The organism is Burkholderia sp. 9775_39 (genome assembly GCF_015712225.1).
Taxonomy (GTDB): domain Bacteria; phylum Pseudomonadota; class Gammaproteobacteria; order Burkholderiales; family Burkholderiaceae; genus Burkholderia; species Burkholderia cenocepacia.
Window position 1 is genome coordinate 1 of sequence record NZ_JACCQC010000034.1, and the last position, 57,671, is coordinate 57,671.

Here is a 57,671-nt window from a genome sequence, read left to right on the forward strand (position 1 = left end):
CCGCGCAGATCCGCTCGACCCGCATCCAGATCGAAATCGCGCAGGCGAACCTCGGCTACACGCGCATCGTCGCGCCGATCGACGGCGAGGTCGTCGCGGTCGTCACGCAGGAGGGCCAGACCGTGATCGCGCAGCAGCAGGCTGCCGGTGATCCTGAAGCGTAGCGTGAGGGGCCGTCTGAAGATTTGTGGACATTCGGCGCCGCTCGCCTCTACTGTCAGAGCCGGCGAACAGGAAGTTTTTTCTCCCGAGGCTTACGCAGGGCAGGGGATTCTCAGGTCGACGTTGCTGATTTCGGACGCGGCCGTCGTCACAGAACAGCAGGAGCGTCTCCCAACGGTTGAGCGTGCAATTGATCGCGGCGGCCCAGTGAGGCTTCCGGCCAGAGCGTCTTGAACTTCGCGCTCAGGCCCGCTTCGAGGCACGAGAGCAGCGGTTTGCCTTTTTCCTGGCGCACTCGTAACCGTCCATCGGGAGGCTTTCCACGAATCTCAGCTTCGATACCGTAGAGCTTGGCGATCATGTCGAGTGCCGGCGTCGTGAACTCTGACGATCCGGACTCGTGAACCTCGTCCAGATAGCGACGGGCGTGATCCCAGCATGCTGCCTGACAAACCTTTCCGCTTTCGTACAACTCGGTGAATCCACTGTAGCCGTCCGCCTGCAGAACGCCTTTGAATCCGGCGAGATGCGTCTGGGATGGAAGCCCTGGCGATCCGGCGAGTAGGCAAACCAAACGGTAGCAGGTTGTGTCGAGCCCGAACGACGATCACCGCGTACATAGACGCATAGCCGCTCCCTCATGGTTTTACCCTTGACAGGCCCGAGCACCGGAATCGGCGTATTGTCGGCGTTGGGCTTTGCCGGCACCATCGCATAACGCCGAAGTGCTTCAATCAAAGGCCGGCGGAGTTCTTAGCACTGACCGACCCAGTGGGCCATATTGGCTGGATCGAGGCGCACGCCGTCGCGAGCTGCAATGGCTGTCTGTGGATACAACGGAACGTGATCAGCGTACTTCGAGACTAGGATATCAGCGAGCAAACTGGGATGGGCGATACTGCGCTCGTTCGGCAACCGCGGCATCGGCAGCTGCCCCATCCCTCTGATTCCAAACTAGACGCGCACCACGCTGCATCACATTCCGAGAGGCGATTTTGCCGTGTTATTCCGCGTCCGAAATCAGAAAGCGATCGCGATTCTTCGCACCCGCAATCCATTGCGGCGCCTTCCCTCGCCCGCTCCAGGTGGCGCCGGTTTTCGGATCACGATACTTCGGCGCGACAGGCGCGCGCGTTGTCGACGCTACTGCTCGCCGGCGCCCGAATAGTTGTTCGGGCGTAATGTCGTATTCAGCGATCTGTTCGCGAATTGCCGTGATGACGCTGTCCAGCTCGGCGAGCCGTGCCTCTTCGGCTTGCTGCGCCAGTGCCTCTGCTTGTGCCTTCAGTTCGTGGTAGGTAGCCATAGATGGGAGAGAATTTCCTTTGAGAGATTGCTCCAGTGAGAGCCATTCATTATATCCCCGCGCTAAATCTCGGTATCGATCTCTTCCCGACCCGCATCACCGGCGTTCCACTTGAGGAAGAGCTGAAGCGTGATTGCGAGGCGCCAGATGGTACCAGGCGCGAGAATGATAAGTCGGTTCTGAGGTATGCAATGAAATGAACGCGTCCCACCCGTGAACGTAGAAGCAAAGGAAGGTGGATCCTCACGGGCCAACGGCATCGATGTGCCCAAGGTGGAAAATGCACGCATTTCCCGGCAACCGGAGGATCCGAAGATGAATGCTACGCCAGTTGGAATCGACATTGCGAAAAACGTGTTTCAGGTCCACTACATTGATCAGGCAACCGGCGAGATCGTGAACAAGCCGATCAAGCGAGCCCAGTTCCTCGAGCACTTCGCAAATCGGACACCGTGTCTGATCGGCATGGAGGCCTGTGGCAGCGCGCATCACTGGGCTCGGCAGTTGATGAAGATGGGGCACGATGTGAGGCTGATGGCTGCACAGTTCGTGAAAACCTTCAACATCCGCAACAAGAGCGATGCGGCGGACGCGAAGGCGATCTGGCTGGCCGTCCAGCAGCCATGCAAGGCGGTGGCGGTGAAAACTGAGATGCAGCAAGCGGTACTGATGATGCATCGACAGCGCGAACAGTTGGTGAAGTTCCGTACGATGCAGATCAATGGCCTGCGCGGTATGCTCTCAGAGTTCGGTGAGGCAATGGGAAAAGGCCGGGTAGCGCTGACCAAGGAGATGCCTGTTGCGCTCGCGAGTGTCGAAGAACGTTTGCCGCAGGTACTGATCGATTCGCTACGTGAACAGTGGAAGCGGATCGAAAAGATGGACGAAGAAATCGTTGCAATCGAACGTCGGTTGCGTGAATGGAAGAAGGAAGACAACGCCGTGAAGATGATCGGCGAGATTCCTGGCGTCGGTCTGCTGACGGCGACAGCAGCGGTCGCGATGATTGGTGATCCGAAAGCATTCCGGTCTGGCCGTGAGTTCGCGGCCTGGGTGGGGTTGGTGCCAAGACAAACTGGCTCGGGCGGCAAGGTGAACCTGCATGGGATCAGCAAGCGAGGCGACATGTATCTGCGCAAGATGCTGATCCACGGGGCACGAGCTGTGCTGGCTCGTGCAAAAGAACCCGGAGCGTGGGTTGACCAGATGAAGACCCGGCGACCCTCGAACGTCGTGGTGGTCGCGTTGGCGAACAAAATGGCACGAACGATCTGGGCGATGCTGGCCCATGACCGGCCATATGAAAAAGGTTACGTGAGCGTGAAGCCGGTCCGATAGGCAAGCTTGGCGCAGAAGAAGGTCAACGTTTTACACAGGGTGAATGTCAAAAGGTTGCGTTGGCAATCGTGCGAGATGACAAGACAGGTCGGACCGGGACTCGCCAAACCTGAGTGGATCGCCGAGCTTTCGAGCTCGTGTATGCAATGAGGTGCGAGTCAGCGGATTTCATCGGGGGCCGCAGCATATCTGGCTGCAACAAGCCCGGATATACGACTGCAACCCATCCTGTCGACGTAGGATCACGCGAAAAACTAGCGCAAACGGGACGCGTTCATATACGATCAACGAACGACGTCCCTCAGAGTAAATCGGTGTAGCGTTTGAGGTGCGGTAAGGAAGTGGATCAGCGCAGATCGGCCGGCATCTTCCAGGGCAGCAACGCGTCGTAGTCGTCGACGGTGGTCGCCAGCGGGAGACGTTGGAACAGCACACCGGCCTTCGATCGTATCGCTGAACAACGCCCACAACGCTGTCGCGTCACGGCGTGCTCCGCTCAATTCCGGTATGGAGCTATCGAGATACCTACGAAGATTGCCTTGATCGCCATGCATGTCCCCGTTATTCGATTCGCGCAAGAGTTGTTGGCCGACGATTCCGACAGGGCGACAAACCGTGTGTAGACGCCGGCGACGCTTCGCTCAATGCAAGTCAGGCGGTACGTAGTGAACCCCGAATTGCTCCGCCAGTTGCGCGAGCCGCCGATCGCGCGTCCAGAGCCAAGTGCTGGGGGTCAATAGCACCGACGCCAGCAGCGTGCAATCCACCGCACCGCATCCGCGCCCGTACAGCCGTTCCCGCTCTATCCAGTCCGCTACTTCGCCTGGCGTCGCTAGGCGCGTTTGCCGCAAAAGCGCGAGATCTCCCAGGGTTCGGGCCCGCGGTTCGGGCGGCGTCCCGCACGTGAGCTCGAGCATCACTAGTGGATGCGTCAAGACGTCATCGACGCGCAGCAACTGGATAAGCGCCGGTAGCGGCCGTCGGAAATGCTCGACCCAAACGGATGTGTCGACCAGAACGCTCATCGGACAGCCGACTCCGGGTGGCGGCGAGGCACGTCAGGCATGTCGGGCGCGCGACCGCCAAGCGCGGAAAGGCGGTGACCGGCTTGGACACGCACGAACGTCTCCAGCGCGGCCCGGAACAGGTCGGCTGGCGCCATACCCGGCTCGGCAAGTTCGAGTGCGCGCGCATAGAGAGTGTCGTCTACAGTAACGGTGGTACGCATGATGGCATCCTTTGATGCTTGTTCGCATCAATTTTAGCATCAATTCGGCAACGGTCCAGTCGTTGATAAACGGATCACCGGTCGGCCTGAAATGGGGGCCGTGACGCCTTCGGCAGCGTGATCCGACTCTGCTGGCGAAATTCGTAACGGCTGCCGGCGCACGCATGGTCAGCCGCTCGACCCCGCATGCTCACCAAGCTGCGCGACCATCCGTGCTCGGGCGTTTTTCCGCAGACCAAGGCGGCTGCATGATGATGTCATGTTGTCGTGCGACCACGGTAATTGTGCAATGGGCTGCTGCACAAATTCCGGCGGCGGAAAACGATTGCACGTGAACGCAAAATCTTGGCGGAGCCGGCAACCGACAAGCATGATCAATACGAAGGTAAAATTTAACACTGACCCCAATTAACCGATAAAAACAATTATGTAAAATTGCTAGGATACCGGATAGATAGGATGTCAGGTTCATGAAACAATGGTGGACCGCACTGATTGCTTTCGTATAGGCATCCGAGTTATGCGTTCAAAGGTATTTCACAGTAGCCTGCGCCGAGCCGGCAATGCGGGTATTCTTATGGTTCATTCCGCTCTGAAACGCGTTTTTTCGATGGAGGGTTGTCGCTAAGTTTTGATGCGTCGAACAGGTAGGCAGAGTGAAACTCTAAACTTCGCTCTTCACACTCGATGTACATGTGACCGACATGTCGAACAACGTCGGGAGCAACGCCAAAAATCTGATCCATGGTGGACGGCCCTTTGTGGCGTCCCAAGTTCCAGTCTTTGTGCATTTGGGTGAAGTGGTCAGAAAAAACTATCTGGCGGTTCGGCTCCACCGTAAAGCACGCAAATAGACCGGAAAGGTTGCGCGAAGACAACTCCGCAAACGAATCCGCGTCAAGCGAAAAGAACTCCGCCGAACCCGTCACACGGGCAAGACGCTTTTCGTCTATCTGCGCATGGCGACGCAGGCGTGTGAAGGGACTTCGCAACCCGTTCAAGAAATCCTCCTTTGACAGGCCGAAGTCGAGGTATGCCCAGTAGGTCAGCAACAGCTCAATCCGACTGACCACGATATGAATCTGCTGAAACTCTCCCTCCTCCAGTTCGAGAGCCTGACCATGTGCAATCCTGTCCCGCACTTTCTTGATCAGTCGAAAATTCTCATCCGAAAGATTGATGATCTTAAAGATATCTGTGTCCGTCGAAGTGATCGCTGCGGTATATTTCTCTGCAAACTTTGCCTCTTGAGGATAGGAGAGTGTTTCGCGGACGGCATCCAGCACATCCGCAAGCACCTTTTGGTCGAGCGGTGGGGTGAACCCGCCCAGCGCATGCTGCAACCTTCTCATCCCCTCGGGGCGCGGTGGCCTTACCGCTTTTTTCGGCGGATTGTGGCTAACATAGCTGTCAAGAAGGGTGACGTATCCGAGCGCGTTGTATTCCCAGAACCCCTCGTAACGCTGCATACCGGCGAGGCGCGTCCACCGAATCTTCCGGTGGGGCGAACCGAAATATCGTCGGAGGATGGTTTCCCACTTCCCGTCTAGCCAGTGCTTCTGGACAAAGCAATCACGGACGAAATCGTTGACCGACGCGTCTCGTGCAACCGGCTTGAAGGTTGGAAAATAGAGGCCGTAATAGCGCCCGGTCGGCGTCTGCACAGTAACCTCCTGAATCGATGTCGGCTGAGCAATCAGGATCGAGAGCAGACACCCAAGCTCCATGGCCTTTTCTTTCGCGTCGAGCAAAGTCAGGAGTCCGGTGGCGGGTTGGAGCGAAAATTCGATGTGCTCATGCAAGACGTGGTTTTTCCCATTGTGGCTGATCTGCCCGCCATATTCGGTTATCAAGTGGAACCAACGTCCGCCGTCTTCGAAGTTTGCCGATATTTCATCGGGCAAACCGGACCATGTGAGCTTCTTGCCGACTTTCCCCTCGATCTTCCGCCACTGGAGAAACCATTCTGACACGTTCGCATAACGGACGTCGATCCGTTGAAACTGGGGTTCAGGCACGTTACCAACAATCAGATACTCCGCGTAAATTGTCTGGCCGTATGCCTTGCATTCGTACAAAGTGAAGGATTGCCCGTTTTCTGACTTCGCGTGCACTACGCCGAGTGGATATTCGGTCTCCCCGCTTGGCAGCGGACTCATGATCGACAATTGCACACTTATGAGCGTACCACCGCCGAAGGTAAGTTTGCCTTCACACAAGCTCCCGAACGCACCGCTGTTAAGTTCCACGCGGTGCGTCTTTTCTTCTGGGAAAGTCATTATCGTTGCCGGCCGTTGAAGGGCTGGTTCCAGTAGGTTGATCGATTCGATTGTACCCACGCCTACGAAATTTTTTTGGTATTCGGTTCGCACGGAACTGAGGATTTTGTGCACCACGAAATGCGCATCTTCCGTCGATATTTTTCGCGGGGAGAAAATGAACCGCCATTCTATCCCAGGCAATCGCGTCAAAACGCACTGGTAGACCGCAGGGGGTCACCCGTTCCAGTGCTGGACTGCGGCGTTTGGCTTGGGTTGGGAAGATATCGAAACCGCGTTGTAGCGCGCGGATATAATGAGCCGCTCACTCCGGAGCAAATTCTCAAAGGAAATCCTCTCCCATCTATCGCTACCTACCAAGAACTGAAGGCACAAGCAGAGGCACTGGCGCAGCAAGCCGAAGAAGCGCGGCTTGCCGAGCTGGACAGCAGCATCACGGCAATTCGCGAACAGATCGCTGAATACGACATCACGCCCGAACAACTTTTCGGACGCCGGCGAGCAGCAGCGTCGACCACGCGTGCGCCGGTCGCGCCGAAGTATCGTGATCCGAAAACCGGCGCCACCTGGAGCGGGCGTGGGAAGGCACCGCAATGGATTGCAGGTGCGAAGAATCGCAATCGCTTTCTGATTCAGGATGCTGAATAACATGGCATATTTGCTGCTCGGAGTGTAGCGCAGCCTGGTAGCGCGTCTGGTTTGGGACCAGAGGGTCGCGGGTTCAAATCCTGCCACTCCGACCATGTAGTCGGGCCTGTAGCTCTACAAGGGCTTCCCATTGAGCACAAGCCCATCCTTCGGGTGGGCTCTAACGCATATCGCAATGCCAAGCAGATGCTTGTGAGAAGGTGAAGGACTGCGTGTCTACAAACGGTCATGACAGGTCAAAGACCCGGACCCTGATGAAAGACGCGCGCGAGGACCTCATTCAGCCGGCGGGAATTTACATCTCCAGAGCTACAGGCAGGTATACCTCGCGCGGGTCCAACCCGCTTCACATCACCGCTGGCAGTGCAAAGTGACCAGTTCTAGCCGTTCACGAAATTGTTGCTGAGACAATAGGCAATTGGTTGATGGATCCGCTGGCGCTCACGCGACCACCGAATCAAGCTTGAAAGTGTCCCCGTATTTGAGAATGGCCCACGCCATTCGGGCGTTTTTGGCTGCGACCGCGATGGCCGCTCGCCAAAACCCTCTGCGCTCCACCAGTGTTCGTACCCAACGACTGAGGCGATCCTGCTTTTCTCCGATACTTGCGATGACGGCACGGGCGCCGTTCACCAGTAGGTTGCGGAGATAGGCATCGCCCATTTTCGTAATGCTACCAAGTCGGTCTTTTCCACCGCTGCTGTATTGCCCTGGCGTCAGTCCGATCCATGCGGCGACTTGACGACCGTTCTTGAAGTCGTGTCCAGCGCCGATACTCGCGAGCAAGGCACTTGCCGTGGTGGGACCGATGCCTCGCAACTGCATTAGTTGACGACTACGTTCATCTTCGCGCGCGATCTGAGCGATAGCACGGTCGTATTCGACAACTCGATCGTCGAGATTGCCGGCATGTTCCAGCAAATCGCTGATACTTTTTCGCGCCCACCCGGGCAACTCGTCCAGATGATTGGCAATATGTGCCCGCAGTTTTTCCGGGCTCTGTGGCAGAACCACACCGAATTCTGCAAGCAGACCTCGTAACCGATTGTACGTCGCAGTACCCGATTCAAAGTGGGGGAAGTGCCTTCACCGGACCACGTGTTCCAACGAAATCAACGATTGAGAACCCGCAGCAAGCTGGGGTCGAGTTGCGTCATTTGTGGCTCCGACGACAGAGTGGCAATGCACCACATACGCCACGTTCGGAAGATGGGAACTGCCGTTCAGGGATTCTCGCGTCTGATGGCGACCCTGAACCGAAAGCAGATCCCGGTGTGTTCCCCATGTCATACAAGAATTCATAAAGGGGAATACGATGGCCTCAAACTATCCGATCTGCATGATCCCAGCAGCGAGATAGGTCAACATACGTCGGGCAAAAACGCGCCTTGCTGGAGAGCGTAATGCTTGGAAACTTGCACGTTGCGTTCGGAGGAAGGTGGTTGGTATCCTGCGGAGCGTGGAGTTAGCGTCTTCGCGTCGCAAGGAGCTGGCTACCCATCCTACTCGATTGGTCGCTGGTTCAAGTCCAGCCAGGCCCACCAGTGAAGAGGACGTTTATGTCGCTGATCGACCGCATGTTGTCTCGCGCAGTCCCGCGATCGGGCGAGGCCCGCCGGAATGTCCTGGTGCGAGTTTGGCTCGACGACGAAGGTCGCGTTCGTGATCTGAAGGTGCGCCGCAGCTGCGGCGATCCCGCGCGCGACGAGCGCGCGCTGCACGCGATAGCCGTCAAGCAGTTTCCGCGTGGGCAGCTCGGGTCAGGTGGCGGCACTTCGCAACGGTGGCACGATCTCACATACGACGGGGATTGACGTGCCGGGCCCGGCCGCTGCGGAGCCCTTCGCCTGATCAGTTCGACATCTCGTGCTGTTCGTCGCCGTCGCCGGGAGTACTCGTGTTTGCTTCGGCGACGAGCTCCCGATGAAGCCGGGCGGCCGCGACCGGCGAGCCCACGTTGGCATGGAGAGATGTTCCATCCCACAGCTCGACGACCCACTTGTCGCGTACACGACAGACGCCAATCGTCCAGCCGCTCCGATGCGAGTACCCGTAGTCGCTCACCACGGTCCACCCGAGCGCGACCATCGTGTCGCGCTGCTCGAGCATCGGCGCGGCGGTCATGCTCCGCTCCGCGGTGCGCAGACCAGGTCCGCGCGCTTGTCGCCACGCTCGTACGTCGACCGCGCCAAGCCTTCGCGATCGGGAAAGTCACCCACTCGAATCAGATTGTCCATTCGGCTCTCCGCACCGTGTGGAAGCCGTTGCCGCCGTAGGTACTGTATATATGTCAGGGGTGCGAGCGGTTCGCAATATTCGGTCGACGGCGCGCCGATTCGGGGAGCTCACCCAAGCCTGGATCCGGCACTGCCGCGCCGTGCCGGCGGCCGATCGTACGACCGCCCGTCACGCATCCGCTCAAGCCGCTCGAGCGCCTCGGCGAACACCGCCAGCGGCGCCGCGCGCATTCGGTTTAGCCGGAGTTCGCGAAAGAGAATGACATGCAGGCACAGTGGGCGATCACCTACAAGGCAGAGACAGGCTTCGACGTCGAGATCATCGACGCAAGCAGCTTCGAAGCGGCTTGGAGCCGTGCGGATTCGCTTTTTGGGTCGCAGCTTGTAGAGGTCGAGCGCGTCGCGTGAAAACCGTACCCCCTTCGACGGGCGCATTTCGCGTCGCCGGGGCGTTCAGCCGGCACCCAGAATGCACCTTGAAATCGTGTATCCTATGGGATACTATATAGAATATGAGAATCGAGCAGACAGACGACTTCGCGAAATGGTTGCGCGGCCTACGCGATCACATCGCGCGCGCGCAGATCGCCAAGCGGATTCAACGGCTCGCGCGCGGCCAGTATGGGGACGTGAAACCGGTTGGTGCGGGGGTGAGCGAAATGCGCGTGCACGTCGGCCCCGGCTATCGCGTCTACTTTGTCCAACGAGGCTCAACGCTCGTCGTCCTGCTATGCGGTGGCGACAAGTCAACGCAGCAGCGCGACATTGAGCGTGCTATCGCGCTTTCGGCGCAATTGGGAGATTGACATGGGTATCAAGACAACGCCGTTCGATGCGGCCGAATACCTCGACACGCCCGAGGCGCAGGCCGAATATCTGCGGATTTCGTTCGAGACCGGCGATTCCGCCGACATTCAGGAAGCCATCGGCACCGTGGCGCGTGCGCGCGGCATGACGCAGATTGCGCGCGACGCGGGCGTCGGCCGCGAAAGCCTCTACAAAGCGCTGGACGAGCACGGCAACCCGGAATTCGCGACGATCCTGCGTGTTGTGCGCGCGCTCGGCCTCACGTTGACCGTGACGACGCCCGTACACGAGCACGCCTGAGCCGGGATTTTCGCGCGGCGTCGCGGGCTGGCGGGCGCTCGCCGCTGCGCCGCGACCACCCGCCAGCCCGCGACCAATGCGTTAGCCAGTTTGCGCGCTGCGCAAATGAATCGGGGCAATTCCGCTCCGCGCACACTTCGCGCGTCGCCGGATTGCCCCAACGATCACACCGACGCGCCGTCGGTGACAGCGGCTGCCGGCTCGCCCTGGGCGGGTTTCGCCGGCACCGGCGTCTCGCCCGGTTTCGCGAGCGCCGCTTTTACCGCCTCGAGCTTCTCTTTCCACCATTCCGCCGGAATCTCGTCCAGCCCTTCCGCGCGCAGCAGCTCGAGCAGCGCCTTCTGATTCCGCTCGCGCTCCTTCCGGAGCCGTTCGCGCTGTTCGTCCTGCAGCTTTTTCAGCTTCGCCGCCGTCCGCGCGATTTCGTCTTCGATCGATCGCGGCTTCCGTGCCGTCTTCCCTGCATCCGCCGTCATGGCCTCTATCACTCCATTGTGCCCCTCCCCCTTGCCGCGCAGTGTAGCGGAATTCGGCCGCGCAACGTAGAGCACTGCCGCCTGACGCCCCGTTGTAGCCGGGCGGCCCTGCTCATCATCCATCGAGGCGCAATGCTCGCATTGCGCAACTGGCGCACGGCGGCCGCCACCGTCGCGGCCGCCGATCCAACCGACCCGCGCACCGAGCCGGCGCCCCCGCGTTTTTCCGGCCGTCGCCGCGCGGGGCGTCACCCGCGACCTTGCGCAGCCGTCGCCCCGCGCGGACCATCTAGCCAGAGCGCAATGCGCGCATTGCGCAACCCGAGCGCGGCGGCCGCCACCGTCGCGGCCGCCGGCCGAACCGACCCACGCGCGAGCCACCGATCCCGCGTTTTTCCCGCTGGCGCCGCGCGGGGCGTCGCCCGCGCGCTTGCGCAGCCGTCGCCCCGCGCGGACCGCCCATCCAGTGCGCAATGCCCGCATTGCGCAGATTCCCCCCGGCGATCGCCTCCGTCGCGACCGCCGGTTGCGCCAACGCCGCCCTTCCTCACAGCGTTTTCTCTCTCCTTGTCGCCCGCCCCCCATCTTTCATCGACCGAATTCAGCGCACGCCGGCAGGTTTCCCACATACCCACCGGTCCCCGCGCTTCTCCCGTTTCCCACAACCAACACCGTTGTGGAAAACGGCGCGCGGCCGCCGCTCTTGCGATGTTGATGCATCGCGACGTCGGTCCGGACCCGTGGATATGTGGAAAACCTGCGTGGCATAACCACCCTCGTCGCTCCGAATTTCTCCCTATCCGCTCCCCGCCTCCGTTCAACCTCCCTATTCCGTTTTTTCCCTGTGCGGAACGGATCGACGCTCGCCTCGTTTTCCTCTTTTTCGTGTCGGTGCCTCGACCTCCACCTTTCTGCAAAATTTCCTCTGTGCTCCGACCAGGCGAACGTCTCAACGGAACGAAATCCTCGCTCTTGCTGGCTGCGATGCTGATCGCGACGCCTGCTGAAAAACCGGTGATACCCGGACCCGTCCGGGCATCACCATCCAGATACCGTCCGGCCGGGGGGCGACCCGTGGGGCAAGCCCCACCCCCCGACCAGACGGTCACACACCACGCAACTTCGTTGCGGGTGCTTAAAGCCTTGCTGCGCAAGCCTTTAAGCGGTAGGACGCCTAAAAATCACGATATTGCTAAGCTAGAGTCGAAACTCAGACAGGATATAGCGTATGCCGGTATGACACCCGCAAAACCCTTTTAATACCGTTCGATCCTCCATCGAAAGCGCGCGCGACAATGGCTATACGCGTAATACACCATTGGCGCTACGGTAGTACGCCTAAATTCAATGAAGACTCGTCTATACCGAAAACGACAATTAAATCAGTTACTTAAAGACGTGATGCGGCTGCTGATGGAGAAAACAATGCGAAACGAGAAGAATGTCACCGTTCCCAGAAAAACACGTAGCCGTATGACGAAAAGCGTGACCATGTGCTAACATCTTCACACGACGGAAGCGCGTATCCACAGCTCAATCCGCACATAGCCACGGCCACAAAAAGGTAAGGATCTCTCGCTACGAGGTCTTCATGCCGCGTCTTAAAACGCCGGGGAAAGGTGCGTCCAAACCCATCTCCTTCAAACTCGATCCTGAGTCGGAACGCTTCTATCGACGCAAGGCTCAAGAGAACGGTGTGTCGCTGTCCGACTACATTCGCAAGCAGCTTGCGCTCGGCGTCGTCACCGAAAATGTCTCGCTCATCGACCAGCGTCTCAAGGCGCTCATTCAGCAACTGAGTGGGCACGCGCCGTCCGATGGCAGGCCGGGAAAATCCGTCCAGGCGCTACCGTCCGAACTGGTTCAAGCGGTGTTCTTCAGCCGCGAAGTCCTGACCAGTATCATCAGCGACAGAAACATCCAGTTCTTCCACCAGGCACAGGATCGCGCCGAGGCCGCTACCAAGAAACTGCTGGGAGAGAGCCATGGCTGATCAGCGCTCGCCCAGCGGACTCGCCACCTTTTCTCGGGGAACAGCGCTCTAGTGGCAGCAGGCAAAACTGCTCACCAGTGCGATCGTGGCCGTTGTCATCGCGGCCAATGAATCGTGGCGCTTCAGGACCAGTTCTGCCAAGGCAAAGACAACAAGAAAAAGAGCGGCAAAACCAGAGGGTAACGAAGAGTTATCCACACCGGAATAGATGTACTACGCTGTCTCGGGGTGGGTCAGATTTAGATGAAATCGGTGGGTTAAGACTCGGTGGAAATCAACAGGCTCAGCCCATTTACGCTTACCCCATTGGGAGAGGCCACGACAACGGCCGCGGGCACCCCAAAGACCTCAAGCGGCCCGTACAGCTGCGCCGCTGGCCCAGTCGAGGTGACCTGGTTGATGATCAACGAGGCTGACCGGCCGTTCAAATTTGGATTCGCCCCCAGCGTCCCACCCAGCAATGCAGTCCCTGCGACGGTGCTGTTATTCAGCACCAGGCCTTGCGAATCAACGCCAAACGATTGATATTGATTCAAGCTCACGCCATTCGAATTCGGCGTGGCGATATTCACCGCAGGTATACCCGCACTTGTCTGCGTGATGGTCGGCTGGAACGGAATCGGCGCGCGCGGATCAACGATCGGTGCCGCATGCGCGACTTCATCGGCGAGAAACACAGCAGGTGCGAAGTAGGTGACGGCGACCATCACGATGGCCGTGACACGCATCCAAAGCGGTCGCGCCGCGCTATCCGAATGGAACAGCGCAGCCAGGCGATGACTCATCCAGCCTTGCTGACGCGCGATTTCGCGCTCGACGTGCCGCACGGCCAACGTCCGTCGTAGGGTCTCTACTCGCATTTCTCTTCTGGCTTGGTGTTCTTGAAATCATCCCGTCTGGCAATCCGGATTCTCGGAAGATCGCCACAGGGAGGCTTTGCCGCGAAGTTAGCATGACGAATCTTGATGCGATACCACCCTGACGAGATTTGACGATTGTTGATTACCCGAAAGCAAATTTAAATATATTAAAAAATGTTTAAAGTATTAGATAAACTATTATTCTGCTTTAAAGATGAAATTTTTGAACGGGTCTGCGTGGACATCGACAGGCAAACAGCTGTTTCGGCCGAATCTAAACAGTCCAGGAGGGTTCCGAAATGCGTGTTTGATTTTCCGAAACGGCGGCTCATCTTCCCGAAATGGATGTTAGCTAACCGAAACACGCGTTCATCCTGTCGAAAGGACGATTCATTTCGTCGGAGTGACTGTTCGGCGCCCCAAAGACGGCGGACAGCGTTTCGGTTGGCGACGCTGCGAATGGCTCATTCCTCCGTCGTTATGGTGGTCTGTTTTTGGAGACGGACCATGCCAGCTCACCGAACGACCTTGCTCAGAATAAAAGAAGTACCTCGTTTTAAATTAATTTTCAATATTGTTCATCGGCAGGTTAGCGGTCTTCCATTTTCCAAACGATGTCCCTAATTGAGTACGAGATTTGCGTCCAGTTCCTGACTCTGGAATTCGGAATTGGAGCCTCCATTGATATCCTGCGTCGCATCACTGCTCCAGTTCACACTTCGCCCACTAGCCCGACTGCGCTCCTCACGCAAGGTACCAAGCCCTGCGTCGACACGGCCATCGAGCATGCTGCTTAACTGCTGAGCCAGATCAGGTGTCAAACCCGTCACCCGCAGGACCGTTTTGGTTGCGAGGGTGGTGCCGCCGGGGGCCAAGATAGACCAGTCCGTCACTGTGCCAAGACACACTCGAAGTTCATGTGCAAGACCAGCTTTATCTTGATAAACATAGGTACTCGCCCTGCCGGGTCCACGACCTGTCGGTAGCGTGACGCCGGCCTGAAGCATAGCCTGGCTTAGCGACGGTTCGGCCGTTCCGTCGCATAACCATCCCGTATTCGAGCTCAGACTAATCGGATGCCCATTAACAAAGCCCGTCGGCGTCGTAGGATCGTCACCCGGTAGCGTTCCGCCGGTTCGAGTCACATACGTGTCGAAAGCGCTGATCCAGCCTTGTACAAATTCGCTGTATATTTTTACACCTACTGCGTTGCGATATACATCGCCGCCAACAACCGCGACGCTGGCCAAGATCGCGACGACGATCAGGACGATCGAGAGTTCGATGAGCGTAAAGCCGCGATGCGAATGCCAAGTACGCTCAGGCTGAGGTTCATGGGTGGTCATCATGTGGCAGTAGACTTGAAGAGTGCTTCAAAAAAGGTGTTGTCTGATCGCTGCATTGTTTATCGGCAGGTCACGCAACAGGCGAATTTTGGGGTCCTTGCGGGTGTCGTCACGACGCTTGGATCGTGTACGAAAACGGTGGAATCCGTGCGGCAACGCATTGGTGCATTCAACGACCCAGCGATATTTGCTACGGCTGCTGCTATGTTCGACACGGCATCTCACTATCGCGGATGCGATACCGCGATAGCGCAACGCGCTTCGATGCCGCTCCGAATCGGAGCCGAGATCAAGGTAGAAAGCACGCGTTATCTGCCGTGACTGGCCACGCAATCGGCGAGTCGGTGCAATCGCATTGATTAGCGGCAACAATTGCGTGATGTCGCAGACGCTAGCGCTGTCCGGAGTAGCGACAAGCGGAGCGCCGTTGGCGTCGGTGACGAGGAATCGGTGACAACGCGAGAAAATTCGATTCGATTGGTGGCACGCAGCCTCGGAAGCCGGATTTCGTGGATCCAATCCCGGACGCCGACCTATTGCAAGTCCAGCAGACAGCGCCCGCAACTGATGTCCGATACGCAACCCATCTGGGCAAGTAGTTCGTCCGAGCGAATGCCCCTCTCGAGTATGAGAAGTATTCAGGTCAGCGCGGCAGGACCGGCTACGAGGATGGCCCCCGAGCAACTGAAGCGTCACGGCGCTGCTGATAGCAAAAATGGTTCGTTCAATGCCCATAATTCGTCGTTGATGATCCGCCCGGCCGCGCCCTCACTCCGTATGTTGAAAGAGTCGAGGCTAACAGCTTTGCCTTGGTGTTAACAGAGGGCAAACACTTTCTTACAGCACGGAGTAAATGTTCACGAGGAACTCGTTTGAAAAAGTGCCGTTTCTGCATAGCGCCTTCGCTGGTTCAGCGTCGATGTTTTGCTTGATCCAGGCAACGAAGCGACGCCATCTATACTTCAATTGCCGCTGGACGATCTCGCTCATGTTGAGGTCGTGGCTATAGCCGGGAGAGTCGAGCAGAATGTCATGGCGATCTCGATCAGCCAACGTTGTCGCCTTGCTTCATCAATGCCATGACGGACGCAAGCGCTACCCAGAACGATCACGGTCGGCCTGCCGTCACCTGCAGCCAGCACGTCGTCGTTGAAGTCCGACATATGTAAGCCTCTGATCTTGTCCACATGGGCCGCTTGTAGCAGAGTATTGAAGCCAAAATCCAGTACGCCGATCACGCTCGGCCAGCAGTGTTGGTTAGGCTCGATCTTATGAGCCCCCTCGTAGCGACCAGTTGCGCTGAACCGGCGGCGAACCGGAAAAGCTGGGCTATGTGCGGATACAACAGCCACAAGGCTGCCCTCTGGCGACGGCTGCTGGGGGCTTGCTTCATGAAAAATGTCTTTTCATCACGCTCCTTTTGAGCACGTAACGATTGCGCATGAACGAGAGTCCATCGCGCTGGAGCGCCACGGCCAGCGCTGCAAGGCGACACGGCTACGGTTCATAAAATGTGGCGTCGAGTCGCCGTAACGGGTTCGGTCGCAGCGATCAGGCAAGGCGCGCGTACGACCGCCTCCGTGGCCTGTCAGCAGGCCAACCACGCTACGCCAGGCCCAGCAATTGGGCCACTGGACGCTCACGCCGAGTCGCGCAATCATCCCTGGCGCGCGTCCTAGTGTCCTGATGACGGTGATTCAAGGCCAGTTTTTCCCAGGTCAGATTCTCCACCTCGACCAGTCGCAACTCGCATCGTATCGGTTCGGAGCTCCCGGCATATGCTATGTACTTACAATTTCTTCAAAACATACTCAACAAAATTAATCGCAAACGTGTTCTCAGGCGCCACTCTGATCGGCCTCTCTCGATCAGGGATATTTAAAGATATGGGCTATCACGTAGCCCGTTTGTCGCATGCCACTGCATTTCATCAATCTGAATTGCCAAGCTGGCCATGATTTGATCTGACAAGATAGCATTGTCGATAGCCGAATAATATTCATTAAATCCATATCTAATCATTTTAATTGCATTGAATGCCTCGTAAATACTTTCGGTAGTCAAATCCACGACAGCGTATGGCACACCGGCGCAACTAGGTGCATCAGCGCGCGCACAATTACCTTGCTCAATCAACAAGTTCATAACTTTCGCGCCGACTTTGGCTGGGCCTGTCACAAGCAAAGGTGTTGCATTGTTGATCAAGTCGGTCGTGGTTGACTGCTGAAGCACCCTCAACAGGATTTGGTAATCCGCAAGCGCAAGCAGCAACATCTGGGCGCTGAGCAGTGTATTGAAAGGCGTACGTGCGAAGGATGCTACTTGTTCGGGGCAATCAAGATCCTGCGACAGCTCGGCGAACGTACGGTTCAGTGCCTTGGTCGAATCACGAGCCTTTGTCTCTTGTAACGCGGACGCTCCAACTTGCAGAGTATAGGCAGGATCAACTGACGTACCCGCTGTCCTTGGGGCAGTCAGCAGTGCACATGTTTGCAGGATGTTGGATGGCTGAGCCGCGAATTGCGTGGCCGGCACCACATGAACCTGATTTATTTTGATCTGATTTGACCGCATGGCGAGCACATCGATGTGATTGCCCGCGCCCATTGCGAGCGCGACGTCTCCGGTCCCGCGTTTGGGATATGGGTGCACGGTGTATTGAATCTGGCCCGCTGTGGCTTCGGGCAGGCCGAGTGTCTGATATGGAACGTAACCGGTGGCGCTTGCGCTGCAGGTGGAGGTTGAAAAGCCACTTGTGTCTGATGCTGGACAGGGAAGCGAGCCGTGCTGAAAGATATAGGCTATTAGCGCGGCGTTTGTACGTTCAAGGATGACACTGCGTTCGTACCGGGTCTCCTGATTGCGGGTCATCTGGTTCAGAACAAGCAAGCCAACGGCAAGCAATCCCGCAAGTGCAACGACCAGCGCTGCCTCAATCGTGCCGAACCCTCGATTTCGCTGATGCAGCAGGGTATTGCTCATAACTTCCCCTCAATCTGCTTCTGAAATCGAATTTGTGCGTCTTGCTGCATTTTTTGTAGTTGTGTGATGTAATCCTGCGTGTCTGCAATGGCGGCTTGAGCATTTTTGAGGGAGGCTGTATCGCTGTTTGTTTTGCTCATACCCGGATCGATCGTGCTAACAATCTGGATTTGCAGGCCGATATAGCCGATCAAGACGATGTCAGCAATAATTACATTTGCCAGACCGATTACGGCCGCTGGATTCGTTCCATCGATAGCGTCTGGAACAGCCAGCTTTGTTTGAATAAGCGAGCTGACGAGGTCGGCGGTCAGATTGGCCAGCAAGCCTGCGCGAATTGCTATCTGGAAATCGTCACTGAACAGTGACTGTTGCGCGCGCTGGAATTGAAGCTCGCGGAAATGAGCTAAGCTTTGCGCGACTTGCACCATGTCTTGACTGGCTACGATCTTCTGGGCGGTGCTACCAGCGCGCGTGATCAACTCGGGGCAGCGTAACCATGCTTCCAGTTCTCCCAAGCCGATAGAACGTAACCCGATGCCGCGCGCGAGCTGAGCCTGGGCTTGCGGGCTGCCGGGCAACACAGATAGATCAGGCGGCGGAGTATTGCGATCCGGTGAGATTTGCACGACAAAGGCCGCTGGAACACCTGCAACGCGCAGTTGTGGCGACCGCGCAGCAGCACTCAGTGCGGCGCATAAATTGAGCGGCGATGCCGCAGGGCTAGCCGACCAGTTGGATCGTTGTCCGGTGCTGCTTACATACTGGGGCATATGTTGATTGGGATCAGGTGTATACAGACCGGCCTCTGCAGACACCAAGCGGCTGTCGACGGCATACCACACGGAAATTTTTCTATCGGACAAGCCGAGCATGACAGGGTCGATCCACCCTTGCGTGGGCGGCAGAACATACCTATTCAGCGCATAGCCCATGACCGCATGGTGTACCTTGTCCAGTTCGTCTTGGACTTGCCTGTCCGGAGGTACGGGAGCACTGGAGCGTATAAGTGGGAGCAGCACCACCGACAAAATACCGGTGACCAATACCGCTAAAGTAGCCTCCAGCAAGCTAAAACCCCTCTGTGCTGCATGGTTGCTGGCCCCATGTCGGCAGAAATTCACCGCTGCTTGATCGTTCATGACGTTGTTACCCACGGCTATTTCGTGTTCGCGATACCCGTAACGACGGGGTCGATTTCCCAGGTGAAGCCCATCTCGGTAGCCTTTTGAACAGCGTCATCGGCCGGCGAAACGCCCAAGTTTGCATCTGGCATTCCCCAAGGCTGAAATCCCCGGAGCTTGTCCAGCAGCAATTGATACTGGCCAAGGTAGATTGTGTCGTTTGCCGACGCCAACGCTTGTGCTCCCAGATCGACAATTCGACGCGTCTCGGCAAGGTTATAAAACTCGAGCGAAGCTGCGGCCTGAATCGCGAACCACGGCATGGCCAGAGCCGTCAAAGAGCTGTCTCGCTTGGCGAATTCGGTCATCCCTTGTGAGGCACGCACACCGGTAAAGATCCAGTCGAGCGCGATCACCTGGGGAATAAGCACCGTTGTCATCCAGTGAAACGATCCCCAGTCGTGCGGTCCCGCGGAATCCGGACCGTTGTCGTCTGCCCATCCACCGGGCCCGTTAATTAACGCCTGCCTGAGTCCCAGGATAGTGCCGCCAGGCTCACTTAGAGCGGCCGTCGTGGCCATCACGCTGAGTGATGCATTCACCGAGTCACATTGAAACGCTGTATAAAGATCAGCGGCCGACAGTGCACTGGACTGGCCTGATACGCTAAGCTTGTAGGCTAGGGTACTCACTGCTGCATTCCCGGGTACCGGAGGAACGCTCCATGGGCCGAGAGATTGACTTAGAACGACCGAGACGCCTCCTGAACCCAGGGCGGTGTTTTGGAGCTGTTGACAAAAATCTGCACCGCTTGGCTTGGCCGTATAGGCGCTCATAGGATTGATCTGGGCGCCCGCAATTCCCCTCCCAGGAGTGCTCTCGCTTGCACTAGGTAAGATCGGACCGACGGCCGGAATGAATTGCCCGGCAGGCGAGCTTGTTAGATCGGGACTGCCACCACTGCCCTTATTGGGAGCATAGCGCATCTGCTGCATGGCCGCTGTAAGGCTGCCTGGATATACAATTGTGGTATTCAGCAGCGTCCCTACCGGCAACCACCCCTCTTGAGCCCCGCAATCTTCCACTCCTAAGCGTGTTGACGCCGCGCATGGCAGGCGCCCATATCTCGACGCGTAGTCCTTTATTAAGCTATCGGCCCAGCGTAACGCGGCGCGCTCATCCTGAATCGAATGATTCAGCATGTCGGAACGATTTGCGAGATAGCCGATGATTACGCTACCGGTAAGCATAACCAGCAATGCAGACATGCCGACCAATCCGAAGCCTTTTTGTCGGGCACGTCGTGCCGTAACATGCGCCGATCCTCTAATCTGCTTCATCGCGAATTACTCGAATAAACCTGCCATTAACGCTTATGTCTTGCTAGACGCGGTGTCTCGCAGAGACCCTACCTAGGTGATTGCCATAAACTATGACTCGAAGATCCTTACAGAAGGCTGATCGATACATGCGTCAGGAATAACGTGCTGACATGGTTTGCCGGACCAGATCGTACACAGGCAGCAGCAGGGCCATAATCATGACGATGAACAACCCACCGGCCAGCACAATCACCAAGGGCTGCATGATTTCCGACAACATGGCGATGACACGGGTAAAGCGGATTCGGTACTCCATGGCCAAGTGACTAAGTTGACGATCCAAGGTACCGGTCTCCTCCCCTACGCTAATCATGCGTGTCATCATGGCGGGGAACCCTCCCACCTGCCGCATTGCAGTCGACACACGGTCTCCGCGCTCAACGAACTGACGCATGGCAACTAGGCGGTCCCGATAAAAGAGGTCCTTGACCGTTTGCTCCATAATCAGCAGGCTCTCAACGATGCCGATACCTGCATGAACCAGAATGGCCAAATACTCTGAAAAGAATGCGAGGCCGGACGATGTGAGCAAGGTCCGGCTAATGGGTAAGCGATGTAAGAGCGCATAAACCGCTCGCTGTACACCGGTACTGATGCGCCATGCGATTACACACACGCTCGAGCACACGAGAACGCACAAGCCCAGCTCAATCGCGTGCAGAGTGATCCAGTCCGCAATAGCCAGCACTGCCACGGTCAATGCCGGCAACGGAACGTTCATTTGCTTGAACAAGCTGGACAAATTCGGGATTACGTAGTAAATCCAGAATGCCGCCGCCCCGAAAATTGATAAAAACACGAACATCGGATAAATCAACGCCTGCATGGCGTTGGCTTTCATGCCGATGACTCGCTCGACATGGTCGGACGCCTCCATCAGCATCTTGTCCATCGAGCCGGTTTCATCGCCAATGGTGACAAGGCTGCGCACTGTCTCGGGGAATACTGCCGGTTGTCGCGCAAAAGCCTGACTTACGGTAGCGCCAGCCTCCAGGTCCTCGAGCAGCCTGCGCCCTACGCGGGCCACTGCCGGATCAGTTTTTTGAGCGTCCGTGTCGGCCGTACTGGCGATCGATTCCAAGATGGGCACACCTGCGGCTGTCATCACGGCCAGATCCCGTAGCAAGCCGGCCAGATCCCTCGACTTGATCTTTGGCTGGCCAATGCGCTGGACTCGCTCGAGAGCATACCCGACCCACGCGGGCAGTGCATTCAACCGCACGATCACACCCTGATGCTTGCTTTCGAGCCACGTACGCACGACCGGCAGTTCCTGCATGGCAAGCCCCACCACCCCGGAGCGGGATCTGCCGGTAGGCTGAACAACCTGGAAGTAGTAGAAGTACGTCATGTCGAAACCCCTTCGCCAATTACGCGAAGAACCTCCTCACACGTGGTTTGACCCAAGCGCACGCGGCGCTTGGCCAGCTCCCCGATTGTCTCGAAGCCAGCGGCAATTGCGTTCGTGCGAATTCCTTCGCGCCCGACATCATCGGCAATGGCATTGGCCAGCGCATTGTCCACACACAGAATTTCATAGACGGGCAAGCGGCCGTAGTAGCCTGTTTGTCGACACTTCCTGCATCCGACTCCGCGCTTGCCCAGCGCGCCAGCAGCGACGCCCAGCCATGCCGACTCAGCCTCGGAAAATGCCACTTCGTGCGCACAAAACGAACATATGCGTCGCACCAATCGCTGATTAATCACCAACAGCAAGTTCTCGGCAATCGCCTGGGGTAGCAAGCCCATCGGCCGAAGACGCGGAACCACGCCGAACACGCTGGTAATGTGCAGCGTCGAGAGCACCAAATGCCCCGTGGCCGAAGCGTCCAGCGCCGCTTGCGCGGTTTCAGCGTCGCGCATTTCACCGACCAGAATGACATCGGGGTCATGCCGCAAAAAATGCCGCAGGGCAGTGCTGAAGTCATATCCCGCTCGGCGATTGACTTCGGTCTGCCCGGCACCCGGCACGCGATACTCCAACGGATCCTCGACTGTCAGCACGTTGCGCTCGATCAATTGTTGCATGCGCAAGCCTGCGTGCAATGTACTACTTTTGCCCGAGCCGGTTGGCCCCGTGATCAGGATCAATCCGGCAGGGCAGGCCATCTTGGACGCAATCAGCCGCACATGCTCCTCGAAGAAGCCGAGCTCCTGCAGTCCTTTCAGGTCATGCGCTTCAGGCAACAATCGCATCACCATCCGTTCACCATGCTCTGCCACGATGGTGGAGACCCGCACGGTAAATTGTGTGTCAAGAATGGTCGTTCTAAAGCTGCCGTCCTGAGGTCTACGAGCCTCCGATATATCCATATCCGACATCAGCTTGATATAGCCGAGCAAGCGCCCGAGCGCCGATGGCAACGCCTTGATGGGACGCAGCACGCCATCGATTCGGAACAGCACATGTAGGCTACGAACGCCCGGTGTGATATGGATATCGGTGGCACGTTCTCGCACGGCCAAGTGCAACATGTACTTGAGCAAATTTTCCGGACTGATCTCATGCCGAGAGTCTGCTACCAACCCGAGAACCTCCTGCTCGAAGAGTTCTTCTGGGGGATGCTGCGAAAAGTAGTACGTGTGAAGAATTAAACGCTTAACCGCCACAAACTCGGATTGCAAAAAACGGCAACGCAATCCACACCGACGTAGAACGATTTCGCTCACCTTCTCGGGCAACGTGTCGCCAATTAATACCACCAGCTCGCGGTCGTCGCGCCGTATCGGAAGAAAATTACCGTTCAGGCACAGCTCCCGGTTAAATATTTCCATCAGTGCCGGCTCGGCGTCGGACACCTCATCAATCTCGATATATTCAATTCCCTGTAAGCGGGCCAACAAGCGCGCAACATCTCCTTCCCGGGCAAGCCCAGAATCGATGACGGTATGCCACATCACGTCGCGATGAACCGCACTTTTCTGATAGGCATATTCGAGCTGCGTCGCATCAATCAACCCAGCTTCCAACAAGGCTTGCCCCAAAGCCTTTGATAACTCTTCAATTGTGCGCGTTGCCATTATCCCGTCCTAACTGCTTCTTTACCCCAGCCTGACGCGGACGATCATGCTGTCTCTTCCCCGCCAATGCCAGGATCGCGGGGACCCGTGCCATATCTACCCACTGCGCATCGGCAGGCAGCCCGCCGGGCGGCAATGGGGGACGCGTGCCGGTCAGTTCGATAGCCGCCTGAGGCGTATTCGCGGCACGATGCACATCACCATCTGATAGCACGCTGGCCCAAGGCGCTCTCTGCTCGTCATTGCCTGCCAGTGTCACATTTCCCGCGCCCCCATGAAACGAGCTCGTCGACGCCGACGGCGCGACGCTTGAACGTGAGGTGCCTGGCGAGGCTTCCTTAATCGGTTCGTGCCCGGGCGCAGGAAGCGCCAGCGCACTCAGCAAGAGTGCTATTCCACCCGAAATCACCAACGTCCAGGACAATACCGCGCTATCGCCGACGCACCCTTGTAAATGGCGATTCCACATCCAGTGAAGCATCCAAGTTGGATAGGTCATCATCGCTCCTCGTCTCGTCCCTATAGTCCGGTCAAAGCACGCGCGCACGCAGCACGATGATCAGTTCCCGGTTGCGATGCTGTTTTGAAATAGCGTCAAACAAGTTGCCCAGCACCGGAATATCGGCGACACCGGGCAGTCCGTTGTTGGTGTTTGTGGTCTGTTGATCGATCAGCCCGCCGATGATCACCGTGTCACCGCCGTTGAGCTTCAGCGTCGTAGTCAATCCCTTTACGTCAACAATGGGAAGCGTTACTGCATTGCCCGTGGTGCCAATCTGCACTTGCTGCAAACTCGTGGCTTGAACCTGCGTTTGCATCGGGTGCACGAAGAGTTCGATTCGACCGCTATCGTTGACTGCGGCCGACACTCCAACCACTACGCCGGAAAACAGTGAATCCGTGTCGACATTGACCGACGTCGTCGAAGCGCCACCTCCAGTGTTGCTCGTCGAACTGCTGATCTTGCTAATGTAACGATAGTTGGTACCCACGCTAAGATAAGCTGGCATCCCGTTACTGAGACGCACCACTGGGTTGGACAACATCCGTACAGTTCCAAATGTACGTAGCGCGTTAATTGCTGCGGAAAACGCATTGCCGCTATACGCCAGGCCGTTACCATAGCCAGCGGTGGCGCCCACCGTCTCGGCGGGAATCGTGACAGTACGCGTGCCCAAGCCCGCACTCAAAGAGGTGGTAACCGGGTTCAAGGTCGCCGCTCCAGTGCCGAGCTGCCCCACGAGATTCTTTGTCAACAAGTTCCAGTCGACGCCCCAGTTAAATCCATCGGAGAGTTGGACGTCGATCAGTTGCGCCTCGATCTGCACCTGGCGCCCCCTGACGGTACGGATGCGTTCGATGAACGCTTCAACAGCCTTCAGACGCGACGGGCGGGCACTAACGAACAAGATTCCGGTCGATCGATCCAGCGTCACGTAGCCATCATCGGCGCTTTTGACGGCGCCAGACGATCCCGACACAATCGTTTGTACTGCTTTCAGTAAATCTTCGTAGCGATCGCTCTTGCTCCCAACCTCGCCACTGATGAGTGTATTGCCCTTTAACGCCGAACTACCCGCATCCTTGCCGGCACCGCCGAACACGTCACCACCGTCGTCGATATTCAATTGCGCCTTGCCGCCGAGCATTTCAAGACTGAATGTCTGCCGCGCCATCAAGGTGGCCACGATCAGCTTATCTTTCACGTGGCCATCGATATCGAACAACCCGAAAATCTGGTTCAATACATCGCGCGCCGATGCATGTCGCATTATGAGCGTTGCTCGCTGCCCGAGTTTGAGGACTGTCGGATCAATCATGACATTCATATGCAATTGGTCCGCCAATGCGGTTAGCAGGTCAGCCACCGGCGCGTTGGTCATGTTGATGTCAACCATCCGATCGAGCACGCTTGCATTGAGACCAGACACACCTGCCGTCTGGGCAGGTCCCGCTGTATGCGACTCCACATGCTGCTGCACGGAATCTAGACGCGCGAATACATCATGGCTGCCTTCAGTTGCTGTTTCGTCAATTTTTTGCATTTGCTCGCCATCTGTGCCGGACATATGAGAAGCGCTGTTGGGCCAACTGGTACACCCGCCAAGCGCGCAAAGCAGCCACACTACTGTCAGTCTGAAATTCATTGTCGTCACGAGCTTCTGGGAATTGTGAGGAAATCAGGGAAATCTATTCGAATATCTCGTCCATCGGACTGCGTTCGTGAGTTTGCATTGGGAGCCCAGCTTCCCGCTCATATAGTCGGTTGCAATTGCATTTGAAAATCCACCACGCTCTCCACGTCCACGCGCAGACCAACCTGCCCCACTTCATTCACAAAACAACGACTTCTGCTCGCCGCTTGCGTCGCGCTCTCGCCAAGGGCCAAGGCAAAAGCCGGATTGAATCGGGCAATCGAGCAGTCGGCGTCGACCGGCACATAGGCAGACGCCGTGTCGGGTGGCACCGTCGACGCAGTCACCAGCGCGCTTATCAGACTGCTTGCGCTGGGAGCCGCACCGAGTGTCATCGCCCCGTTGAATACGCCATAGCGCATCCGCCCGTCGTCACCCTGCCCGCTCGGAGGAACAATCCCCAGGGAGATGTACGGCAACCAGCCGACGTTGGACATGCAAGCGCCCCCGCTCTGGGACTCAATGCCAGCGCCACCCGCCGTGGTGTCCGGACATGGCAAGCGGTGTTGCGTCAACGCGAACTGCATTACCGCCCGGTGTGCCTGGCTCAACCGAGCACGCTGCACCAGGGCTGAGCGCGCTTGTTGCCCGCTTTGCTGCAAGCGCATACCCAACGCGAAGACCAGCGCCATCACGACCAGCAAAATCGCTGTCTCCAGCAGAGAAAATCCCTTCCCACGTGCTCGCTTAGTCGACATGATCGGCTCCATTGGGTCGATTGCTATTTTTGAGCCTGCTGCGATATCGCAGGCGCCGTTCCAGCTACCATCACCTCCGCACGGAGCTGTTGACTCAGCGCCTGAAGCTGCGCCTGCTTCTCCTTGAGCAAAGCCTGACTTTGCGCGTCTGCTGCCGAATCGCCGGAAACAGGCTCGAGACTCTGCATCTGCTGAGCAATTTGCTGCATTTGCCCCGCAATCTGGAGATTGCGTCTTAGTACGCCCAGGTCGACTCCGCCCAATACACTCGAGCCATTCGCCTTCTCCAGTTCCTCCAGCGCAATGGCCGTTTGCACCGGATCTCGTTGACCGTGTTGCAGCATGTCTTGGAACTGCGACAGTGCTGACTGCAACGCCACGTGCCGGCGTTGCGACGCCTCGCTAGTCGCCGAAGCCGACGCCCCGGTCGCGCCCGGCGAGCTTGTAGCTGCCTCGGCTGTTATCGGGCGGGGAGTAAGATCCAAGGCTGGGGCGCTAGCCGGCTCCACGCCCACTGCCGAAGAGGCAGTGGTCTCGACCTTGACCGGGAGCGCAAGGTGCGCCAACGGTACATTTTGAGCGACTGAACCATTCGTATGCATCACTCGGCTGGCGTAATAGAAAACGCCCGCCACACCGAGTGCGATCATTGTCAGTACAATCCATGTCGCTTTGCTTCGTATCATTTCCCGTCCCCTTCCCGTGTTTCTTTAACATCGGAAGCCGCGCGCATCGTAATCACGGCGGCACGGCCCTGGTGATCGATTTTCACCTTGTCCAGATAGATCGCCGTCACAACAGCCCCTCCATTGAGCCGATCCCCCACATGAATGAGATGCCCATCAATAATGGCGCTGCGCTGACGCTCAGACTGCACAATGGTGGTCAACACATATTGCTCCGTGTCTGTCACGGCTTTCGACAGTGTCGCCGGCAGAGGCACCGGCGCGGTCGGCACTGGTAGTCGGACCGGCGGCGATGTGCTTGCTGCACTTGTTACCAGCTCGTTCAACGCAACGCGCGTTTGCTCGAGCGCCATTCCCTCCGACTCTGCCGGATCGGCTGACGGCCGAGCAGGTTCAGCGGTATAACCGTGATAGGTCAACGTCGTCACCATCGTGGCCGCCAGCAGAACACCGACGAGTGCCAGCGGGATCGCATACGATTGTTGAGACAGCGTCATTTCTTCCCCTGGCCATCTGCCCCAAGCGGCGTCAATCGATAAGAGAAAACCTTCGCAAGCAGATTGCCGTCAACATGGCCGGCAGCCGTTTCCGCCGGCGCTGCGTCCCACCCTTTTACGCGCAGTGCTTCGACAAACCGTGCGAGCCTGTCTACCTGGGCACCGTCACCCTGCGCGGGCAACGCCCCATCCACCACCACAAGCCGTGGCGTATCGCGCAACGCTCGCCCCTCCGGGACTGCCCGGTTCTTCATCGACGCAGGCGTGGTCGTGTAAATACGCAGAATACTCAATCCGCTGACCTGTGCCGCCGCTCCGACCGTCCCAACAATGTGCGCGACATCGAACTTCCTCTGCGCGGCGGCTTGAGCCAATATCTGCTGGGACCAAGCGTCATAACCCGCCGGCACGGCCGTATGAGATCGCATCTGCACCACCTGCGCCTGAATCGCCCGCGCTTGTCCTTGACGACGCTCCGAGACGGTATCGATCTGCCGCGCACGTCCTACCAGCACACCCGAGTAAAGGGTGCATAGCAAAGCCATTACGACCATCGCCCCGCACCATAGGCGCACCCAGTGCTCCAGCGCCCAACTCATGCGCTGACTGAGCGGATTCACACTGTTCAGAAAGTTGCCTGCCCTCAGTAAGCCCGGCAATGAGGAACGTGCCGCTGACGCCGCTCCCAGTGGCTGGCTCGGGGCAACCTCAATCGCCAGAGCACATGCGTCTGAAAACGCCGTGACCGCCGCCGCGTCCTGCGCTGAATCAACTTCTGACTCCCGCTCGCCCGAGTGCGCCAGCACCGTATGCCACGATGCCGTATACCGTTGCGGCAATGACGATACCTTTGACAGCTCCGCTCGTACTCGCTCCCCTAACGCGCGAGCAGCAATAGCCATATCGACGGGTGACTCGCTAAACGATGTCGTCGAACAATGAATCAGGTGCTTATCGGCTCTCGCCAGAAAGCTCAGATGGCGCCCGTTTCGGGCAACGACGGCCTGAGCCGGACGCACGTGCTTCCACAGAACAGTCATCACGGGTACTATCAGGCACACTCGCGGGCGCGCCCGCGTCCACTCCATCAACCGCTGCCACTGCGAAATATCGATCGCTGTATAGATCACCTGATAAGTCGATGCGACCTTTTCAACGGCATGAATCAGCACGCGCGTCTCACCATCGGTCGCTCCTTGCGACATAAGGCGCCGGCTGATTAACACGGGCGCGTGTGCTGCGTTGCCCTCAAGCTCCATCTCGCCGCTCAGCGCCTGCGCACCAAAATCCGACACCACGATCGCCGCGTCCGTGAGCGTGGGGTACGCATCCAGCTCCCCACTGGACTGCTCTTCCAAACGAAACCAAGCGTCGCCAAAGTGTGCAACCCACTCGCTCATCGCGGCTCCAGACGGAAGTACAGCGCTCCAGATAGCGTCACTAGCAACGTTGAATCGGCACTATTGGCCACCGGCGCCTCGAACAAGCTTCCATCGGAACTTTTCATCGACAACTCAAAATCATCCGCACCAAACATGTGAGAAGGTGTTCGGCTAATTTGGGCCAGCATCTCGTTAGCCGTCTCTCTTGTCATCGACACCTGGCGTATATCCATGCGGCGAATCGCCCAGTGGCCAACGCCATACCCCGCTTGCATCGCCTCAGTCATCTGCGTGCGCGCCAGTCGCACCTTCTCAGCCTGGCGCCGAGCATCCGAGAGCGCGTGCTGGGCCGTGTCGCGCAAACGCGTCGCCGCATCTCGTCGTTCATAGGCCGCCTGCAAGCGCTGATGCGAAAACGAGGTGAACACAGTTGCGCCACCCAGCGCAATCAACGCCATCACTGGATAGACGATGTACTCGCGAGCACGCACCATCTTGGCAATGGTCAACCACCGGCGTCGCACACCTGTATCCCGGCTACCAGCATTGATGTCAACAGCCATCACACCTCTACTCGGTTTCGTTTTATTCAGCATTCCAAATTTTTGCTGCCTAGCCACTATTTTTCAAAACACAGTTGCAGCCCTACTGCCCAGCGATCACTGGTTCATTTTGTAATTCGCAACCAGCGCCTGAACCTGTCCTTCCGCGCTATTGCCACCGCCCTGGATCGCCGCGTTATCTGAGCTCCAGTCCTGTGCCTGTGTCGCCTGACTCAGCGCAGCGCCTGCTCCTACTCCGATCGCCCCTTGCGATACCCCCTCTTGCCGGAAACTGCCACTGCTCGCCCCGCTCGATCCATTGATGGCTGCGGCAAGCGAACGTGCAAGATCCGGCGTCAAGCCGGCCACCACCATCACGTTGCCAGCCCCAGAGGATGTCCCAGGCGGGTTCCAGCGGAAGCACACCTGCAACTCCTGCGGGTTGCCATTGCTGTCCAGATAAACATAGCGATCCTCGAACCCCTGACCGCGCCCCTGCGGAAGCTGCACCCCGGCACGCAACATCAGGTCACGCAGATCCCGGCCTTGCGTGGTATCAGCAGTCGTGTTCAAACCCGAGGTCGAAGGCATGTTCTTCGGAGCTCCGCCGTGGCAAATCATCGGAGGCCCCGACACCCCCGTCATGTTTCCACCCGAGGTCGCACCACCGTTGCTAGCCAGATACGCCTGGCCGTTCACCATCAACTGTGGCAGTGCGGGATCGTCACCTACCGGCACACCGGTGCGCTGGACATACGTGTTATAAGCAACCGCCCATTGGTTTACGAACGTCTGCCGGATCTTGACGTACTCGGCGTTACGCTGCGCATCCCGGCCAATCATCACTGCCCCAAGAATCAGGCCAATGATCACCAGTACCACCGTCATTTCCACCAGCGAAAAACCCGCTTGTCGGCGCTTCGCGCCCGCTTGCGGCTGCCGCCCACGCGGCGTACATTTCAGCCTCTGACGCATCCTCATGTCCTCTCTCCTTAGCCCAACACCCCTTGACACTCCGCTTCCGTAATCAGCCGCCTGCGCACGAGATCCCGCAGCGACGCCTCCATCGTCATCATTCCCTGCTCTTGACTGGTCTGGATCGTCGAGTAAATCTGTGCCGTCTTGCCCTCCCGAATGAGATTGCGAATCGCCGGCGTAGAGATCATCACCTCCCATGCCGCCGCGCGCCCCCCACCAATTTTTCGCACCAGTCGCTGGCAAATGACCGCATTCAGCGACTCTGCCAACATCGTACGAACAAGTATCTTCTCTTCAGCTGGAAAAACGTCCACGATCCGGTCCAGAGTACGCGCCGCAGAATTTGTATGCAGCGTTGCCAGCACAAGGTGCCCCGTCTCAGCGGCCGTTAATGCCAGTCGAATCGTCTCAAGATCACGCAGCTCGCCTACAAGGATGCAATCCGGGTCCTCTCGCAAGGCAGCACGCAAAGCATTGGCGAAACTATGCGTGTGGCGATGTAGTTCACGTTGATTAATTATGGATCGACGAGGTGCGTGAATAAATTCAATTGGATCCTCTACAGTGATAATATTATAGCTGAATTCATCATTTAAAAAACTAGTTATAGCGGCGAGTGTTGTCGATTTTCCAGATCCAGTCGCCCCAACAACCAAGACCAGCCCACTCGACCGATTAATAATTTTTCTAAAAACCTCCGGAGCATCAAGCTCATCAAGACTCGGTATATTCCTGGAAATAACGCGGAATACCAAGGCAAGCCCACGCTCCTGCCACAAGACATTAACCCTAAATCTCCCAATTTTCATTAAATCCAGAGAAAAATCACATTCTTTTGTCGACTCAAATACTTCCATTCGATCAGAAGGGATTACGGCACTCAAAAAAGACCGAAGAGTTTCAGCTCGAATTATCGGATAATTGCTAATTACAACATTCCCATCTATGCGTGCCGATGGCGGAACTCCAGTCGACAGATAAATATCAGATGCACCACCCGCTACCGATTCCGCCATGAATTCCTCCAAATTCACCTCGATCTCGCCCATAAAAATATCTACTCCTTCCGAGATGGGATTAAATTAGCGATAGCTTCATAAACGCTGCAGAGCCCGCCGATGAATAATCCTGCACATAAGAGAGAAATCAAGTTTAGGAACACACCACGAGTGTCAGGGCGACTCCACTCTCGATCCGCATCGCGGCTTGGCCGGCAGTCCGCGCTAACGCACTCGACTCAAAAAAACGGACAAGCCGCCTAGCGCCGCGCGATTTGAGGTAAGCAGGCGTTCCGTTTTCTTCACGCGCCGCGGCCTGGGCTGCAGCAATAGCAACTCGGGCAGTAGCCACAGTCGTCGTCCGTGGTCGGCTTGTCCATCCTCTCGACATGGATGGTTGCGATCCCTTGGGCGAAAAGCGCGCCGTGAATGCTACCCGCCCGGCAGGGTCTATATGCGGCAAATTATTCACCAACCTACAGCACCATTCGGTCGTATTTACTTGGCCAAAAAGTATCGCGTCGAAACTCGCGAAACCAGCGGCAAAAACCCTTAATTAATGAATATTTATCTAAATATAGACTGACAATCTGCCAGAACCTTAACCAGTTCCCCTCCCGTCACTGAAGCGCTGGCGACCGAAGTCAGGCAACGGCTGAAAGGCGAACACATGGCGTCTACGCTGAACCGAATCGCCGCTCGGCGTGGCGCTCCGCGGCATCTGTTCGTCGACAACGGCTGCGAATTCTCGGGGCGCCTGCTCGACATGTGGGCAGCCCGAGATCAACCTGATGCGCGGCGCGCTGCTCAGGGCCAAACTGATCTACTGTGACGAGACGACATTCAAGATCCTGAAGGAAAGGGACAGCTGGCCGCAAACGGATAGCTATCCCTGGCCGCAGATGGCCGGATCAGAAACACAGATCCACTGCTTCGCCTATACGCCCGAGCGGGGTGCCAAGCCCGCAACAAACTGTTCACCGGCATCCACGGAGGCGGCGTCCTGATGACGGACGGCTGAACGACGTCGCGCAGCGTTACAAGCTCGAACACTGCGGATTCTGGGCGCATGTGAGACGCTACTTCGTCAAGGCCGAGGACAGTGTGCCGAGGGCCGCTCGCACATCCGATCAATTCGCGTCGTGCTTCATCAAGATTATTGGCAGGCTGTTCGCCGCGCAGACGTGCACCGAATCGTGAGAAGCCGAACGCCTACAGCGTTTGCGACGGCCATATAACGTGTCCGCGTACTAGAAGCGACGCATACGCATGCGATTGAACAATAGCCGAGCGTCGTGCAAAAACTTACTCGTCAAGGGGGTGACTTATCTGCACGAGCAATGGCCGCCATCCTCTGCGGCAAGAACGGCAACTGACCCATCAGCAACAAACTTTGCGAGAACTCAATTCGCCCATTTTGCGTTGGACGCCGCTTGGCCTTGTTCGTCGGCACCGCTCACCGCTCCGAGGCGAGCGCGAACCGTTATTCGCTGGTCAAGACGCGCCACGCGAATCACATTGATCCATACCGCTTTCTCACTTGCGCTCGTCAAATTACTTTTGGGGGCGCTGATGGATCGCATGCGACAAGACGATTTCATCGGGGACTTACAGCAGTGACATCGTCGACAAGCAAAAGCTGGTCAACCAGTTCCAGCTTCAACGGCTTCTGCACGTCTAGTCTCTCTTTATCGATGATGTATTTCCATCGTTCACCGCTTCCAGGAGCACGATAAAACGCCACGATTGCGACGAATTTTGTATCCGCTTGCATAGGCTGTGACAAACTTACCGACGCACCAGGGCTGACCACCGCTGCGGCACTCGCCTGCAAATCCTCAGAAAGAATCGTTCGATCGTCCTTCAATAGATCATTATAGGACACCGCATCGAACATCTTGCGATTTTTTAACTGATACACTCGAACTGCAACCGACGTTGCATGTCCAGCTTCGTCAAGATTCAATGCTTCTCGAGCAGATAGATCGACTTTGAGCACCTTTATTTTCTTGAAGAACACTGCGTGATATGCGTTTGACGACGCGTCCGATACAGACTGCCACGCGCCGCAACCTTGCAGCATCAAAATGCCTACAAGGATTGAAAATGTTACGTGGACTGACATCAGAACTCCTATATTTTTCGCAGTGGCTTTGAGTTTCGGCGACTTCGACATTACCGCTCCGAACCACGTGAAGAGTGAGGCGTCGGCGGCCTTCGACAAGTGCTGCCTCGATTTTTCCGTTAGCATTTGACGTTGGCCGATAGTCAGATGCGTTGATGACGAGCCGAGCAATTTCCAGACATCCATGTAGCAATTCTGGACATCCGTGACGTATTGACCTCTGACATGATGGCCTTACAAGGCGCGTGTCCATGTTTTTTTCGGTTAGACATTTCGTTAAGTTAGGCTTGAATTGGGCTCACATTTCGGGAATGCTTCGTAGACGCCGAGTGCGATGTTGATGAGACGCTCATCATCCGTAGGAAGTACGGTCGTCCAGCCAAGGCGCGGCACCGGTCCCGTGGATGCGAGGCCGATGGCAGGCTGGGGGGCAAAGCGAGACGAAATCTCCATCCGTAGATGAACGTCTGCTTTTATGCCTATGTACAACTGCACGAAGGACGTCAGTTCGCGATGCAGGCCTGCACCGGGCAGGAGATCGTGGGCCTGCTGGGCGTCGGCGGGCCGCAGCGTCACGCGTACCGCTCGGCCACGATAGGGGATTCTCCGGCCGAGCACGTAGCCGCCGCCTAGCCCGCGTCGCGCGCCGTCTTCCGGCGCAGCAGCATGGCCGGTGGACGTCAGCGGCTGCGGCCGTCCGGCGTGCGTGACGACGGGAAAGAATTCATCGACGCGCACGTCGACGCCGGGCACAGCCAGCGCGATGACGCCGGCCAGGCCTTCAGCCGTGCGCGTATGCTGAATCAGCAGACCCAATAGCGCGAGGATACGCGAATCGGGTAGGCCCGCACGTTTCGGCTTGTCGCCCCAGCCGAACCCGGCCAGACACAGCAGGTTGCGCGAATGCGCGTCGACACCACCGGGCCGAAAGTGCTCGGGATAGCGATACTTCTTCCACGCGCGATATAGCAGCGTGACGTACCGGTGATTGAACTGGTCGAGAAACGCCTCGACCACCTCGTGCCCTTCCTCGCGCAGCACGATCTCGTCGATCATGTGCGAAGGAATGGCCGCATCGACGCCGTACAACCCCATGAAAGTCGTGCGCACGGTCGGGGGGGCATCGGGCCGATGGTCGTCGAACTCGATCGACGCGACCTCGCCTGCTGGAAAGCCGGTTCGCGGCCTCGGACGAAAGCGTACCGGCTCGTGCTCGGGGGCGTCCCGCGTACCGAACCCTTGCGCGGTGGAAATGCGCAGCTCGAGCAGTCGGCAAAGCTGCATGAAATTCATCCACGGTGCATGTGCCAACAGCGAGGCAACCAGCGGGTCCAGATTCGGGAAATCGGGCAGCTTCATAGCGGCGCCCGTTCGGTCTTGCTGCGTGGCCATTCAATCCTGGCTTGCGACGGCAGGGTGATAACGGCGAGCTTCGTGAACAGGTTGATGTCGGCGTAGAGCGCGAAGAACCGGTGCAGCAGCTCGCCAAACAGCATCACATCACCCTCCCCGGCGAACGCGTGGCTGTCGAGCGTGACCTCGATCAATACTCCCCGCTCGACCGAGCCGCCGGAAACTTCCTCGAGAAGTTCCTGCGAAACCCGCTGAACGCCGGCGAGCCGTCGACGGTTCAGTTCGTCGTTCGTCCAGTCGTAGAGCGCGAGTGCCCCGCGCAGCACTTCCGCGTTCATCATCGACAGGAAGTTAGGCGCCAGGTGCGACAGCACGCGCCACTGGAACCGGTCTTCCGTCGGTGGGTACAACGGCAGCGTCGGCGAAACGAGATTGCGCACTCCGGCGACATTCTGCGTGCTGGTCGCGAGCTCGTCCAGGCTGGCTTCCCGCAGCCCTTTGCGCGGCAGCAACCCGTTCGTTCCCGTCACGCGCAACGACAGGCTTTCCTCGGGCAACATGTCCATGGCTTCCCACGCATGGCCACCGAGAATCACCCACGTTTCGTGCTGCCCCGACACACCCGGCCGGACACGCGTGTGGAAATACCGCTCCGGCGCTTCGTGACGAAGCATGCCGCCGCGGTGACGGAACGTCGCAAACGGCACGTATTCGTACCGTTCCGCTGTTTCGTGGTCGAACGCCTCTATCGCGTCGACGGAATACGTTTCGACATGCTCGCCTTGATGGCCCGCCGGCACCACCCGATATTCGGCTTCGTGATGGTCGATCTCGATCGGCTCGGCATCCAGCTCGAACAGGTTGATCACGGGCGAACAGAATAGCCGCACGTTTTCCGCGCTGAAGCCTTGGTCCGACGGATACATATGCTTCAGCACGATCTCCAGCTCGAACCGGGTGGCGTTCTCGGGCAGCTTTGTGACGTCCAGTCCGCACAGGTTCACGAACAGGAATTTCTCGCGGAACGTGAAGTACTCAAGCAGCAGTTGATAACCGGAGAAAGCCACATCGGCCTTCGGCCATAGTCGCTCTTCAGAGGAGAAGCCGGCCGGCTTGATGGTGACACCCGCGAGCGGCACGGCCTCGCCATCGCGGACTTCCGGTATACGCCAGTGGATCGTGTCAACCTGGCACGTGAGCGCGAGGTGCATGGCGAACGCAGTGGGCAGGTCCGCGCTAAGGTGCAGGCGCAACTGTGACAGATCCGTTTCCATGCGGCGTGCCGACCCGTCGAGCATGAACCCGAGCCGGATCACCGATCGGCCGTCGTGTCGCACCGTCGGACTCGCGTGCGTGATCGCGACCGGCTGAAGTGCGACGGCCTGCGTCGTCCTGTAGATGCACTGCACCGCCTTCGAAGTCGCACCTTCAGCGCTGGCCGGCACGGCGATCGGTGCGGAACGTACGGACACGCCTGCCGGCACGACTTCGGTTTTCTGCAGCTTATCCGCGAGCGGGATAAGCTCAACGATCGACAGCGACGGAATCATTCGTAGGTAGTGCGGCCACAGCAGGCTGACCAGTCCTTCCGTCAATTCCGGTAGCTCGTCGTCAAGCTTCTGCCGAAGGCGGCCGGTCAGGAACGCGAAGCCTTCGAACAATCGTTCGACGTACGGATCGCGATCGCCGACGCGATCGAGGTTGAGCAGGCGCGCGCGATCAGGATGCGCCTTGGCGAATTCCTTACCGGACTCGCGCAAATAGCGCATTTCCGCTTCGTAGTAGCGCAGGATCGGATCGTCGTTTTCCATCAATTGTTGTCATGAAAGAGTCAGCGCCCGTGCCGGGTCGAGCACGGTCAGTTCCGCCCGTAAATCGCCGATGCGGCGCGCGAGAGTCGGTTTGTCGGCGTCCTTGCGAGCGCTCATCGCTTTTAACGCCCGCACTAGCTGCTGCTTGACTTCGAAGATCAGCGCAGGCTCCCAGCACGTCAATGGCAGCGACCGCGATGACGCGTCGAGCTCGGCCAGCAGTGCAAGGGCCGTATCGGGGCGGCCGGCATGATCGGCCACGCGTGCCATCACGAGCCGTTGCAGGTAACGATGACGGTCGGTCCTCATGCCGGGCAGCGCTTCAAGCCATGCGAACGACACCTCAACGCCTTCGCGCCCGGCCAGATCACGCGCTTGCGCCTCGATTTCCGGCCAGTTGCCAGCGTCGCCTTCACCACCAGCCGACACTGGCAACGGCGCGACGGCCTCACCCGCTTCAAGGTCACGTACGACTGCATGTCGCGCAATCCATTCGAGCGTCGTGTCGTCGGCAAACGGTGTGCCGTCATTGAATGACAACCTCTCGATGCCGGGCAGCCGCCCGAGGAACAATGCGAAGTCCGCACGCAGCAGTTCACTCCACGTGTGATAAGGCGCGCCGACATGATCCAGGGCGACGTGCTGGAAGTACTGCAGGTCGAACCACAGGTGATTCACGCCCTCCATGAACGCCCCTTCGACACGTTCCAGCAGCTCGTGCCACTGCCTCTGCAGGACGAGCCGCTTCATCTGCTGACGCATCTCGCCGCGCGGAGGCACGAGACGCGTACTTGCTGCAGCGTCCGCCGGCGGCACCTCGTGCAGCGTGTCCCAGCGCACGCAGCGCACGAGCCGCACGGATGGCAAGTAACCGTTCTCCTGGTCGCGCAGCCAAGCCGCCATCGAGCGCACCTGATCCAACAGATCGCGAGTCGACGCAATGGTGCCGGACATCGCAGAAGCGGATGGGAGTGTCAATGCGACCGCCTCAACATCCGCGCAGCGGACCGGCTCGCCAGTGCGCTCGAAGCGGGAGACGAGCGGCTGCAGATTCGGGTGGGCGGCTTCTGGCCAAACATCCGCACCCTTGATCAGCACATCGAGCGCGGCGAGTGCGCGCTCGATGTCTGCGGGCGCAAACGCGCCGCGGCTGTCGAGGAGATCGATCACACGCGCGGTGGCGAGCATTTCGAGTGCGCCCTTCTTCGCCTCTGCGCGCTCCGGCAAGACTATTTCCCCAAACCGGTCGACGAGCGCGGCCGCGAGTTCGAGCCCGTCCGCGAAGCCGGCAGGACCGTCTTGACGCAGCCGGGCGATTGCGTAGTAGCCCGCGAGACGCAGATCCTTGCCGGTTTCCTTGAGCAGTTGCTCGCAGGACCTGACGATCAGTCCGTCGTCGATGCCGGAAAGCTTCTGGGTCTCCTCCCGAAGCTCGAAAAACACGTCATCGTACCCGGGATCGCGCCCGACGCCGCCTTCGCCCGCGAGCGGCAGCAACCAGGCATTCCAGGCGTCGAGCCGTGTGCATGCGAGCTGCCCAGCGTCATCGCGCGCAGGAAAAGGGCCTTTGAAGAATCCGCCCAGTTTCATTCGACCTCCGGCAACGTACCAAACGGAAGCGGTACCGCGGCGTGCTTCGCCGCTTCGATCATCGACCGCGGCAGCGGCGGTGGAGTCGGGGCCGACAGCCTCGGCCCCGACTTCGCAGACCCCGTCAGGAAAATCCGTGTCGGCAACGCGAAGTTGCGCAGTTGCAGCACATCCAGCGGGCCGGCACCCGCCTCGCTACGCAGTTGAATCATGAGTGGAATGCCCTGGCTCGCATCGGGCGTCCAGGTCAGCAGATAACGCGCGTTGTCTTGCTGTGACACTTTCGCGCGCTCCATCAACCGGATCAGTCCGAACCGCCCTTGCGAATCGAGCGCCGTACGCAAACCGCCCTGCTGAGTCTGCCATTCGATACGGGACAGGTTTTCGAGCGACTGGTCCGGCCACTCAAATGGTACCCATTCCTGCTTCTGGTTAAAGTAGTGAAGTTCTCGCCCGGACAGTACGAATTTCATGTCGGTCACGCCGGGGGTCGGTATCGCCTGGAGCTCGTATCTGATATGCGCGTCACCGGACGGGAACAACACGGTCGAGATGCGCGTCAGCTTGTTCAGACTATTCAGAAAGGACGGATCGATCGCTAGCACACCGTGATCCGCCCCTTGCACGGCCACCCACCGGTCGCCTTGCCGTTCAACGACGCCGGCAAGCTGGGTCGCGACGAACTGAGCGATCACGCCGTTGTCGGGCCGCATGAAGCGCGCCATTTCAGGCAGCGACGCGTCGTTGTCCGAATCCGCAAATGGGTAGCGCCCGCCGAATGTTTTGTTCCAGTCGGCCACGATCGCCGTACGCCAAATCTCGTTCAGACTCGACGCAGCAGGTTGTACAACGACTTGCCAGGACTGATCGAACGGCGCCCGAAGAAGCTCGCCGAAACCCGACCACTGCTCGCCCAGGCTCGCAGCCACGCGGCTCGCGTAGTCGCGGCTGTCCGAAATATCGGACGTTTTGCCCTGCAGCACCGACTGGGCCGCCAGCCGCGCGATCGCATCCGGATCGGCACCGGAGACGATCTGCGATGCCTTCAGACGCATTACAGTGATCCGTTCGAGATAGCGCGCGAGGCTGAGGTCTCCCGGCGCAGCCAGTTGCGCAGCTGCCTTGCTGTTGCCTGAGGTGCCGGACACCAAATTGCTGCCGGTCAGGCGCAGGATCGGGCCAAAGGTGGCACCAAGCGGCGCAAGCTGTGGCTGAACCTGCTTCGACGGATCCTGCTCCGTTGCGCCGACTAACTGGTGAGCCTTGCTAACCAGACTGTCGGACAGCGACTGCGCGTTTGCGCCAGCGCCCGCCTGGTAGACGACCGCGTTCATCAACGCGACAAGCGGCGAGCGCTGCGGATCTCCCAGCAGTGTCAATTGGTCGGCCGTAGCAGACAACGTCGGCGCTGGTTGCCAGCGCAGGCTGTTGAGGAACAGTTCCCACGCGCGTGCGTAATCGTCAAAGTAGCGCTGGCGCAATTCCGCCTTCAGTGTCGACGGTGTCCGATTGCTGCTCGTGGCATCCGATAGCACCCAGTCACCGGAGAGGTCGCGCTGCACGCTGGCATCGTCGATCGCCTTCGAAATGCGCTCTTCCCATGCCGCGCGTGTGAAGACACCCGGCAAGGTTGCTGTCGTGCCGAACAAACCGCGACTCGTCGTGTCGCCGAGCAGCGCGGCAAGGGTAGTTGGCGGATACTTCGGCGTCGCTTCGTCGATGATCTGCTGGTAGAGGGCATCCCGTGAATTCTGGATGCCTCGCACGCCTATTACCGTCTGGCGGGCGGATGCAATCAGGTTTCCGTCGGGCACGATCGAGAGCGCGGACGTATTCGATGCGGCGTCACGGCCGAGATGTGTTGCAAAGAATGCAATCGCGTGGAACCGCAAATCTTCCCAGGCGCCCGACGACAAAGACGAGTTGGCGGGTCGGGTAGGCGCGCGCACCGCGGCAAGTTGCGGTATCAAGAACGCAGCGGCAGCCCGCTGAGGTTTCGCGAGCATCAAATAGGCTTTGAGCGTGTCGTAGGCCGCTTGAATCTGTACATTTCCACCACTGGCAATCTGAGCGTCGGACAGGGATGCGAGTTGACGCAGGCGTTCCTCGAGCTTCTGGCGGATCGGCCCGACGAGGATGCGGCTTGCAGCATCGGTGTAGTATGGCCAGAGCGCATCAAGTAGCGCCACGTCGCGGTTCAGGCCGAATCGCGACGCCCATGGTGCACCTTCGCGCTGGTGGACTTCGACCGTACCGATCTGCCGGCCCAGGCTAGTCAGGCTCTGCAAGGCTCGTGTGTCGTCCCGCATGCCGGAGAGATTCGTGACCGTGTCCGCCGCGTTCTGGATCGTTGCGCGATTGACGAATCCGGACAGCATCGTGCCGGCGAGCCAGCAGCCGATGAGCGCCGTCGTGAACCATGCAATCACGGTGGAAAACGAGAAGCCTACCCGGCGGCCACGAATCGTGCGGCAGTGTGCGGCGACGGCCTGCCAGATAAATCTATGCTGGAAGTGGCCTGGCGGAGCCTCACCAATCTCATCGGTTGCCAGCAACGGCATCTCCCGCTCCTTGAACACCGGCGCAAACAACAAGCCTTGGACGGCATGTGGCCAGACACCGGATCGAACCGTTTGCATCACCAACCTCGTCAGTCCAGTCCGCAGTGTGGAAATATGCTCGGACAGTTCAGCGGGATAGCGATCGCGCGGATTTTTGGCCAAGCGTATGACACCTGCGTCTGCTAAATTGTGTGAGAGGTTTTGCAAGGAGGCATCGACTTCGTCGGCGGTCACCCGCGAATTTGCCCAAGTGAAGCCAATGGCTTCGTCTTGTCCTGGCGACTCCCTTCCGAAATCCGTCACATTAAGCAAATAGACCGGCGCGCACCAACGCAGCACACGTGCGTGACGCCCGAGTCGCCGCGAGTGACCGTCAGCGTCGAACAGTGCATTGGCCGAATCGCAGCTACGCGTCACGGCGATGAGGGCATCGATCGGCCGACGACGGCGCATGCGACGGATCTTGTCGAGCCAGTCAACATCAAGTTCATTATTCATTTGCGTCGCGTACAGCAGCACGATATCGCCAGCGATCGCGTAGCCGCTGGCAACAAGATCCGGTGCTACGCGTCGGACGATCGATTCGTCTCCTGCGACCATCACCCACCGCTCACGATAACGCCAGCGCAAACCGTGTCGGCCGCGAAGGTCACCGACTAATGCAGAAGCGCGAAAGTCCACAAACGAATCGTCAGGATCGTGTCGTTCGATTAACGAGCCGGTTTGCTTCTCTACCCAGTGCTGAATACGTCGCGCCGCTGCTGCCGGGCGAGACGATGCATCAAAACTCACGCACAGAAGCAGAACGGTGAAAGCAACGCAAAGCGCGACGATCCACCCTGCCCGCTGCTCGACTGAGTGTAGACCCAGCCAACCGTCACCTTTGAACCAAATCAGAAGTCCGGGGAGGACAACCAATATAGCGGCACTAATAATATCAATCCGAAATTTGCGATGCATATGGAACTAAATTTATTAGAGTTCGCCTGCAACAGGCAGATCAAACATTGATCTCCCAAGCAATGCAGACACTACTCCCATGGTTATGGCGCACCCGTTCAGCATTAAAAAGAGACATATAAAATACCGATGACCTATCGTAACAATTAATTTAATTTTCTGTTACTCTTATAAATTAACATCACGAAATAAAACGACTCTTGCCCTTCTCCTTCACCACGCATCATCACCACGTACAACGGCAAAACACGGACCGTGACTGTTGACCGCGACAACAAGCTGGGCCGCTCCATCTTGAGCGACTGCCTTGGCCGCGCATACAACGCCAAGCCACCCCCCGACTCCGTCTGATTGACCAACCATGCAATCAATGCTCATCTGCTTCGCCTCGATGCCAGCTTTGACAAGAGCGGTCGCCACCGAGTTGTCCGTGACCAACTCAAGGCCATATTTCCAGATGCGGCTGATATCATCGGGATCGGTACGCCCCCAACGCAGTGCGCGTGCTAGTGCGACACCGACAGCGCCTTCTTCTGTCTCATTTGGACGATGTAATTTAGCAACCGGTTCTATTTTTAACCTGTCCTGCACATGTTCTGGCACAACCAGAAGGGCAACACCAGCTTCCGCGCTTCCGTTTGGAGCAAGCACCCGTATAACCTCGTTCAGCCGGAGCAATACAAGCAGACGCGCTTTGTGCTCGCGGTGCTGGTTGATTTGATCAAGCCATGTGTCAAAGGTCATTAAGTCTGGAGCTTCTGATAACGTTTCAGTCGTTCGCGGCGAAAGCCCGGCTTCTCTCCATTGCTTGTTCCATGAATCCAACGCTTCATCCTCAGCCACCGCGCCTGGCAACACCAATTGAATCACTAGCTCCAAGTCCGACGGCAACGAACGGACCGAATCAGCAATATCCGCAATCAATGCCCTGAACACCCACTCGCGGATGCATTGCTGTCGCTCACTATCAGTCTCGAATCTTCTTTTCCCGTCAGCACCAGGCGGCTCATCAAACCAGCGAGCCCTTACCGGTGGCGCATCGGGCATCGGAGCCGATCGCGCCTCCAGAATAGTTGAGCCTTCCCACAATTTCTCAAACATGTCGTCATTAGGATCGCTTGCAAACCTGTATGTAGCAGCAATTAATACAAGCGGACGGCTGGCCTCGGCGAACACATCACTCACAAATTTCTCTCGTGCGTTGTTCCAAGCGATCGCATCAAGCCGGCGACTCTCGAATACGCTGTAGCGTCGCAATACAAAAAATGCTGCAACGCTAGTGGGATATAGGGTAATGCTCATCCAAAATAAAATGGATCGCGTTGCCTCACCTTGTGGCCAAAGAAGCAGAATTACGAAAGCACACAAAATCGCGATGACGAAAAATACGAAAATCCAAATCAAGCCCGAAGGGGGATTATGTGGCTCGGGCTCCTCGGGAGGCAGCGCACGAAAATCAACGGGCACATTACCCCCTTCAGAATCCGTTCGGACGTGAACGAACTGTTCGAGAGATCAAATCCCACAGCTCGACCGCTTCACCTTCCGTCAGAGAGGCATGCATCACTTGCTTACCCTCGGAAAACAGAAAAGTACGAATACCGTTGTCCATCTCGAATGTCAGAAGAGGTGCGGTGGGAGAATTGATCGCTGCGTTTGCTTCGAGAAAAAAATTATGTCCATTGATAGGGGGAGCAAACGGACCTTCCACGAGAACTTCATCCGCATCCATGCCGTTCAGTCGAACAGAGCCACTGCGGATCACACGACCGCCAGCCGACTGTACATACGCTCGCATCTTCGGCAAACGGGCCACCATCGATTCATTATCAACATCAGGCTCATCACTGTGAGTTCCGAAAGTGAACATCACGTCCGGCATGCTTTGTACCGCGAAAGACTCTTCGACCGCCTCATCATAGCGCGCTTTGCCTGGAAGAAACCCGCCGACGAAACACAGGCCCGGCTCAGCTGGAATAAAATCATCAGCGCGCCCCTGAACCATCTTTAAAGTATCAAAAATTAAATCTTTCTTATATGGAACATCATACTGATCCTGTGCCGGCATATTTTTTACAGATGGGTAATCTTTGATGGAGGAATTCAAAAAATCTGTCGCCCCGGTAGAAATTTTAATTCTGTATCCACGATCCCACTTGTATGCCTCTACTACCTTGGACGGTGAATCTTTGGTTAAACTAGAATCAGTTGTTATGAAAAAATATCCACCTTTCACATAGGCAACCTCACCAGATTCATAAACATAAGGATGTGCGCTAGTAGGGACCCCATCTCCATACTTGTGACGCGCCTTGATGAGATCTTTCATAGCCTCATCATAGACATTCAGCGTCATAGGTGATGCCTCAATTTGCACGCCCCGAAATCGTACGGAACCCCGGGCGACTGCCGCTGACGGAAGGTCCACCAAATATCGACCTACACATCGTGCCTTTAGATTATCCATCAATTTATTTAACACCGCCCCTTTCTCCAACTTATCATCACCCTTCTCGCACCCATCAAGAATCAAAATAAAAGCAGCTACGCAAATTATCCGCCAGCACATTCTCATTATCAGAAAACTCACTCTGGATACGCTAAGGCAGTATCCTTGACTTTTTGCAGTATTTTAACAATTCCCCAAAGACAGAATTGCTGCGGTTGCGTCACCTCTTTCATTACATCAAACGCGCCCGCATGTTCAACATTTTTAAACGCCGCAAGTGCACGTACGTATGGCCGTGGAGCCAACCCCGAAACGGCTGGTACGGTGCCGTCTCCGTTGTCAGAGGCTGGCTGGATTTTGAATTTCCGATAGTCAGATGCCTCCCCTAGTTTGGCATCTTCGATCACGACTTCGCCGACAGCGTCATCCTTGTGTGCCGGTTTATTAAGAAGATGGCCGCAAGACGGAATATGACCACCGAGGCAATTGACTTGCTTCCAGACTACATCACCCCATGTTTTCAATCTTTTGGAATCATCATTCCCACAAAATACATATGTGTTTGGATGATATTTTTTCGCGATCAAAGCGTGAAAGTACAAAACATCCCTATTGATAGTCGCGGCAAATTTCTTCCACTCCTTATCACGAAGCTTACGATCCTCGACATTCAACATATCTTCGTTGATCAAGCTCCACCATTTCCCCCGGTTCGTATATATTTCAAAATATGGGTCCACCTGAGGAAGGCTTACCAATTTATCGCCAGAGCGAATTTTGAGCCACCCCATCTTATAGTCCATGCTTGGGAGCAGCTGTAACGCGCCTGGTGATTGTGCGAACAACGGGGCAACCTCGATAGCGGTAGCGCCTAATACCCGGCTGATTGCCCTTTCAAAGATCCAGTCCTTGATGGAAGATGTCGATGGTGGTTGATTTCCGCCTCTCACGTGCTGATATGCCGTTCCCGCACCAGTCGCTGGCATTACGCCATGAACAATTCCGAGAATTTTATTTTGCCCACCTTTTATTACCTCAGAACAATATCGCGCAACCAAGCCGCCCATAGAATGAGTAACAATAATAACTTTTTCGCACTTCCATCGATATTTATCTCGATAGTAATTAACATATTTATCTATTTCTTCTGATAAATGTTGCGCTGATTTTGCATTTGATTGAAGCCAATTATATCCTACGGCATGCACCGGCATTTGATATCGGTGCGAGAGACTTACTTCATCGTAAGCGAGTGGGTTCAAGCCGGCAGAGATAAATTCACCAATCAGTTGCTTCCTCAATCCATTTTTTCCGTAGCCCGTTTCTTCTGAACAATCATTCAACGCACCTTCAAGCCAAGCGAGAAATTTGCCGTAATACATGTTGGAGACGGTTGTCCAACCCCGTCGCCGCTTCTCTTCGTCTGGCAGGTTTGTTCCATCAGGAACCTTTCCTTGAGCAGATACAACCACTCTACTCGGATCGAGAATTCGCTTTCGCGTGGCGGCCCCTCTGAGCATCCATGAAACTAACGAATTTGATTTGCTGACATCCCAAACAATTTTTCCACTAAAGTCCTCTAAATTGCTCCCCATTACCCCCGGAACAAAAATCACGGGAATCACTCGATTTGGAACAATGTGGCAAACCGCAACGCTGCTGTCTGCTGGCGACATCACGGACGCATAATGGATCGAGCCGTCTTCGGCCACCTTTGGAGGTATGATGCGCTCGACTGTAGTCATTCAATCAACTCCACATACCATATGAATTTATGATATTTACCCAATGTTCTTTTTACATCAAACAAGCGAGGTATTTATTCCGGGTCAATTTTCAGCCGGACTCCATCTGCGAAGATGCTTTTTTGAAGTCCCGTTTTACCATTTGCATCGGTCGAACCTCGCAAAATACTTCCATCCTCCCGAATAATAGTAAATTTCTGGTTAGCGACTGGCTTCCCGTCAAAAGGCCACTGGAGCACGAATTCTTCGTCGAAGTTTGCATGCTTCCATGTGTTCATCGATTCAGCCAGCGACGACGGCCCTTGACGACTGAAGGCCGTCGATTTGATCGTTCGATCGCCTTGAGTACCGTCCTCAATTCCGGTCGCCGATATCCGAATATATGAGCCTCCGCATTTGAGAATGAGCTCGCTTTTCGCCTCGATCGTGACCCGACTGTTGGCACTGGATATGCGCATATCTTTCTCAGAAATCAACGCCATATCGTCGCTCTGTGCCGAAATTTCCACCTTCCCGCGGGCCGCAACGAGCTTCAATCCGAGCTTCTGCGCGAAGATCGATACCAACTCTCCAGCGGCGACCGTGAATCGCTTCATAGCGCCAATATCGGCGTTACCACTCGCTGTTGCGATCAGGTTGTCGTTTGCTGAGAGCTGGAGATCCGTTCCAGATGTGATACCTATGCCGTCCGGCGCACTAACTAGAACACCGGACTTCTTGAGTTCTCTCAGGGTTCCCTCTAACAAGGCGCGCTGGCGATCATAGTCGGCTGAGACAGCTTGCGCCGCGCTCGCAGCCTCACCAAGTGCGCGCATCTGTTGCAGCGCTAAATCGAGCCACCCCTGTGCTCCTTGCATGGCAAGTTGCTGGCCTGGGCCGTCTGATTGCGCTTCGGCGGTGACAAGAACGCCCTTTGCGCCCCTGATCGAAATATGGTCATCTGTCCGAAGCTCAGCGCCTTGGCCACGCGCCTTGCGTTCACCGTCGACCATGTGACCGAGATTAAGCTCACTAGCTTTAAACGGGGTCGTCAAATGGATATGTTCAGCGCCTTCCTTGTCCTCCAACCGGATTTCATTCCGACCGGCAGTGCGAACAATATTGCGTGTGTGATTCGTGTTATTAACCAAATCGGGATGCAGGCTGTCATGCATGGCTCCGATGATCACGGGACGGTCAGGATCCCCCTGCGTGAAGACAATCGCCACTTCTGTCCCGTCAATCAACGGGAAGTGGTGCCCGTAGTTGTCGCCGCTATACGGCTTGGCGAACCGCACCGGCCTGCTAGTGCCACCTGGACTCCATTCGTCGAGATCGAACGGGAGCTTGACGACGTACCATCCCTGTTCAGTCAGATACGCGTATTTGTAATCTCCAGGAGATGTGACTCGGGCGGGCAGAATGCCATCGACGGCCGGTCGCTTGATCGAGGCCATCGACGTGCGCCAGATCCGATCCGACGGAATTCCCTCGAAGGTGACCCAATGCGACTCGCTGCGGCCACCACCTGATTCAACCGACGTGATGAAAATCCCGTGTTTCGCATCGGACGGATTCGGATCGATACGCAGCGCCTCACCCGCTTCCAGCCAGAATGGATTACCGGTGCCCTTGAAGGTGATCTGGTTCGCCAGATATTCCTCGTGACGGCGCCTGGCGATGCTCTTGCCCTCTTCCGGCGTCTCGTAGTGCTCACCCCAGCGATAATCGATGCCTTCTGTCGTCTTGTCGTCGCGTGCGGCATTTTCCTCGACCAGCAGCGACACACTGGCCTGCCGGTGGTTGTAATCGTGAAGACGCACGGCTTCCGGTACCCGCTTGGTCCGCTTTTCTAGAGTCTTGATTGCATCGACGCCAGCGCTCTCGAGCCCCGCATCGCGCCGGTACGACACGGTGCGTTGCTTTCGTGCATACGCATCCAGGTCGTCGCCAAACACGAGCACCGCATGCTCTTTCTTCTGTTCCCAACGGAACCAGATACCTTCCGCCGCGCAAAGGCGCTGGATGAAGGCAAAAGTTGTCTCGTGATACTGGGTGATGTACTCGTGCCGTTTGTACCCACCACGCAGCTGGAACTGAAAATCGACCCCGGCGCGGTACCCGTAATGACGCAGCGTGTCTGTTACGATCTCCTCGACCGACTGCTTCTGGAACAACCGGCTCGTCACGGCTCGGTCCAGGTCGGCGAGCTTCGGCTCGAGCCGGACCCGATAATGCGTCTGCTCAGCTGAGGTGCCAAGTTCGTCGAACTCCGTGATGACGCCGTGGATCGTGTACGCACCCGGCATATTGCTGAATTGTTCCGCGTTCTCGCCGAACATCATGCGCAAATACGTCAGGTTAGGATCGACCGGGGCGATGATAAATCGCGCCGGGCGGCCGACCATCTGGTCCATCGGGATGCCAGCCATCGTGCTCGTAAATTCGATGTCGTAGTGGTACAGATGGCTCACTGCATCCCTGCCTTTGAATCGGAGGACGGACATCGGCGCCGGATGCGGTGCCAGCTTCAATTCATAAGCCTGCGACGGCGATATCATTGACATGGATTTTCTCTGAGATCCTCGAAAACAAGGGACACGCTGGAGCAACCTTCGTCGCCCCAGCGTACACACGCCGATGTCGGATCAGCCCTTGGCCTTGGGCATCTGCGACACCAACGACAGACCGATGTCCATACCTTCAACCTGGAAGTGCGGAACGATGAAAAGCTTAATTCGGAAAAAACCGGGGTTATCCTCAATATCCTCGACTGTTACCTTCGCTTCACGCAGCGGGTGCGCTGCCTGGAGCTCGTCGCCAGGGTCTTTCATCTCGGTCACGAGCCCCTTGATCCAGTTGTTCAGCTCCAGCTCAAGAAGTCGCCGATCCTTTGTTGTACCGATGTTTTCGCGCTGGATCAGCTTCAGATAGTGAGCGATGCGCGACAACAGGAAAATGTACGGCAAACGCGCGTTGATACGGCTGTTGGCAGTCGCCTCCTTCGTCTCGTACAGCGCGGGCTTCTGCGCCGAGCTGGCTGAGAAAAAGCACGCGAAGTCATGATTCTTGTAAAACGACAGAGGAATGAAGCCGAGATTCGCGAACTCGAATTCGCGCGTCTCCGGAATCAGCACTTCGGTCGGAATCTTGGGCTGCACACCGGTACCAAGGTCATACAGGTGCACTGGCAGATCTTCGACTTTCCCTCCTGCTTGCGGACCGCGAATCTGCACGCACCAGCCGTTGCTCACGAAGCTGCGCACCATGTTGGCCGCGAAGGCGAACGACGCGTTGACCCACAGATACTTGTCATGATCTGGGCCCTTGACCGCCTCTTCATAGTTGAACGCACGCACCGGCGTCGTATCCTTGCCGTACGGCAGACGGCCGAGCACTCGCGGCATCGTTAATCCAACGTAGCGCGCATCGTCGGTGTCGCGAAAACTCTTCCACTTGATGTACTCGGCGCGATCGAAATAATTGCCAATGTCCTGAATCGCGGCGACTTCCTCCATCGATCGCTTGCCAAAAAATGCCGGGCCAACCGCGCCGATGAAGGGCATGTGAGCAGCAGCCGCGACCTTCGAGATGTTGCGCAGCAGCGCGACGTCCTGGGGCGAATGCGCAAACTCGAAGTCGCTGACCATCGCGCTGATCGGCTGACCGCCCGGTGTATCGTATTCGTCGATGTACGTGAGACGATACAGACCGCTTTGTATCAGTTCTGGCGTATCCTCGAAATCGCGTTGCAGCGCATCCTTCGACACGTCCAGCACTTCGATTCGCGCATTTTTGCGGAAATCGGTGCGCGAAACCAGCATCTTGAGGCCACGCCAGCGGCCTTCAAGTGCTTGGAACGCCGATGTATGCATGACTGCGTCGAGCTGGCGGCTGATTTGCCGGTCGAGCTGGCCGATGTAGAAGTCGAGCAGCGACTTGTCCAACCGGTCGACCGACTTGCTTTCCTTCGCAATGAGGTTGAGCAGCGCATCCATGCCACGCGCGACACGCTCATCGGGCGATGCTTCAGACAACGTTTCGTTGTCGCGAAACGCTTCAAGCGGCCGTGCTTCGGCAACCGGTTTCAGGTTGATCTTGCTGCACAGCCCAGCGTAGACGCTGTCATTCTCGAGCACCACCGTTTCCGTCGTGCCCTGGGGCGCTTCATTCTTCTTCATAGTTTTTTGAATCCCGTTTCATGTGGCTGCGTGATTGCGGAAGGCGATAACGGCCTCATTCAGCCGGCCGCGCTCAGGCATGGCCGTCCTGTTGCGTCGCAGCAGTGACGATTTGCGCCAGTTCGCGGCGCAGCTTGTCGGTGAGCCGCTTGTCCTTCAAGATTTTTTCGAACTCACGGCGAAACGTGCCGTTGTCGAGCAGATTCGACTTGAGATCGCGCAACAGATTGCGCATGGCCAACATTGCCTGCAACTCGGGGATCTGACGGGCGACCTGTTCCGGCTCGAAATCCTTCATCGAGCGAAACGAGAGCTTCACCGGCAATTGGTTGCCCTCCCCAGACAAGGTACTTTCCGCAACCATCTCAAGATCGGGCGCGTAATCGGCCAGGACGGCATCGAAATTATTCTTATCGATGTTGACTTTCTTTCGTTCGGCCAGCGGTGCCTGTTCGCGGCCCGCGCTGAAGTCGCCCGCAACAAGTAGCTTCAACGGCAACTCAATCTTCTTCCGTGCCCCACCGGTATGAAGATCCAATGTGATTGAGACGCGACTTTTCGGAATTTCTCTCTGAAAACTATCCATTTTCAATCCTGGATCAATAATAATGCGATTTTAATGGTTTTAAAAAATCAGAAAATTGCTAAAGCTTCAGATATTAAAGAGTTCACATGAATGGCTCCCTGACCCTCCACGGCAAAGAAGATTTGATTTTTATACATGATAAATCGGTAGATCGTCAAAGCCCAAAATTGGCAAAAACTAAATAATATTTCAATTATTACAAAATTGTGTCTTCACGAAAATCCACCGCCTCAGGCGGTCAGTTATTTGGCGCATTTTAGAAGCAATTTCCATATAAATAAATAATATACAACGCATCTTCCGATCCATCTCGGAAATCGAGCGCCTCCATAATTAGATAAATATCACATTCAATGTAAGAATATTGATATTTGAAAGAATATTCCATATTAAATCACAGGAATTTGCACAATACTTATTGAATCGTGTATACATAGAAAATTAAATACCCGACCGCAACACGAAGAAGCATGCGAATCGATAAGCCACTTTGGTACGAGGGCCTGATCCTTACTCCACAGCATTTTCAACAACAGGATAGATGGGCTGAATTTGCACTGCGCCAGCACGCATTTGCGGCCATTGCGGAACCTTGGGGTACGATTGCCGTCGAGATCGACGAGGAAGCGCTTGCAACGGGCCGCCTGAAACTCGCCCGCCTGAAGCTGGGCTTTCCGGATGGCACTCCGGTCGATACGACCATCGCCGATTCGCTGCCCCCCGCGCGCGATTTGACGCAAGGCATGCCGGTCGATCTTCAAAGCGTCGTCGTGCTCGCGGCGCTGGCGCTACCAGATGCAAACGGCAGCAACTGCCGTTTCGACGAAAAATCGCTCGCCCGGCCGCGGCGCGTGTACCGCGAATTCGTCAAGGTGACAGACATGAACGGCACCGGCGAGGCGGAAATCGCGGCCGAACGGCATGCAGTGCGACTCCTTTTCGACTTCGAGTCGCACGCAGACGACACGGTCTGTGCGATCGCACGACTGACGCGCGGATCGAGCGGCCAGTTTCAGGTCGATCATCGGTTCGTGCCGCCGTGCCTGACGCTCGGCAGTCATCCGCTGCACCTCGAGCGGATCAATCGCTTGGCGGACATCCTGCATGCGAGAAGCCTCGCGCTGGGTGTCCGCCGCAGCGAGCGCATCGAACAAGTCGCCGAATATGGAGTGGCCGACGTGCAGCTTTTCTGGCTGCTGCACTGCATTCATGCTGCGTGGCCCCAACTCCGCCTCTTCGTCACGCATCCCGGTCGATCGCCCGAACATCTGTATGCGACGCTTGCGCAACTGGCGAGTGCGTTGATGACGTTCTCGACCGGGTTGCAGCTCACCGACATTCCGGCTTACGACCATGTCCGCGCCGAAGAAGTATTCGCGAGACTCGAATCGATGATCCGTGAACTACTCGACGCCATCATTCCGTCGCGGGTCGTATCAATCGGCCTCACGCGCAACGGGCCGACCACATGGACCGGCCAATTCCTCGATGAGCGAATCGTCGCGGACGCAGCAGACTGGTACCTGTCGGTCAACGCACCTGTACCGGTATTAGAGCTCGTTGAACGGTTTCCGCGACTTTGCAAGATCGGTGCGCCTGACGACATCGAACACATCATCAACTCGGCGCTGCTCGGCATCCCTCTCAAGGTTGTTCAGCGCGTACCATCCGCGATCCCTGTCCGTCTGGACAACCACTACTTCGCGCTCGACACGGCCAGTACCGTGCACGCGAAGATGCTTGCCTCCCGAGCCTGCCAGATCTACCTGCCCGCTTCGATACCAGACGCATCGCTCGAACTCTACGCGGTGCTGCGTTCGTGAAAGCCCCGACTCCAAACCGAGAAGGAATTGTCCCGATGCAAAATGCGGCCGGTGTCGACAGCTCACCACGTGACGGGATTCGTGACCTTCTGCGCGACACGGCGCTGCTGGTAACAACGCTCGCCACGGGCGGACACACCCAGGACCCGATTGCACTGCGCGAACGGTGTAAGCAGCTTGTCGAGCAATTCGCGAGCGCGCTGGAGGGGCGCGGCTTTCCGGACGACGTCCGGAGCGAGGCGCTGATCGCGCAATGCGGGCTGCTCGACGAGGCCGCGTTGCGGCATTTGCCGACAGACTCACGGTCGGGATGGGAGCAGAAGCCGCTCCAGGTGGAACAATTCAACTTGCATGAAGCCGGCGAGCGCGTGTTCGAGCGACTCGATGCACGCCTGCGTGAGCCTTCTCCACCCGTCTCCCTGCTCGAGTGCTACGCGGCGATCCTCGGAATGGGATTCGTCGGGCGGTACGCCCGTGAGGGAGAGGCGAAGCGGAAGGAGCTGATCGCGTCACTGAATGCCAAACTGGAGACGGTGCGTTCGACTTCGGATTGTCCGTTCATCACGGATCATGCCGGGCGCCGTCTCTCCGACTGGTTTTACCGGCTTTCGCCATGGGCAATCGCAGCGCTTGCCTTGGTTGCTGCGTCGATCGCATGGGGAATCTGGTCCACGGCCCTCGACGTGCAGCTCGCCCATCTGGTGGCGGCAAAGACTGTTCGTCCATGAAGTCCGACCTACCTGCTCTGCACGCCGGATCGACACTCACGTCTGACCGTGGCCACGAAGGGCTCGGCTATCCGTCCAGGCTCATGGCCGCGTTCGCGGCTGTACTGACGTTCACGGTGATGTGGTTGGTGCTTCCGATTAGTTCCAGCATCGCGTGGACGCTCTCGACAATCGTCGGCGTTGCCACGCTCGTGATGATCGGCTGGCGCACCCACAGCCTTGCGCGCGCGCGCGGCGAAAGCGTAGCGATGCTAGCGGCATTAGGCGCTGAAACGGCGGACATACCGGTGAAGCTGCGCACGCGCATGCCGCTCGTGTTGGTGACCGGAGACGGATTGCCCGCGCTGTTCGACCGGTCTGGAGAAACCCGGCACGCGCACGTCGGGGATGGCGGAATCTGGCTGCGCGTCGATCGGCCGCAGGATCTGCCGCGGCTGGCTGGGGCAGTCAAGCAGTGGCGCGACGGACGGGCCCCGGATGGGATCGTGCTATCAGTCGCCCCTGCGTTGCACGCGGAACCCGATGTCCTTTCGCAAAAATTGCGTGCCGCCCGGCAGGCGGTTTCCGACGCTGCTCGAATGCTCGGCACCCGACTTCCAGGCTATGTTGCGATCTACCAGCGGCTCACGCCTGCCCCCTGCCGTCTCTCGGCGCCCGCGTGGTACGGCGCGTCCTCGGCCGCACATCTGGACAACGGGAAAAGTTTTGAGCCTGTAATTCGCACAGCGGAGGACGAGATACAGCACGCGGCCGACGCTTGCGTCGCCGCAACGCGCGCCGCTGCGCTGGCATCGGTCATCGGCTGGACACAGCGTGTGGTATTTAGCGCGTTGACGGACCGGCAGCAGCCCGCTACGCCGTGGACATTATTTGGCGTCGGCTGGATCGACTGCGGACCCGCGAGCACACCAGGAAGCCCATGGGAGCGCGATATCGAAATGCAAACGCGGGTGATGCGTGCGGGTTCCGCAGCCTCGCCGGCACCGTGGCCGCTCCCCCAGCCACTGATCGAAGCGATGCCCCGGCGATATTGGATATCACCGCGTCTGGCCGCCGTGGCTCATGTGCTGACCTTGCTCGCCTGTGCGGCGGGGAGCGCGTCCTGGGGGGCGGCCAGGAACAACGAGACTCTGTTAAACGGTATCGGTGCCGATCTCGGCCGCTATTCGACGATTCCGGCTGATCACTACACGGCGAAGCAGGATGCGTTTCAAACCCTCGTGGCCGATCGGGATCAGCTCGACCGCTACGCGCGCACCGGCATTCCGCTTCGTCTTTCGTTCGGTATGTATCGTGGTACGCAGCTAATACCTGCGCTGAATGAAGCGATCGCATCCTATGTGCCACCGGCACCGCCACCCGCAGTCGTCACGCTTGACAGCATGTCGCTGTTCGACAGCGGCAAGGCACAGCTCAAGCCCGGCACAAACCGATCGATGGTAGGTGTGCTCGACATGATCAAGGCACATCCCGACAAACGCATTCTCGTCGCGGGCTATACGGACGACACGGGCACCCCAGACGGCAACTTGAAACTGTCGACTGCGCGTGCGCAAGCCGTACGCGACTGGCTGGTCGATGCGTCCGGCATTCCCGCCACCCAGTTCGCGATCCAGGGCTATGGCATGACCCGCCCGATCGCGACTAACGACACTCCCGGTGGTCGCGCAAGGAACCGACGTGTAGAAATCACCCTGGTTCCGGACACGGGGATGTAGAAATGCATGTTTAGCCCCCGAAGCAACACGCTTCGGGATTCCCAAGCTCGGGGGCTATCTCCGGGCGAGTTTAGCAGTGAGAAAAAGGAGTACGGCAATGGCAATTCCGGCCTATGCGTGGTTCAAGGATGACGGCGGTGCCGACATCAAGGGTTCGGTGACGGTGCAAGATCGCGAGGGCAGCGTTGAAGTCGTCGCGTTCGACCACGGCGTGCATATCCCGACCGACGGTAACACGGGCAAGCTAACGGGTACGCGCGTCCACGCGCCGATCACGTTCACGAAGGAAACTGACGCGTCGACGCCGTACCTGTACAAGGCAGTGACGAGCGGCCAGACCCTGAAGTCGGTCGAAATCAAGTGGTACAAGATCGACGACGCGGGCAAGGAGAAGGAGTACTTCAACACGAAGCTCGACAATGTCAAGATCGTCGCGGTCCGCCCAAAGATGCTCGACATCAAAATCCCAGACTACGAGAAGCACAACCACCTCGAAGAAGTCGAACTGCGCTACGAAACGATCACGTGGTCGTACAAGGACGGCAACATCGTTCACAAGGATACGTGGAACGAGCGTTCCTGATCCGTTGACGTTTGGCGGAACCACCTGTCCTCATGTGGTTCATTTGCCGGCCTGATCGATTCGGGCCGGCCTTTTTCTACCCGGGAGCAGACAACCGCGTACTCCGTTGTCCACTCCTTTCCGTGATCGAACGTTCCTGATGATCTCGAGAGACACTACTCACTTGCTTCGCCGGCTCAACCCGCATTGCGTGAAAGCGCTCGAAGGTGCAGCAAGCCTGTGTCAGGGCCGGCTGACTGACGAAATTACCGTCGAACATTGGCTGTTGAAGCTGATCGAAGCAGGTGACGGAGATATCCCTGCGATTCTCCGACACTACGGGATTGACGTCGATAAGGTCTGGGATGCCCTGATTGCCGCAACTGACCATCTTCCGCGAAATCTGCGAGGCAAACCGGGGCTTTCATTTCTACTCGCAACGGCGCTGCAGGACGCGTGGCTGCAGGTGTCATCTCAAAGCGACGTGGCGCTCATCCGATCGGGGAACCTGCTGCAGGCGATTGTCAACATGCCCCACGTGCTGCGTGCACGGAACGCCTGGCCGCTTCTGTCGGTCAGCAGCGCGCAGATTGAGCGCCTCCTGCCGCGTCTCGCCCATCGTTCATGCGAGGATCCCGCCGAACAGGAAACGAGAAGCGCCGATGATCCCAGCGCGCCACACCGGGCATCGGGCAATGAGCAGGAAACAAACCATCGTGCGGCGGCAGGGACAATCGCGGCGCAACGAACCACGGAGGCCCCCCCCCTCGAGCGTTTCGCGATAGACCTGACCGACAAGGCCCGACGGGGAGAAATCGACCCCGTCTTCGGACGTGACCGCGAAATCCTGCAGATGGTCGACGTACTCGCGCGGCGCCGCAAGAATAACCCGATCCTCGTTGGTGAGCCCGGTGTCGGCAAGACCGCGCTCGTCGAAGGTCTCGCGCTGCGCGTAGCCGAAGGGGACGTCCCGAACGTGATTCGCGATGTGCGCATTCTGACGCTCGATCTCGGTCTGCTGCAGGCCGGCGCCGGCGTGAAGGGCGAATTCGAGCAACGCCTGAAGAATGTGATAGACGAGGTCCAAGCCTCGCCCACGCCAATTCTCCTCTTCATCGACGAAGCGCATACGCTGATTGGTGCCGGCAATGCAGCCGGTGGCGCCGACGCGGCCAATTTGCTCAAGCCCGCGCTCGCACGCGGCGAACTACGTACCATCGCCGCGACCACCTGGTCCGAGTACAAGGAATACTTCGAGCGCGACGCCGCGCTCGAGCGGCGCTTCCAAATCATCAAGGTCGATGAACCTGACGACGAGGCTGCGTGCCTGATGCTGCGGGGTCTGAAGAACCGTTACGCGAAGTACCACAATGTGCACATCCGTGATGAAGCACTCGTGGCCGCGGTCAAGTTGTCACGCCGTTACATTCCTGCTCGGCAGTTACCGGACAAGGCGGTCGATCTGATCGATACGGCAGCAGCGCGCGTGCGTATGGGCCATGAATCGCCGCCCGCCGAGCTGCAGCGAGCACGAGCGGCAGTCTCTGCGCTCGAGCTGGAACAGGCAACGCTCGACGCAGATGCACAGGCCGGTATCTATGGCGCAGAAGAGCGACGCGAAGCCCTGGCGAGCGCGCTAACCGAGGCTCGCAATGCCCTGGAGAGCCTGCAGGATCGCTACACCAGTGAACTTAAACTGGTTCATCTGGTCCACGAACATCGCGCGGCGCTTGACGACGTGCGCGCCCCACAGAATCGGGGGCGACTCGACGAAGCAAAGCGGCATCTCTTCGACTTGCAAGGCAAAACACCGTTGGTCTTCGTGGACGTCGACGCGGCAGCAATCGCGCGCGTCATCGCAGAGTGGACGGGCGTGCCGGTCGGAAGCCTGGTGGAGGACGAGCTGCAAAGGCTGTTGACGCTCGAACAACAACTGGCCGAGCGTGTGGTGGCGCAGGACGACGCACTGGGCGATCTCGCTGAGAGTTTGCGTACAGCCAAGGCAGGCCTCAAAAATGAACATGCGCCGCTCGGC

At 57.5% G+C, this 57,671-nt stretch carries 49 protein-coding genes, 1 tRNA gene and 6 pseudogenes (1 of these 56 running past the window's edge); 17 read left to right on the forward strand and 39 right to left on the reverse strand.

Annotated features, from left to right (window positions below):
* A pseudogene (locus tag H0X90_RS30910) lies at positions 1-159 on the forward strand (efflux transporter periplasmic adaptor subunit); the annotation flags it as partial.
* Positions 160-264: 105 nt separating this feature from the next.
* Here the strand turns inward: H0X90_RS30910 and H0X90_RS36260 are convergent.
* The 3 genes and pseudogenes from H0X90_RS36260 to H0X90_RS30935 all read right to left on the reverse strand — a co-directional run.
* Positions 265-324 (reverse strand): annotated as a pseudogene (locus tag H0X90_RS36260) (hypothetical protein); the annotation flags it as partial.
* Positions 311-1,101, reverse strand: a pseudogene (locus tag H0X90_RS36340) (IS66 family transposase). The pseudogenes H0X90_RS36260 and H0X90_RS36340, both read right to left, overlap by 14 nt.
* Positions 1,102-1,165: 64 nt before the next feature.
* On the reverse strand, positions 1,166-1,468 hold the full coding sequence (locus tag H0X90_RS30935) for an H-NS family nucleoid-associated regulatory protein (RefSeq protein ID WP_196438323.1): 303 nt from the start codon (positions 1,466-1,468) through the stop codon (positions 1,166-1,168).
* Between the two features lie 315 nt (positions 1,469-1,783).
* Between H0X90_RS30935 and H0X90_RS30940 the strand changes: the two genes are divergently transcribed.
* A complete protein-coding gene (locus H0X90_RS30940) occupies positions 1,784-2,806 on the forward strand; it encodes an IS110 family transposase (RefSeq protein WP_196438367.1) in 1,023 nt (340 codons plus the stop codon).
* 641 nt (positions 2,807-3,447) lie between these two features.
* Here H0X90_RS30940 and H0X90_RS30945 read toward each other — a convergent pair.
* The 3 genes from H0X90_RS30945 to H0X90_RS30955 all read right to left on the reverse strand — a co-directional run bounded on the left by H0X90_RS30945 (position 3,448) and on the right by H0X90_RS30955 (position 6,313).
* Complete coding sequence (locus H0X90_RS30945) at positions 3,448-3,831, reverse strand: type II toxin-antitoxin system VapC family toxin (protein ID WP_196438324.1); 384 nt, start codon at positions 3,829-3,831, stop codon at positions 3,448-3,450.
* Positions 3,828-4,034 (reverse strand): type II toxin-antitoxin system VapB family antitoxin, encoded by a 207-nt coding sequence (locus H0X90_RS30950; RefSeq protein WP_196438325.1) that lies wholly within the window; start codon positions 4,032-4,034, stop codon positions 3,828-3,830. Before H0X90_RS30950 ends, H0X90_RS30945 begins: the two co-directional genes overlap by 4 nt.
* Before the next feature lie 575 nt (positions 4,035-4,609).
* A complete protein-coding gene (locus tag H0X90_RS30955; RefSeq protein ID WP_196438326.1) occupies positions 4,610-6,313 on the reverse strand; it encodes a HEPN domain-containing protein in 1,704 nt (567 codons plus the stop codon).
* Between the two features lie 345 nt (positions 6,314-6,658).
* On the opposite strand from H0X90_RS30955, the gene H0X90_RS30960 reads away from it, so the two are divergent.
* The gene (locus H0X90_RS30960; RefSeq protein ID WP_196438368.1) at positions 6,659-6,961 is read left to right on the forward strand and encodes an H-NS family nucleoid-associated regulatory protein; all 303 of its coding nucleotides are present in this window, start codon (positions 6,659-6,661) and stop codon (positions 6,959-6,961) included.
* 18 nt (positions 6,962-6,979) lie between these two features.
* Positions 6,980-7,056 (forward strand) — tRNA-Pro (locus H0X90_RS30965).
* A gap of 346 nt (positions 7,057-7,402) precedes the next feature.
* Here the strand turns inward: H0X90_RS30965 and H0X90_RS30970 are convergent.
* Positions 7,403-8,020, reverse strand: a pseudogene (locus H0X90_RS30970) (IS110 family transposase); the annotation flags it as partial.
* 39 nt (positions 8,021-8,059) lie between these two features.
* On the opposite strand from H0X90_RS30970, the gene H0X90_RS36345 reads away from it, so the two are divergent.
* Positions 8,060-8,365, forward strand: coding sequence for a hypothetical protein (locus tag H0X90_RS36345; protein ID WP_369123920.1), 306 nt, complete (start codon positions 8,060-8,062; stop codon positions 8,363-8,365).
* A gap of 155 nt (positions 8,366-8,520) precedes the next feature.
* Complete coding sequence (locus H0X90_RS30975) at positions 8,521-8,775, forward strand: energy transducer TonB (protein WP_124619363.1); 255 nt, start codon at positions 8,521-8,523, stop codon at positions 8,773-8,775.
* A gap of 37 nt (positions 8,776-8,812) precedes the next feature.
* On the opposite strand, the gene H0X90_RS30980 is transcribed toward H0X90_RS30975, so the two are convergent.
* The gene (locus H0X90_RS30980; protein WP_196438327.1) at positions 8,813-9,085 is read right to left on the reverse strand and encodes a hypothetical protein; all 273 of its coding nucleotides are present in this window, start codon (positions 9,083-9,085) and stop codon (positions 8,813-8,815) included.
* 377 nt (positions 9,086-9,462) lie between these two features.
* On the opposite strand from H0X90_RS30980, the gene H0X90_RS30985 reads away from it, so the two are divergent.
* The 3 genes from H0X90_RS30985 (at position 9,463) to H0X90_RS30995 (ending at position 10,305) form a co-directional block, all read left to right on the forward strand.
* On the forward strand, positions 9,463-9,606 hold the full coding sequence (locus tag H0X90_RS30985) for a hypothetical protein (protein ID WP_196438328.1): 144 nt from the start codon (positions 9,463-9,465) through the stop codon (positions 9,604-9,606).
* Positions 9,607-9,710: 104 nt separating this feature from the next.
* Positions 9,711-10,004: a type II toxin-antitoxin system RelE/ParE family toxin gene (locus H0X90_RS30990; RefSeq protein WP_089487652.1), complete on the forward strand. Its 294-nt coding sequence runs from the start codon at positions 9,711-9,713 to the stop codon at positions 10,002-10,004.
* 1 nt (position 10,005) lies between these two features.
* On the forward strand, positions 10,006-10,305 hold the full coding sequence (locus H0X90_RS30995; RefSeq protein ID WP_027811056.1) for an addiction module antidote protein: 300 nt from the start codon (positions 10,006-10,008) through the stop codon (positions 10,303-10,305).
* A 164-nt stretch (positions 10,306-10,469) separates the two neighbouring features.
* Here the strand turns inward: H0X90_RS30995 and H0X90_RS31000 are convergent, their stop codons facing one another.
* A complete protein-coding gene (locus H0X90_RS31000; protein ID WP_230877691.1) occupies positions 10,470-10,904 on the reverse strand; it encodes a hypothetical protein in 435 nt (144 codons plus the stop codon).
* A 1,468-nt stretch (positions 10,905-12,372) separates the two neighbouring features.
* On the opposite strand from H0X90_RS31000, the gene H0X90_RS31005 reads away from it, so the two are divergent.
* On the forward strand, positions 12,373-12,774 hold the full coding sequence (locus H0X90_RS31005) for a hypothetical protein (protein ID WP_196438329.1): 402 nt from the start codon (positions 12,373-12,375) through the stop codon (positions 12,772-12,774).
* 257 nt (positions 12,775-13,031) lie between these two features.
* On the opposite strand, the gene H0X90_RS31010 is transcribed toward H0X90_RS31005, so the two are convergent.
* The 19 genes and pseudogenes from H0X90_RS31010 to H0X90_RS31100 form a co-directional block, all read right to left on the reverse strand.
* Positions 13,032-13,559, reverse strand: coding sequence for a filamentous hemagglutinin N-terminal domain-containing protein (locus H0X90_RS31010; protein WP_230877690.1), 528 nt, complete (start codon positions 13,557-13,559; stop codon positions 13,032-13,034).
* Between the two features lie 695 nt (positions 13,560-14,254).
* On the reverse strand, positions 14,255-14,983 hold the full coding sequence (locus tag H0X90_RS31015) for a prepilin-type N-terminal cleavage/methylation domain-containing protein (protein ID WP_196438330.1): 729 nt from the start codon (positions 14,981-14,983) through the stop codon (positions 14,255-14,257).
* A gap of 56 nt (positions 14,984-15,039) precedes the next feature.
* Positions 15,040-15,732 (reverse strand): annotated as a pseudogene (locus tag H0X90_RS31020) (IS5/IS1182 family transposase).
* Between the two features lie 85 nt (positions 15,733-15,817).
* The gene (locus H0X90_RS31025; RefSeq protein WP_196438331.1) at positions 15,818-15,970 is read right to left on the reverse strand and encodes a hypothetical protein; all 153 of its coding nucleotides are present in this window, start codon (positions 15,968-15,970) and stop codon (positions 15,818-15,820) included.
* Entirely contained in the window at positions 15,967-16,218 is a 252-nt protein-coding gene (locus H0X90_RS31030) for a hypothetical protein (protein ID WP_196438332.1), read from the reverse strand. The genes H0X90_RS31025 and H0X90_RS31030 overlap by 4 nt, the downstream gene beginning before the upstream one ends.
* 640 nt (positions 16,219-16,858) lie before the next feature.
* Positions 16,859-17,962 carry a hypothetical protein gene (locus H0X90_RS31035; protein WP_196438333.1) on the reverse strand — a complete coding sequence of 368 codons (1,104 nt, stop codon included), beginning with the start codon at positions 17,960-17,962 and terminating at the stop codon, positions 16,859-16,861.
* The gene (locus H0X90_RS31040; protein WP_196438334.1) at positions 17,959-19,119 is read right to left on the reverse strand and encodes a type II secretion system protein; all 1,161 of its coding nucleotides are present in this window, start codon (positions 19,117-19,119) and stop codon (positions 17,959-17,961) included. The genes H0X90_RS31035 and H0X90_RS31040 overlap by 4 nt, the downstream gene beginning before the upstream one ends.
* Before the next feature lie 2 nt (positions 19,120-19,121).
* Entirely contained in the window at positions 19,122-20,354 is a 1,233-nt protein-coding gene (locus tag H0X90_RS31045) for a hypothetical protein (RefSeq protein ID WP_196438335.1), read from the reverse strand.
* 205 nt (positions 20,355-20,559) lie between these two features.
* Complete coding sequence (locus H0X90_RS31050) at positions 20,560-21,819, reverse strand: type II secretion system F family protein (RefSeq protein ID WP_196438336.1); 1,260 nt, start codon at positions 21,817-21,819, stop codon at positions 20,560-20,562.
* Complete coding sequence (locus H0X90_RS31055; RefSeq protein WP_230877689.1) at positions 21,816-23,489, reverse strand: GspE/PulE family protein; 1,674 nt, start codon at positions 23,487-23,489, stop codon at positions 21,816-21,818. Before H0X90_RS31055 ends, H0X90_RS31050 begins: the two co-directional genes overlap by 4 nt.
* Positions 23,470-23,991 carry a hypothetical protein gene (locus H0X90_RS31060; protein ID WP_196438337.1) on the reverse strand — a complete coding sequence of 174 codons (522 nt, stop codon included), beginning with the start codon at positions 23,989-23,991 and terminating at the stop codon, positions 23,470-23,472. Before H0X90_RS31060 ends, H0X90_RS31055 begins: the two co-directional genes overlap by 20 nt.
* 28 nt (positions 23,992-24,019) lie before the next feature.
* Positions 24,020-25,636, reverse strand: coding sequence for a pilus (MSHA type) biogenesis protein MshL (gene mshL, locus H0X90_RS31065; protein ID WP_196438338.1), 1,617 nt, complete (start codon positions 25,634-25,636; stop codon positions 24,020-24,022).
* A 107-nt stretch (positions 25,637-25,743) separates the two neighbouring features.
* Positions 25,744-26,382 carry a type II secretion system protein gene (locus H0X90_RS31070; protein ID WP_196438339.1) on the reverse strand — a complete coding sequence of 213 codons (639 nt, stop codon included), beginning with the start codon at positions 26,380-26,382 and terminating at the stop codon, positions 25,744-25,746.
* A 23-nt stretch (positions 26,383-26,405) separates the two neighbouring features.
* Positions 26,406-26,756 (reverse strand): hypothetical protein, encoded by a 351-nt coding sequence (locus tag H0X90_RS31075; RefSeq protein WP_196438340.1) that lies wholly within the window; start codon positions 26,754-26,756, stop codon positions 26,406-26,408.
* Positions 26,757-27,064: 308 nt separating this feature from the next.
* Positions 27,065-27,565, reverse strand: a complete 501-nt coding sequence (locus H0X90_RS31080) for a hypothetical protein (protein WP_196438341.1) — start codon at positions 27,563-27,565, stop codon at positions 27,065-27,067.
* Positions 27,562-28,965 (reverse strand): hypothetical protein, encoded by a 1,404-nt coding sequence (locus tag H0X90_RS31085; protein WP_196438342.1) that lies wholly within the window; start codon positions 28,963-28,965, stop codon positions 27,562-27,564. The genes H0X90_RS31080 and H0X90_RS31085 overlap by 4 nt, the downstream gene beginning before the upstream one ends.
* Complete coding sequence (locus tag H0X90_RS31090; RefSeq protein ID WP_196438343.1) at positions 28,962-29,510, reverse strand: hypothetical protein; 549 nt, start codon at positions 29,508-29,510, stop codon at positions 28,962-28,964. Before H0X90_RS31090 ends, H0X90_RS31085 begins: the two co-directional genes overlap by 4 nt.
* Positions 29,511-29,606: 96 nt before the next feature.
* Complete coding sequence (locus H0X90_RS31095; protein ID WP_196438371.1) at positions 29,607-30,464, reverse strand: type II secretion system protein; 858 nt, start codon at positions 30,462-30,464, stop codon at positions 29,607-29,609.
* A gap of 17 nt (positions 30,465-30,481) precedes the next feature.
* Positions 30,482-31,501, reverse strand: a complete 1,020-nt coding sequence (locus H0X90_RS31100) for a type IV pilus twitching motility protein PilT (protein WP_196438372.1) — start codon at positions 31,499-31,501, stop codon at positions 30,482-30,484.
* Positions 31,502-32,090: 589 nt separating this feature from the next.
* Here H0X90_RS31100 and H0X90_RS35875 point away from each other — a divergent pair.
* Both H0X90_RS35875 and H0X90_RS31105 read left to right on the forward strand, forming a co-directional pair.
* Positions 32,091-32,240 (forward strand): annotated as a pseudogene (locus tag H0X90_RS35875) (IS3 family transposase); the annotation flags it as partial.
* Positions 32,170-32,472, forward strand: coding sequence for a transposase (locus H0X90_RS31105; RefSeq protein ID WP_196438344.1), 303 nt, complete (start codon positions 32,170-32,172; stop codon positions 32,470-32,472). The pseudogene H0X90_RS35875 and the gene H0X90_RS31105, both read left to right, overlap by 71 nt.
* Positions 32,473-33,062: 590 nt before the next feature.
* On the opposite strand, the gene tssJ is transcribed toward H0X90_RS31105, so the two are convergent.
* From tssJ to tssB, 11 genes are all read right to left on the reverse strand, one after another.
* Entirely contained in the window at positions 33,063-33,590 is a 528-nt protein-coding gene (tssJ, locus tag H0X90_RS31110) for a type VI secretion system lipoprotein TssJ (RefSeq protein WP_196438373.1), read from the reverse strand.
* 276 nt (positions 33,591-33,866) lie between these two features.
* Positions 33,867-34,949 carry a type VI secretion system baseplate subunit TssG gene (tssG, locus tag H0X90_RS31115; protein ID WP_196438345.1) on the reverse strand — a complete coding sequence of 361 codons (1,083 nt, stop codon included), beginning with the start codon at positions 34,947-34,949 and terminating at the stop codon, positions 33,867-33,869.
* Positions 34,946-36,754: a type VI secretion system baseplate subunit TssF gene (gene tssF / locus H0X90_RS31120; RefSeq protein ID WP_196438346.1), complete on the reverse strand. Its 1,809-nt coding sequence runs from the start codon at positions 36,752-36,754 to the stop codon at positions 34,946-34,948. Before tssF ends, tssG begins: the two co-directional genes overlap by 4 nt.
* Positions 36,755-36,763: 9 nt before the next feature.
* Positions 36,764-38,344 (reverse strand): type VI secretion system protein TssA, encoded by a 1,581-nt coding sequence (tssA, locus tag H0X90_RS31125; RefSeq protein WP_196438347.1) that lies wholly within the window; start codon positions 38,342-38,344, stop codon positions 36,764-36,766.
* Positions 38,341-41,865, reverse strand: coding sequence for an ImcF-related family protein (locus H0X90_RS31130; RefSeq protein ID WP_196438348.1), 3,525 nt, complete (start codon positions 41,863-41,865; stop codon positions 38,341-38,343). The genes tssA and H0X90_RS31130 overlap by 4 nt, the downstream gene beginning before the upstream one ends.
* Positions 41,866-42,078: 213 nt before the next feature.
* Positions 42,079-43,332, reverse strand: a complete 1,254-nt coding sequence (locus tag H0X90_RS31135; RefSeq protein ID WP_196438349.1) for a hypothetical protein — start codon at positions 43,330-43,332, stop codon at positions 42,079-42,081.
* Between the two features lie 10 nt (positions 43,333-43,342).
* The gene (locus tag H0X90_RS31140) at positions 43,343-44,440 is read right to left on the reverse strand and encodes a T6SS immunity protein Tli4 family protein (protein ID WP_330165468.1); all 1,098 of its coding nucleotides are present in this window, start codon (positions 44,438-44,440) and stop codon (positions 43,343-43,345) included.
* Positions 44,441-44,451: 11 nt separating this feature from the next.
* Positions 44,452-46,059, reverse strand: coding sequence for a triacylglycerol lipase (locus tag H0X90_RS31145; protein WP_196438351.1), 1,608 nt, complete (start codon positions 46,057-46,059; stop codon positions 44,452-44,454).
* A 74-nt stretch (positions 46,060-46,133) separates the two neighbouring features.
* Entirely contained in the window at positions 46,134-48,605 is a 2,472-nt protein-coding gene (locus tag H0X90_RS31150; RefSeq protein WP_196438352.1) for a type VI secretion system Vgr family protein, read from the reverse strand.
* An 81-nt stretch (positions 48,606-48,686) separates the two neighbouring features.
* Positions 48,687-50,219 (reverse strand): type VI secretion system contractile sheath large subunit, encoded by a 1,533-nt coding sequence (tssC, locus tag H0X90_RS31155; RefSeq protein ID WP_196438353.1) that lies wholly within the window; start codon positions 50,217-50,219, stop codon positions 48,687-48,689.
* A gap of 73 nt (positions 50,220-50,292) precedes the next feature.
* The gene (tssB, locus tag H0X90_RS31160; protein ID WP_196438354.1) at positions 50,293-50,805 is read right to left on the reverse strand and encodes a type VI secretion system contractile sheath small subunit; all 513 of its coding nucleotides are present in this window, start codon (positions 50,803-50,805) and stop codon (positions 50,293-50,295) included.
* A gap of 470 nt (positions 50,806-51,275) precedes the next feature.
* On the opposite strand from tssB, the gene tssK reads away from it, so the two are divergent.
* The 5 genes from tssK to tssH form a co-directional block, all read left to right on the forward strand.
* Positions 51,276-52,628: a type VI secretion system baseplate subunit TssK gene (gene tssK, locus H0X90_RS31165; protein WP_196438355.1), complete on the forward strand. Its 1,353-nt coding sequence runs from the start codon at positions 51,276-51,278 to the stop codon at positions 52,626-52,628.
* A 35-nt stretch (positions 52,629-52,663) separates the two neighbouring features.
* Positions 52,664-53,356 (forward strand): DotU family type IV/VI secretion system protein, encoded by a 693-nt coding sequence (locus tag H0X90_RS31170; RefSeq protein ID WP_196438356.1) that lies wholly within the window; start codon positions 52,664-52,666, stop codon positions 53,354-53,356.
* Positions 53,353-55,074 carry an OmpA family protein gene (locus tag H0X90_RS31175; RefSeq protein ID WP_196438357.1) on the forward strand — a complete coding sequence of 574 codons (1,722 nt, stop codon included), beginning with the start codon at positions 53,353-53,355 and terminating at the stop codon, positions 55,072-55,074. Before H0X90_RS31170 ends, H0X90_RS31175 begins: the two co-directional genes overlap by 4 nt.
* 97 nt (positions 55,075-55,171) lie before the next feature.
* A complete protein-coding gene (locus H0X90_RS31180; protein ID WP_014726096.1) occupies positions 55,172-55,657 on the forward strand; it encodes an Hcp family type VI secretion system effector in 486 nt (161 codons plus the stop codon).
* A gap of 139 nt (positions 55,658-55,796) precedes the next feature.
* Positions 55,797-57,671: the 5' portion of a type VI secretion system ATPase TssH gene (tssH, locus tag H0X90_RS31185; protein WP_196438358.1), read on the forward strand. It continues 849 nt past the right edge of the window; the window shows 1,875 of its 2,724 coding nt (coding positions 1-1,875); it begins with the start codon at positions 55,797-55,799; the stop codon falls past the right edge of the window.

Bases quoted from the DNA above. Each gene is read 5' to 3' on its own strand.
- H0X90_RS31015 (WP_196438330.1), bottom strand. From the start codon at position 14,983: ATGATGACCACCCATGAACCTCAGCCTGAGCGTACTTGGCATTCGCAT.
- H0X90_RS30975 (WP_124619363.1), top strand. From the start codon at position 8,521: ATGTCGCTGATCGACCGCATGTTGTCTCGCGCAGTCCCGCGATCGGGC.
- H0X90_RS30950 (WP_196438325.1), bottom strand. From the start codon at position 4,034: ATGCGTACCACCGTTACTGTAGACGACACTCTCTATGCGCGCGCACTC.
- H0X90_RS30995 (WP_027811056.1), top strand. From the start codon at position 10,006: ATGGGTATCAAGACAACGCCGTTCGATGCGGCCGAATACCTCGACACG.
- H0X90_RS31095 (WP_196438371.1), bottom strand. From the start codon at position 30,464: ATGCGTCAGAGGCTGAAATGTACGCCGCGTGGGCGGCAGCCGCAAGCG.
- tssB (WP_196438354.1), bottom strand. From the start codon at position 50,805: ATGGATAGTTTTCAGAGAGAAATTCCGAAAAGTCGCGTCTCAATCACA.
- tssF (WP_196438346.1), bottom strand. From the start codon at position 36,754: ATGGAAAACGACGATCCGATCCTGCGCTACTACGAAGCGGAAATGCGC.
- H0X90_RS31080 (WP_196438341.1), bottom strand. From the start codon at position 27,565: ATGACGCTGTCTCAACAATCGTATGCGATCCCGCTGGCACTCGTCGGT.
- H0X90_RS31070 (WP_196438339.1), bottom strand. From the start codon at position 26,382: ATGTCGACTAAGCGAGCACGTGGGAAGGGATTTTCTCTGCTGGAGACA.
- H0X90_RS31010 (WP_230877690.1), bottom strand. From the start codon at position 13,559: ATGAGTCATCGCCTGGCTGCGCTGTTCCATTCGGATAGCGCGGCGCGA.
- H0X90_RS31035 (WP_196438333.1), bottom strand. From the start codon at position 17,962: ATGAGCAATACCCTGCTGCATCAGCGAAATCGAGGGTTCGGCACGATT.
- H0X90_RS31130 (WP_196438348.1), bottom strand. From the start codon at position 41,865: ATGCATCGCAAATTTCGGATTGATATTATTAGTGCCGCTATATTGGTT.
- H0X90_RS30935 (WP_196438323.1), bottom strand. From the start codon at position 1,468: ATGGCTACCTACCACGAACTGAAGGCACAAGCAGAGGCACTGGCGCAG.
- H0X90_RS31025 (WP_196438331.1), bottom strand. From the start codon at position 15,970: ATGAGCGAGATCGTCCAGCGGCAATTGAAGTATAGATGGCGTCGCTTC.
- mshL (WP_196438338.1), bottom strand. From the start codon at position 25,636: ATGAATTTCAGACTGACAGTAGTGTGGCTGCTTTGCGCGCTTGGCGGG.
- H0X90_RS31180 (WP_014726096.1), top strand. From the start codon at position 55,172: ATGGCAATTCCGGCCTATGCGTGGTTCAAGGATGACGGCGGTGCCGAC.
- tssG (WP_196438345.1), bottom strand. From the start codon at position 34,949: ATGAAGCTGCCCGATTTCCCGAATCTGGACCCGCTGGTTGCCTCGCTG.
- H0X90_RS30945 (WP_196438324.1), bottom strand. From the start codon at position 3,831: ATGAGCGTTCTGGTCGACACATCCGTTTGGGTCGAGCATTTCCGACGG.
- tssC (WP_196438353.1), bottom strand. From the start codon at position 50,219: ATGAAGAAGAATGAAGCGCCCCAGGGCACGACGGAAACGGTGGTGCTC.
- H0X90_RS31170 (WP_196438356.1), top strand. From the start codon at position 52,664: ATGCAAAATGCGGCCGGTGTCGACAGCTCACCACGTGACGGGATTCGT.
- H0X90_RS31060 (WP_196438337.1), bottom strand. From the start codon at position 23,991: ATGATGACCTATCCAACTTGGATGCTTCACTGGATGTGGAATCGCCAT.
- H0X90_RS30985 (WP_196438328.1), top strand. From the start codon at position 9,463: ATGCAGGCACAGTGGGCGATCACCTACAAGGCAGAGACAGGCTTCGAC.
- H0X90_RS31175 (WP_196438357.1), top strand. From the start codon at position 53,353: ATGAAGTCCGACCTACCTGCTCTGCACGCCGGATCGACACTCACGTCT.
- H0X90_RS31005 (WP_196438329.1), top strand. From the start codon at position 12,373: ATGCCGCGTCTTAAAACGCCGGGGAAAGGTGCGTCCAAACCCATCTCC.
- H0X90_RS30980 (WP_196438327.1), bottom strand. From the start codon at position 9,085: ATGACCGCCGCGCCGATGCTCGAGCAGCGCGACACGATGGTCGCGCTC.
- H0X90_RS31140 (WP_330165468.1), bottom strand. From the start codon at position 44,440: ATGAGAATGTGCTGGCGGATAATTTGCGTAGCTGCTTTTATTTTGATT.
- H0X90_RS31150 (WP_196438352.1), bottom strand. From the start codon at position 48,605: ATGTCAATGATATCGCCGTCGCAGGCTTATGAATTGAAGCTGGCACCG.
- tssA (WP_196438347.1), bottom strand. From the start codon at position 38,344: ATGAAACTGGGCGGATTCTTCAAAGGCCCTTTTCCTGCGCGCGATGAC.
- H0X90_RS31000 (WP_230877691.1), bottom strand. From the start codon at position 10,904: ATGGATGATGAGCAGGGCCGCCCGGCTACAACGGGGCGTCAGGCGGCA.
- H0X90_RS30990 (WP_089487652.1), top strand. From the start codon at position 9,711: ATGAGAATCGAGCAGACAGACGACTTCGCGAAATGGTTGCGCGGCCTA.
- tssK (WP_196438355.1), top strand. From the start codon at position 51,276: ATGCGAATCGATAAGCCACTTTGGTACGAGGGCCTGATCCTTACTCCA.
- H0X90_RS31055 (WP_230877689.1), bottom strand. From the start codon at position 23,489: ATGGCAACGCGCACAATTGAAGAGTTATCAAAGGCTTTGGGGCAAGCC.
- H0X90_RS30955 (WP_196438326.1), bottom strand. From the start codon at position 6,313: ATGACTTTCCCAGAAGAAAAGACGCACCGCGTGGAACTTAACAGCGGT.
- H0X90_RS31145 (WP_196438351.1), bottom strand. From the start codon at position 46,059: ATGACTACAGTCGAGCGCATCATACCTCCAAAGGTGGCCGAAGACGGC.
- H0X90_RS31050 (WP_196438336.1), bottom strand. From the start codon at position 21,819: ATGACGTACTTCTACTACTTCCAGGTTGTTCAGCCTACCGGCAGATCC.
- H0X90_RS31085 (WP_196438342.1), bottom strand. From the start codon at position 28,965: ATGAGCGAGTGGGTTGCACACTTTGGCGACGCTTGGTTTCGTTTGGAA.
- H0X90_RS31090 (WP_196438343.1), bottom strand. From the start codon at position 29,510: ATGGCTGTTGACATCAATGCTGGTAGCCGGGATACAGGTGTGCGACGC.
- H0X90_RS30940 (WP_196438367.1), top strand. From the start codon at position 1,784: ATGAATGCTACGCCAGTTGGAATCGACATTGCGAAAAACGTGTTTCAG.
- tssJ (WP_196438373.1), bottom strand. From the start codon at position 33,590: ATGTCAGTCCACGTAACATTTTCAATCCTTGTAGGCATTTTGATGCTG.
- H0X90_RS31045 (WP_196438335.1), bottom strand. From the start codon at position 20,354: ATGTCTGCATTGCTGGTTATGCTTACCGGTAGCGTAATCATCGGCTAT.